50 protein-coding genes, 1 other RNA gene and 1 riboswitch (2 of these 52 cut by a window edge) are annotated in these 56,466 nt (G+C 69.3%); of the genes, 22 read left to right on the top strand and 29 right to left on the bottom strand.

Annotated features, from left to right (window positions below):
• A protein-coding gene (locus CSC65_RS06870) for an efflux RND transporter permease subunit (protein ID WP_162409779.1) crosses the window boundary here: on the top strand, positions 1-3,154 show its 3' portion. Its footprint begins 11 nt before the window's first position; the window shows 3,154 of its 3,165 coding nt (coding positions 12-3,165); the start codon falls outside the window, past its left edge; the stop codon is at positions 3,152-3,154.
• Between the two features lie 336 nt (positions 3,155-3,490).
• On the opposite strand, the gene CSC65_RS06865 is transcribed toward CSC65_RS06870, so the two are convergent.
• Positions 3,491-4,366: a LysR family transcriptional regulator gene (locus tag CSC65_RS06865; RefSeq protein WP_162409777.1), complete on the bottom strand. Its 876-nt coding sequence runs from the start codon at positions 4,364-4,366 to the stop codon at positions 3,491-3,493.
• 146 nt (positions 4,367-4,512) lie between these two features.
• On the opposite strand from CSC65_RS06865, the gene leuC reads away from it, so the two are divergent.
• Positions 4,513-5,940, top strand: a complete 1,428-nt coding sequence (gene leuC, locus CSC65_RS06860; protein WP_162409776.1) for a 3-isopropylmalate dehydratase large subunit — start codon at positions 4,513-4,515, stop codon at positions 5,938-5,940.
• A gap of 13 nt (positions 5,941-5,953) precedes the next feature.
• Complete coding sequence (leuD, locus tag CSC65_RS06855) at positions 5,954-6,601, top strand: 3-isopropylmalate dehydratase small subunit (RefSeq protein WP_162409774.1); 648 nt, start codon at positions 5,954-5,956, stop codon at positions 6,599-6,601.
• A gap of 74 nt (positions 6,602-6,675) precedes the next feature.
• On the opposite strand, the gene gdhA is transcribed toward leuD, so the two are convergent.
• The 8 genes from gdhA to ilvC form a co-directional block, all read right to left on the bottom strand.
• Positions 6,676-8,016, bottom strand: a complete 1,341-nt coding sequence (gdhA, locus tag CSC65_RS06850) for an NADP-specific glutamate dehydrogenase (protein ID WP_162409772.1) — start codon at positions 8,014-8,016, stop codon at positions 6,676-6,678.
• A 53-nt stretch (positions 8,017-8,069) separates the two neighbouring features.
• Positions 8,070-9,128 carry a 3-isopropylmalate dehydrogenase gene (gene leuB / locus CSC65_RS06845; RefSeq protein WP_162409876.1) on the bottom strand — a complete coding sequence of 353 codons (1,059 nt, stop codon included), beginning with the start codon at positions 9,126-9,128 and terminating at the stop codon, positions 8,070-8,072.
• A gap of 47 nt (positions 9,129-9,175) precedes the next feature.
• A complete protein-coding gene (locus CSC65_RS06840; RefSeq protein ID WP_162409770.1) occupies positions 9,176-9,352 on the bottom strand; it encodes a hypothetical protein in 177 nt (58 codons plus the stop codon).
• Positions 9,353-9,472: 120 nt separating this feature from the next.
• Positions 9,473-11,047: a 2-isopropylmalate synthase gene (locus tag CSC65_RS06835; protein WP_162409768.1), complete on the bottom strand. Its 1,575-nt coding sequence runs from the start codon at positions 11,045-11,047 to the stop codon at positions 9,473-9,475.
• Positions 11,044-12,210: a threonine dehydratase gene (locus CSC65_RS06830; protein WP_162409766.1), complete on the bottom strand. Its 1,167-nt coding sequence runs from the start codon at positions 12,208-12,210 to the stop codon at positions 11,044-11,046. The genes CSC65_RS06835 and CSC65_RS06830 overlap by 4 nt, the downstream gene beginning before the upstream one ends.
• A gap of 114 nt (positions 12,211-12,324) precedes the next feature.
• The gene (locus tag CSC65_RS06825; RefSeq protein ID WP_162409765.1) at positions 12,325-12,585 is read right to left on the bottom strand and encodes an ACT domain-containing protein; all 261 of its coding nucleotides are present in this window, start codon (positions 12,583-12,585) and stop codon (positions 12,325-12,327) included.
• Entirely contained in the window at positions 12,569-14,296 is a 1,728-nt protein-coding gene (gene ilvG, locus CSC65_RS06820; RefSeq protein WP_162409763.1) for an acetolactate synthase 2 catalytic subunit, read from the bottom strand. Before ilvG ends, CSC65_RS06825 begins: the two co-directional genes overlap by 17 nt.
• Positions 14,293-15,306, bottom strand: coding sequence for a ketol-acid reductoisomerase (gene ilvC / locus CSC65_RS06815; protein WP_162409761.1), 1,014 nt, complete (start codon positions 15,304-15,306; stop codon positions 14,293-14,295). Before ilvC ends, ilvG begins: the two co-directional genes overlap by 4 nt.
• A 490-nt stretch (positions 15,307-15,796) precedes the next feature.
• Here ilvC and ilvD point away from each other — a divergent pair, with 490 nt between their 5' ends.
• From ilvD to CSC65_RS06775, 9 genes are all read left to right on the top strand, one after another.
• Positions 15,797-17,653 carry a dihydroxy-acid dehydratase gene (ilvD, locus tag CSC65_RS06810; protein ID WP_162409759.1) on the top strand — a complete coding sequence of 619 codons (1,857 nt, stop codon included), beginning with the start codon at positions 15,797-15,799 and terminating at the stop codon, positions 17,651-17,653.
• Positions 17,653-18,501 (top strand): phosphate/phosphite/phosphonate ABC transporter substrate-binding protein, encoded by an 849-nt coding sequence (locus CSC65_RS06805; protein WP_162409757.1) that lies wholly within the window; start codon positions 17,653-17,655, stop codon positions 18,499-18,501. Before ilvD ends, CSC65_RS06805 begins: the two co-directional genes overlap by 1 nt.
• 91 nt (positions 18,502-18,592) lie before the next feature.
• A complete protein-coding gene (locus CSC65_RS06800) occupies positions 18,593-19,630 on the top strand; it encodes a hypothetical protein (protein ID WP_162409755.1) in 1,038 nt (345 codons plus the stop codon).
• Positions 19,631-19,715: 85 nt separating this feature from the next.
• On the top strand, positions 19,716-21,440 hold the full coding sequence (gene ggt / locus CSC65_RS06795; protein ID WP_162409753.1) for a gamma-glutamyltransferase: 1,725 nt from the start codon (positions 19,716-19,718) through the stop codon (positions 21,438-21,440).
• A gap of 128 nt (positions 21,441-21,568) precedes the next feature.
• Positions 21,569-22,987: a glycoside hydrolase 5 family protein gene (locus CSC65_RS06790; RefSeq protein ID WP_238390304.1), complete on the top strand. Its 1,419-nt coding sequence runs from the start codon at positions 21,569-21,571 to the stop codon at positions 22,985-22,987.
• A gap of 55 nt (positions 22,988-23,042) precedes the next feature.
• Positions 23,043-23,150, top strand: a riboswitch (TPP riboswitch).
• A gap of 141 nt (positions 23,151-23,291) precedes the next feature.
• The gene (gene thiC / locus CSC65_RS06785) at positions 23,292-25,169 is read left to right on the top strand and encodes a phosphomethylpyrimidine synthase ThiC (protein ID WP_162409751.1); all 1,878 of its coding nucleotides are present in this window, start codon (positions 23,292-23,294) and stop codon (positions 25,167-25,169) included.
• 86 nt (positions 25,170-25,255) lie between these two features.
• Positions 25,256-25,417 (top strand): hypothetical protein, encoded by a 162-nt coding sequence (locus CSC65_RS16135; RefSeq protein WP_202922839.1) that lies wholly within the window; start codon positions 25,256-25,258, stop codon positions 25,415-25,417.
• A gap of 4 nt (positions 25,418-25,421) precedes the next feature.
• Entirely contained in the window at positions 25,422-26,102 is a 681-nt protein-coding gene (locus CSC65_RS06780; RefSeq protein ID WP_162409749.1) for an ion channel, read from the top strand.
• An 85-nt stretch (positions 26,103-26,187) separates the two neighbouring features.
• Positions 26,188-28,062 (top strand): sulfotransferase, encoded by a 1,875-nt coding sequence (locus tag CSC65_RS06775; protein WP_162409747.1) that lies wholly within the window; start codon positions 26,188-26,190, stop codon positions 28,060-28,062.
• Between the two features lie 40 nt (positions 28,063-28,102).
• Here the strand turns inward: CSC65_RS06775 and CSC65_RS06770 are convergent, their stop codons facing one another.
• The 3 genes from CSC65_RS06770 to CSC65_RS06760 form a co-directional block, all read right to left on the bottom strand.
• The gene (locus CSC65_RS06770) at positions 28,103-29,209 is read right to left on the bottom strand and encodes an HDOD domain-containing protein (protein ID WP_162409745.1); all 1,107 of its coding nucleotides are present in this window, start codon (positions 29,207-29,209) and stop codon (positions 28,103-28,105) included.
• A 261-nt stretch (positions 29,210-29,470) separates the two neighbouring features.
• Positions 29,471-30,004 carry an inorganic diphosphatase gene (ppa, locus tag CSC65_RS06765; protein WP_162409743.1) on the bottom strand — a complete coding sequence of 178 codons (534 nt, stop codon included), beginning with the start codon at positions 30,002-30,004 and terminating at the stop codon, positions 29,471-29,473.
• Between the two features lie 143 nt (positions 30,005-30,147).
• Entirely contained in the window at positions 30,148-32,175 is a 2,028-nt protein-coding gene (locus CSC65_RS06760) for a sodium-translocating pyrophosphatase (protein ID WP_162409741.1), read from the bottom strand.
• Positions 32,176-32,499: 324 nt separating this feature from the next.
• On the opposite strand from CSC65_RS06760, the gene CSC65_RS06755 reads away from it, so the two are divergent.
• Positions 32,500-33,015: a hypothetical protein gene (locus CSC65_RS06755; protein ID WP_162409874.1), complete on the top strand. Its 516-nt coding sequence runs from the start codon at positions 32,500-32,502 to the stop codon at positions 33,013-33,015.
• A 57-nt stretch (positions 33,016-33,072) separates the two neighbouring features.
• Here CSC65_RS06755 and CSC65_RS06750 read toward each other — a convergent pair whose 3' ends face one another.
• The 4 genes from CSC65_RS06750 to CSC65_RS06735 form a co-directional block, all read right to left on the bottom strand.
• Positions 33,073-34,026 (bottom strand): hypothetical protein, encoded by a 954-nt coding sequence (locus CSC65_RS06750; RefSeq protein ID WP_162409739.1) that lies wholly within the window; start codon positions 34,024-34,026, stop codon positions 33,073-33,075.
• Positions 34,027-34,218: 192 nt separating this feature from the next.
• Positions 34,219-34,662 (bottom strand): VOC family protein, encoded by a 444-nt coding sequence (locus CSC65_RS06745; RefSeq protein ID WP_162409737.1) that lies wholly within the window; start codon positions 34,660-34,662, stop codon positions 34,219-34,221.
• Between the two features lie 74 nt (positions 34,663-34,736).
• Positions 34,737-35,528, bottom strand: a complete 792-nt coding sequence (locus tag CSC65_RS06740) for a helix-turn-helix domain-containing protein (protein ID WP_162409735.1) — start codon at positions 35,526-35,528, stop codon at positions 34,737-34,739.
• Between the two features lie 4 nt (positions 35,529-35,532).
• Positions 35,533-36,798, bottom strand: coding sequence for a 6-phosphofructokinase (locus CSC65_RS06735; protein WP_162409733.1), 1,266 nt, complete (start codon positions 36,796-36,798; stop codon positions 35,533-35,535).
• A 146-nt stretch (positions 36,799-36,944) separates the two neighbouring features.
• Between CSC65_RS06735 and CSC65_RS06730 the strand changes: the two genes are divergently transcribed.
• The 3 genes from CSC65_RS06730 to CSC65_RS06720 all read left to right on the top strand — a co-directional run bounded on the left by CSC65_RS06730 (position 36,945) and on the right by CSC65_RS06720 (position 39,716).
• On the top strand, positions 36,945-37,511 hold the full coding sequence (locus CSC65_RS06730) for an adenylate kinase (RefSeq protein ID WP_162409731.1): 567 nt from the start codon (positions 36,945-36,947) through the stop codon (positions 37,509-37,511).
• A 142-nt stretch (positions 37,512-37,653) separates the two neighbouring features.
• Complete coding sequence (mpl, locus tag CSC65_RS06725; RefSeq protein WP_162409729.1) at positions 37,654-39,051, top strand: UDP-N-acetylmuramate:L-alanyl-gamma-D-glutamyl-meso-diaminopimelate ligase; 1,398 nt, start codon at positions 37,654-37,656, stop codon at positions 39,049-39,051.
• A gap of 56 nt (positions 39,052-39,107) precedes the next feature.
• Positions 39,108-39,716: an LON peptidase substrate-binding domain-containing protein gene (locus tag CSC65_RS06720; protein WP_162409727.1), complete on the top strand. Its 609-nt coding sequence runs from the start codon at positions 39,108-39,110 to the stop codon at positions 39,714-39,716.
• Here CSC65_RS06720 and CSC65_RS06715 read toward each other — a convergent pair.
• Positions 39,625-41,727: a bifunctional DedA family/phosphatase PAP2 family protein gene (locus CSC65_RS06715; protein WP_162409725.1), complete on the bottom strand. Its 2,103-nt coding sequence runs from the start codon at positions 41,725-41,727 to the stop codon at positions 39,625-39,627. The genes CSC65_RS06720 and CSC65_RS06715 overlap by 92 nt on opposite strands.
• Positions 41,728-41,961: 234 nt before the next feature.
• On the opposite strand from CSC65_RS06715, the gene CSC65_RS06710 reads away from it, so the two are divergent.
• The 3 genes from CSC65_RS06710 to CSC65_RS06700 all read left to right on the top strand — a co-directional run bounded on the left by CSC65_RS06710 (position 41,962) and on the right by CSC65_RS06700 (position 44,959).
• The gene (locus CSC65_RS06710) at positions 41,962-42,780 is read left to right on the top strand and encodes an SDR family oxidoreductase (protein ID WP_162409723.1); all 819 of its coding nucleotides are present in this window, start codon (positions 41,962-41,964) and stop codon (positions 42,778-42,780) included.
• A gap of 303 nt (positions 42,781-43,083) precedes the next feature.
• Positions 43,084-43,521 carry a VOC family protein gene (locus CSC65_RS06705; RefSeq protein ID WP_162409721.1) on the top strand — a complete coding sequence of 146 codons (438 nt, stop codon included), beginning with the start codon at positions 43,084-43,086 and terminating at the stop codon, positions 43,519-43,521.
• 193 nt (positions 43,522-43,714) lie between these two features.
• A complete protein-coding gene (locus CSC65_RS06700; RefSeq protein ID WP_162409719.1) occupies positions 43,715-44,959 on the top strand; it encodes an acetylornithine transaminase in 1,245 nt (414 codons plus the stop codon).
• A gap of 118 nt (positions 44,960-45,077) precedes the next feature.
• Here the strand turns inward: CSC65_RS06700 and CSC65_RS06695 are convergent, their stop codons facing one another.
• The 3 genes from CSC65_RS06695 to thiE form a co-directional block, all read right to left on the bottom strand.
• Positions 45,078-45,701 carry an HAD-IA family hydrolase gene (locus CSC65_RS06695; RefSeq protein WP_162409717.1) on the bottom strand — a complete coding sequence of 208 codons (624 nt, stop codon included), beginning with the start codon at positions 45,699-45,701 and terminating at the stop codon, positions 45,078-45,080.
• 46 nt (positions 45,702-45,747) lie between these two features.
• Positions 45,748-47,040, bottom strand: a complete 1,293-nt coding sequence (hemL, locus tag CSC65_RS06690; RefSeq protein ID WP_162409715.1) for a glutamate-1-semialdehyde 2,1-aminomutase — start codon at positions 47,038-47,040, stop codon at positions 45,748-45,750.
• An 88-nt stretch (positions 47,041-47,128) separates the two neighbouring features.
• Entirely contained in the window at positions 47,129-47,758 is a 630-nt protein-coding gene (thiE, locus tag CSC65_RS06685; protein WP_425501317.1) for a thiamine phosphate synthase, read from the bottom strand.
• Between the two features lie 159 nt (positions 47,759-47,917).
• Here thiE and CSC65_RS06680 point away from each other — a divergent pair, with 159 nt between their 5' ends.
• A complete protein-coding gene (locus tag CSC65_RS06680; RefSeq protein WP_162409710.1) occupies positions 47,918-48,106 on the top strand; it encodes a rubredoxin in 189 nt (62 codons plus the stop codon).
• 15 nt (positions 48,107-48,121) lie between these two features.
• Here the strand turns inward: CSC65_RS06680 and CSC65_RS06675 are convergent, their stop codons facing one another.
• The 9 genes from CSC65_RS06675 to CSC65_RS06635 all read right to left on the bottom strand — a co-directional run bounded on the left by CSC65_RS06675 (position 48,122) and on the right by CSC65_RS06635 (position 54,529).
• Positions 48,122-48,979: a SirB1 family protein gene (locus CSC65_RS06675; protein WP_162409708.1), complete on the bottom strand. Its 858-nt coding sequence runs from the start codon at positions 48,977-48,979 to the stop codon at positions 48,122-48,124.
• 77 nt (positions 48,980-49,056) lie between these two features.
• Positions 49,057-49,515, bottom strand: coding sequence for a DUF192 domain-containing protein (locus CSC65_RS06670; RefSeq protein ID WP_162409706.1), 459 nt, complete (start codon positions 49,513-49,515; stop codon positions 49,057-49,059).
• Positions 49,516-49,573: 58 nt separating this feature from the next.
• Positions 49,574-50,221: a ribose-5-phosphate isomerase RpiA gene (gene rpiA, locus CSC65_RS06665; protein ID WP_162409704.1), complete on the bottom strand. Its 648-nt coding sequence runs from the start codon at positions 50,219-50,221 to the stop codon at positions 49,574-49,576.
• Positions 50,222-50,263: 42 nt separating this feature from the next.
• Positions 50,264-50,734, bottom strand: coding sequence for an EVE domain-containing protein (locus tag CSC65_RS06660; RefSeq protein WP_162409703.1), 471 nt, complete (start codon positions 50,732-50,734; stop codon positions 50,264-50,266).
• Positions 50,731-51,339: a 5-formyltetrahydrofolate cyclo-ligase gene (locus tag CSC65_RS06655; protein WP_162409701.1), complete on the bottom strand. Its 609-nt coding sequence runs from the start codon at positions 51,337-51,339 to the stop codon at positions 50,731-50,733. Before CSC65_RS06655 ends, CSC65_RS06660 begins: the two co-directional genes overlap by 4 nt.
• 128 nt (positions 51,340-51,467) lie before the next feature.
• Positions 51,468-51,650: non-coding RNA, 6S RNA (gene ssrS / locus CSC65_RS06650), on the bottom strand.
• 115 nt (positions 51,651-51,765) lie between these two features.
• Complete coding sequence (locus tag CSC65_RS06645; protein ID WP_162409699.1) at positions 51,766-52,071, bottom strand: cell division protein ZapA; 306 nt, start codon at positions 52,069-52,071, stop codon at positions 51,766-51,768.
• Positions 52,068-52,292: a TIGR02449 family protein gene (locus CSC65_RS06640; RefSeq protein WP_162409697.1), complete on the bottom strand. Its 225-nt coding sequence runs from the start codon at positions 52,290-52,292 to the stop codon at positions 52,068-52,070. Before CSC65_RS06640 ends, CSC65_RS06645 begins: the two co-directional genes overlap by 4 nt.
• Before the next feature lie 77 nt (positions 52,293-52,369).
• Complete coding sequence (locus tag CSC65_RS06635) at positions 52,370-54,529, bottom strand: putative bifunctional diguanylate cyclase/phosphodiesterase (RefSeq protein WP_162409696.1); 2,160 nt, start codon at positions 54,527-54,529, stop codon at positions 52,370-52,372.
• 184 nt (positions 54,530-54,713) lie between these two features.
• On the opposite strand from CSC65_RS06635, the gene CSC65_RS06630 reads away from it, so the two are divergent.
• Positions 54,714-55,259 (top strand): UPF0149 family protein, encoded by a 546-nt coding sequence (locus CSC65_RS06630; protein WP_162409694.1) that lies wholly within the window; start codon positions 54,714-54,716, stop codon positions 55,257-55,259.
• Between the two features lies 1 nt (position 55,260).
• A protein-coding gene (locus tag CSC65_RS06625) for an aminopeptidase P N-terminal domain-containing protein (RefSeq protein ID WP_162409692.1) crosses the window boundary here: on the top strand, positions 55,261-56,466 show its 5' portion. The gene runs 123 nt beyond the window's last position; only the first 1,206 of its 1,329 coding nucleotides appear in the window; its start codon is at positions 55,261-55,263; its stop codon lies beyond the right edge, outside the window.

Below are 56,466 nucleotides of genomic sequence, written 5' to 3'. Positions count from 1 at the left end.
CAACGTCTCCGAGTGGGCGCTGCACAACCGCGGCCTGGTGCTGTACGCGATGATCGCGCTGGCGATCATCGGCAGCTGGTCCTACCAGCGCCTGGGGCAGAGCGAGGATCCGCCGTTCACCTTCAAGGCGATGGTGGTGCGCACGCTATGGCCGGGCGCGACCGCCGAGGAGGTGGCCAGGCAGGTCACCGAGCGGGTCGAGAAGGCGGTGATGAACACCGGCAAGTACGAGTTCGTGCGCTCGTACTCGCGCCCGGGCGAGTCGCAGGTGATCTTCATGGCGCGCGACTCGATGCCCTCGCGCGACGTGCCCGACCTCTGGTACCAGGTGCGCAAGAAGGTCGGCGACATCCGCCCGACCCTGCCCGAGGGCGTGGTCGGCCCGTTCTTCAACGACGAGTTCGGCGACACGTTCGGAAACATCTATGCGCTGACCGGCCCCGGCTTCGACTACGCGATCCTCAAGGACTACGCAGACCGCATCCAGCTGGACCTGCAGCGGGTGCCCGACGTGGGCAAGGTCGAACTGCTCGGCCTGCAGGACGAGAAGGTCTGGATCGAGATCGACAACACCAAGCTGGCGACGCTGGGCATCCCGCTGCAGGCGGTCCAGCAGGCGCTGGAGAGCCAGAACGCGGTGGTGCCGGCCGGTTTCTTCGAGACAGCGAGCGAGCGCGTGCAGTTGCGCGTGGATGGCCCGTTCCGCAGCCTCGAGGAGATCCGCGCGTTCCCGGTCCGTGCCGATGGCCGCACCATACGCCTGGGCGACGTGGCGCGGGTGCATCGCGGATTTTCCGATCCGGCCGCTCCGCGCATGCGCTTCATGGCCGAGGACGCGATCGGCATCTCGGTGGCGATGAAGGACGGCGGCCACATCCTGCGACTGGGCGATGAGCTGGAAGCGCGCTTCGCGCAGCTGCAGGACACCCTGCCGGTGGGCATGGAGCTGCGCAAGGTCTCCGACCAGCCCGAGGCGGTGCGCGAATCGGTCGGCGAGTTCGTGCGCGTGCTGGCCGAGGCGGTGACGATCGTGCTGCTGGTCAGCTTCTTCTCGCTGGGCTTCCGCACCGGCCTGGTGGTGGCGGTGTCGATCCCGCTGGTGCTGGCGATGACGTTCGCGGTGATGTACTACTTCGGCATCGGCCTGCACAAGATATCGCTGGGTGCGCTGGTGCTGGCGCTGGGCCTGCTGGTGGACGACGCGATCATCGCGGTGGAGATGATGGCGATCAAGATGGAGCAGGGCTTCGACCGGCTGCGCGCGGCCAGTTTCGCCTGGGAGTCCACCGCCTTCCCGATGCTGACCGGCACGCTGATCACGGCGGCCGGCTTCCTGCCGATCGCCACGGCCGCTTCGAGCACCGGCGAATACACGCGCTCGCTGTTCCAGGTGGTGACGATCGCCTTGCTGGTGTCGTGGATCGCCGCGGTGCTGTTCATTCCGTGGCTGGGCGACAAGATGCTGCCGGACCTGGCGCATCCGCAGCCGCCCAAGCCGGGCAGCCTGGCCGCGCGCCGCCGCGCGTTCCGCGAACGGCTGGCCGACCGGTGGCCGCAGTTCGCCTTCGCGCTGGCACCGGCACCGCTGGATGCGCACCACCAGGATCCGTACCAGCGTCCGTTCTACCAGCGCTTCCGCCGCCTGCTCGACGCCTGCCTGCGCCGCCGCTGGCTGGTGATCGGCGCGACGATCGGCCTGTTCGTGATGTCGATCGTGCTGTTCCGTTTCATCCCGCAGCAGTTCTTCCCCGATTCGACCCGGCCCGAGCTCATGGTCGACCTGGAGCTCGCCGAGGGCGTGTCGCTGCGCGCCACCGAGGCGCAGGCCAGGAAGCTGGAAGTCCTGCTGAAGGAGCGCGGCGACATCCGCAACTACGTGGCCTACGTCGGCACCGGTTCGCCACGCTTCTACCTGCCGCTGGACCAGCAGCTGCCGGCGACCAACTTCGCCCAGTTCGTCGTGCTCGCCGAAGACACCCATGCGCGCGAGGAGCTGCGCAACTGGCTGCTCAAGGACGTCGTTCCGCAGTTCCCCGAATTGCAGATGCGCGTGACCCGGCTGGAGAACGGCCCGCCGGTCGGCTATCCGGTCCAGTTCCGCGTGTCCGGCGAGCATGTCGGGCAGGTGCGCGCGATCGCGCGCGAGGTGGCGGAGAAGGTGCGCGCCAACCCGCACACTACCAACGTCAATCTCGATTGGGACGAGCCGAGCAAGGTCGTGCGGATGGAGGTCGACCAGGACCGCGCCCGTGCGCTGGGCATCAGCAGCGCGCAGCTGGCGCAGTTCCTCAGCGCGCAGCTGTCCGGCTACACCGCCAGCACCTACCGCGAGGGCAACGAGCTGGTGGGGATCATGCTGCGCGGTGGCGCTGGCGATCGCGACCAGCTCGAACTGCTCGGCAGCCTGGCGGTGCCGACCGGCGACGGCGGCAGCGTGCCGCTGTCGCAGGTGGCGAGGCTGCGGCAGGTATTCGAGGACGGCATCATCTGGCATCGCGATCGCCTGCCGACGATCACCGTGCGTGCCGACCTCAGCGACGAGCTGCTGCCGGCGGCGGTTACCGCGCAGATCGACCCGACGCTCGACGATGTCCGCGGTCAGCTGCCGCAGGGCTACCTGCTGCAGGTGGGCGGGTCGGTCGAAGACGCCGCGCGCGGCCAGAATTCGATCAAGGCGGGCATGCCGCTGTTCCTGCTCGTGGTGACCACGCTGCTGATGCTGCAGCTGCGCAGTTTCTCGCGCACGGTCATGGTGCTGGTCACCGCGCCGCTGGGCCTGATCGGCGCGACCTGGTTCCTGCTGATCTTCCGCATGCCGTTCGGCTTCGTCGCGATGCTCGGCACGATCGCGCTGGCCGGCATGGTGATGCGCAACTCGGTGATCCTGGTCGACCAGATCGAACAGGACATCGCCGCCGGCCACGACCGCTGGCACGCGATCGTCGACGCCACCGTGCGCCGTTTCCGCCCGATCGTGCTGACTGCGCTCACCGCGGTGCTGGCGATGATCCCGCTGTCGCGCAGCGCGTTCTACGGCTCGATGGCGGTGGCGATCATGGGTGGCCTGATCGTGGCTACCGCGCTGACCCTGCTGTTCCTGCCGGCGCTGTACGCGGCGTGGTTCCGGGTGAAGCCGGAGGAAGCGGCGGGCTGACGTAAGCCGATATGCCGGCGAAAGCGAAACCCGGTGACAGGGCGGCGGCACTCCGATGCGAGGCCTGCCGCCGCTCGTGTCCCCCGGCATCGGCCTGCGGCCGCTGCCTCCTCCTTTACCTCCCGTCGACAGGCCCCGCATCGGAGTGTCTGGAGGTGTTCGGCGGTTCGCTCGCAATGCGCGAAGCCACGCCCGGAAGGTCTGGCGCGAGGCCTCCTGGCCGGAAATAAAGGAGGAGGTACCGGCCATGGGCCGGTACCGGGGGACATCGAGGACAGGAGGCCTCGCGGCAGGCCCCGAGCGACCTCGCCGCAGCTTGTCGTGCAGCAGCACGAGTCAGGACGATGGAGTCTCCGCCTGCAGCAAGCCGATGAATGCCTGCGCCGCGCGCGACAGCGTGCGGCCACCGTGGACGACATAGCCCAGCCGGCGCGACAGCTGCACGCCCGCCACCGGCAACACCTGCACCTGCGCGTCGACCATCGTGCGCGGCAGGGCGCTCCAGGCCAGGCCGACGGAAACCATCATCTTGATCGTCTCCAGGTAGTTGGTGGTCATCCGCAGGCGCAACGACAACCCGCGACGGGCGAACGTCTCCGCCACGATCCGGTGGGTGAAGGTACCCGGATCCGGCAACACCGCCGGATGCGCGGCCAGGTCGGGAAGGGTCACTTTGGACAGCCGCGCGAGCGGGTGGTCGGGTGCCACCGCGAAGCACAGCGGATCGTCCCAGACCGTGGTCGCCTGCAGCGGCGCATCGGTCGGTCCCAGCGTGGTCACCGCCAGTTCGACGTCGCCGTGCAGGACCTGCGCGTAGGCCTGCTCTGAATCCACGAAGCGGATGTCCAGCGCCGCGCGCGGGTGCAGCGCACTGAAGCGGCGCAGCAGTGCCGGCAGGCGATGCAGTCCGACGTGGTGGCTGGTGGCCAGGCTCAGGCGTCCGCCGATGTCCTGGCCAAGGTCCTGCAGCGCACGACGCGCCGCCTCGCCTTCGGCCAGCATCTGTCGTGCGCGCGGCAGCAGCAGGCGCCCGGCCTCGGTCAGCAGCACCTGGCGGCCGAGCCTGTCGAACAGCCGCGCCTGAAGCGACTCCTCCAGCAGGGCGATCCGCTTGCTGATCGCCGGCTGGGTCAGGTGCAACTGCTGGGCGGCCGCCGAGAAGCCGCCGTGGTCGGCGACAGCGACGAATGCAGTGAGGCTGGCCCAGTCCATCGAGGCTCCATTTGATTCCAATCAGGAATCGTATGGATGAAAAATATGCATTTGAGTTATCGATGGCAAGGGGGCACGATGACCCTCCAGCCGGTGGGTCCAGGTCTTTCTGCGACCCGCCACCGCCAGACGATCCGAGGCAGCACATGGCCGGCAAGACCCTGTACGACAAGTTGTGGGAGATGCACGAGGTGACCCGTCGCGACGACGGTTCCTCGCTGGTCTACATCGACCGCCACATCCTCCATGAGGTCACCTCGCCTCAGGCGTTCGAGGGATTGCGCCTGGCCGGCCGCAGGCCGTGGCGGATCGACGCCAACATCGCCACGCCCGACCACAACGTGCCGACCACGCGCACCGAGCGCGCCGGCGGGCTGCAGGCGATCGCCGATCCGGTTTCCCGCCTGCAGGTGCAGACGCTGGACGAGAACTGCGACGACTTCGGCATCCTCGAATTCAAGATGGACGACGTGCGCCAGGGCATCGTCCACGTGGTCGGCCCGGAGCAGGGCGCGACGCTGCCGGGGATGACCGTGGTCTGCGGCGACTCGCACACCTCCACGCATGGCGCGTTCGGCGCGCTGGCGCACGGCATCGGCACCTCCGAGGTCGAGCACGTGCTGGCCACGCAGTGCCTGGTCGCCAAGAAGATGAAGAACATGCAGGTGCGCGTGGAGGGCACGCTGCCGCCGGGCGTCACCGCCAAGGACATCGTGCTGGCGATCATCGGCCGGATCGGCACGGCCGGCGGCAACGGCCATGCGCTGGAGTTCGCCGGCCAGGCGATCCGCGAGCTGTCGGTCGAAGGCCGCATGACGATCTGCAACATGGCCATCGAGGCCGGCGCGCGCGTCGGCATGGTCGCCGTCGACGAAAAAGCCATCGCCTACGTGAAGGACCGTCCGTTCGCGCCGAAGGGCGCCGACTGGGATGCGGCCGTGGCGATGTGGAAGACGCTGGTCTCCGATCCGGATGCGCACTTCGACACCGTGGTCGAGTTGCGCGCCGAGGACATCCGTCCGCAGGTGAGCTGGGGCACGTCGCCGGAAATGGTGCTGGCGGTGGACCAGAACGTGCCCGATCCGGACCAGGAGTCCGATCCGGTCAGGAAGGATTCGATCGTGCGCGCGCTCAAGTACATGGGCCTGCAGGCCAACCAGCCGATCACCACGATCAGGCTGGATCGAGTGTTCATCGGTTCCTGCACCAATTCGCGAATCGAGGACCTGCGTGCGGCGGCAGAGGTGGCGAAGGGTCGCAAGGTCGCGTCCAGCATCAAGCAGGCACTGGTGGTCCCTGGCTCGGGCCTGGTCAAGGCGCAGGCCGAGGCCGAAGGCCTGGACAAGGTGTTCCTGGAGGCCGGCTTCGAGTGGCGCGAGCCGGGCTGCTCGATGTGCCTGGCGATGAACCCGGACAAGCTGGGCAATGGCGAGCATTGCGCCTCGACCTCCAACCGCAACTTTGAAGGCCGCCAGGGCGCCGGTGGGCGCACCCACCTGGTCAGTCCGGCGATGGCTGCCGCCGCTGCGGTGGCTGGCCATTTCGTCGACGTGCGCGACCTGCTGAGTGCCTGAGGAGACTGGAACGATGCGAGCCTTCACTACCCACACCGGCCTGGCCGCTCCACTGGACCGCGCCAATGTCGACACCGACCAGATCATCCCCAAGCAGTTCCTGAAATCGATCAAGCGCTCGGGTTTCGGCCCGAACCTGTTCGACGAATGGCGCTACCTCGACATCGGCGAGCCCGGGCAGGACAGCACCCATCGCCCGCTCAATCGCGATTTCGTCCTGAACTTCCCGCGCTATGCCGGCGCCAGCGTTCTGCTGGCACGGGAGAACTTCGGCTGCGGTTCCTCGCGCGAGCACGCGCCGTGGGCGCTGGACGAATACGGGTTCCGCGCGATCATCGCGCCCAGCTTCGCCGACATCTTCTTCAACAACAGCTTCAAGAACGGCCTGCTGCCGATCGTGCTGGAGGACGAGCAGGTCGACGCGCTGTTCGCGCAGTGCGAGGCGACCGAGGGCTATGCGCTGACCGTGGACCTGGACGCGCAGACGGTGACCCGGCCTGATGGCGTGCGGTATTCGTTCGAGATCGACGCCTTCCGCAAGCATTGCCTGTTGCATGGCCTGGACGACATCGGGCTGACCCTGCAGGAGCGTGCTTCGATCGTGGCGTTCGAGGCGCGGCACAAGGCCGCGCAACCGTGGCTGTTCAACGCCCAAGGCTGACGCGCTCCCGGTAGCGACGCAGCTTTGCCAAACCCCGCGGAATGCTGCGGGGCGACCCCGCCTGCCGGCACCGGTCAGTACACGCCCTGCGCCAGCATCGCGTCGGCGACCTTGACGAAGCCGGCGATATTGGCCCCGTCGACGTAGTTGACGCTGCCGTCGCGGCGCTTGCCGTGGCGCACGCAGTGGCCATGGATGTCTTTCATGATCGCGTGCAGGCGCTCGTCCACCTCGGCGTGGTGCCAGGACAGGCGCAGCGCGTTCTGCGACATCTCCAGGCCCGAGGTGGCCACGCCCCCGGCATTGGAGGCCTTGCCAGGCGCGTACAGCGTGCCGGCTTCCAGGAACACGTCCACCGCTTCCAGCGTGGACGGCATGTTGGCGCCCTCGGCCACGCAGATCACGCCGTTGTCCACCAGCGTGCGCGCGTCCCCGCCGTCCAGCTCGTTCTGTGTGGCGCAGGGCAGGGCGATCTCGGCGGGTATGTGCCACGGTCGCCGACCCGGCATGTAGTCGAAGCGCGGATCCTCGCCCAGTTCCGCCAGGCGACCGCGGCGCACGTTCTTGAGTTGCGCCACCTGCCCGATCGCTTCGAGGTCGAACCCGTCGCGCGCGAACAGGGTGCCGTCCGAATCGCTGAAGGTCAGCACCTTGCCGCCCAGGTCGCAGGCCTTGGCCGCGGCGAACTGGGCCACGTTGCCCGAGCCGGAGACCAGCACGCGCGCGCCCTTGGTCGGGCGGCCGGCGTGGTGCAGCATCTGCTCGACGAAGTACACCGTGCCGTAGCCGGTCGCCTCCGGCCGCATCAGGCTGCCGCCGTAGGCCACGCCCTTGCCGGTAAAAACGCAGCCGGCCTGGTTGGACAGCTTCTTCATCATCCCGGCCATGTAGCCGACCTCGCGCGCGCCCACGCCGATGTCGCCGGCCGGCACGTCGGTGTCCGGTCCCAGGTGCCGGTGCAGCTCCAGCATCAGCGCCTGGCAGAAGCGCATCACCTCGCCGTCGCTCTTGCCCTTCGGATCGAAGTCCGAGCCGCCCTTGCCGCCACCCATCGGCAGCGTGGTCAGCGCGTTCTTGAAGGTCTGCTCGAAGGCCAGGAACTTCAGGATCGACAGGTCTACCGACGGGTGGAAGCGCATGCCGCCCTTGTACGGCCCGATCGCCGAACTGTGCTGGACGCGGAAGGCGCGGTTGACCTGCACCTGTCCGCAGTCGTCGACCCAGCTCACCCGGAACTGGATCACCCGTTCCGGTTCGGCCAGGCGCTCGAGCAGGCCGTCGCGGGCGTACTCCGGATGCCGTTCCAGGAACGGCCAGAGGCTCGCGGTAACTTCCTTGACCGCCTGCAGGAACTCGGGCTGGCCCGGGTCGCGGCGTTGCAACCGGTCGAGAAACGCTTCCCTGGAACCTCGCACGTGCTTTTCCCCTTCGTTCGGATCTGTGGCGGGTGGTGGTGCGCCGACGGGCTTCAGGCGAGCCGTTCGATCACCGCCTGCGCGGCCTGCGTGGTGCTCACGGCCTGGCCGGGTGCGGCCAGGTCGGCGGTGAACACCTTCGCGTCCAGCGCGTCCGACACCGCGGCTTCGATCGAAGCCGCCTCGGCTTCCAGACCCAGTGAATGGCGCAGCAGCATCGCAGCGCTGAGGATGGTGGCGTAGGGATTGGCGATGCCCTTGCCGGCGATGTCCGGCGCCGAGCCGTGGATCGGCTCATAGATGCCGACCTTGCCATCACCCAGCGAAGCGGAGGCGAGCAGGCCCAGGGAGCCGGCCAGCATCGAGGCCTCGTCGGTGAGGATGTCGCCGAACATGTTCTCGGTGACGATCACGTCGTAGGCGCGTGGCTTGGACAGCAGGTGCATCGCCATCGAATCGACCAGCTGGTGTTCCAGGGTCACGTCCGGGAACTCCTCGCGCATCACCCGGTTGGTGACGTCGCGCCACAGGCGCGAGGTTTCCAGCACGTTGGCCTTGTCCACCGAGGTGAGGTGGCCACGGCGCGTGCGCGCCAGCGCGGCGGCGCTGCGCACCACGCGTTCGATCTCGACCACGGTGTAGCGGCACAGGTCGCTGGCGTCGCTGTCGCTGCGCGTCTTGTCGCCGAAGTAGATGCCGCCGGTCAGCTCGCGCACGACCACGATGTCCACGCCTTCCAGCAGCTCGGACTTGATCGGCGAGGCGCCCAGCGCGGCACGGTGCGGTCGCACCGGGCGCACGTTGGCGAACAGGCCCAGTCCCTTGCGGATCGCCAGCAGGCCCTGTTCCGGGCGCACCTTCGCGTTCGGGTCCGACCACTTCGGTCCGCCTACCGCGCCCAGCAGGACCGCGTCGGCCTTCTGCGCCGCTTCCAGTGTCGCGGCCGGCAAGGGCACGCCGTGCCGGTCGATGGCGATGCCACCGATGTCGTGCTCGTGGAAACCGAAGCGGTGGCCATGGCGGTGGGCGATGGCTTCGAGCACCGGCAGGGTCGCGGCGACGATCTCGGTCCCGATGCCGTCGCCGGGCAGGACGACGATGTCAGCGTGGATGGGCATGGGTTTCCTGGAGACGGAAGGAGAAGAGTGGCCGCGCGCGCTCAGCGCGAGGTTTCGGACGCCAGCTCGTTGCCGGCGGGCTCGGCCGCTTCCGTGCGCTCGACCGCGTCGGCGCCGTTATGCGGGTAGGGAGTGTCGGACAGGCGGCGCGCAAGCGCGCGGTGCACGGCCGCGTCGAAGGTCAACGTGGCGGCGGGATTGCTTTCGGCGAGCGGCATTGCTTGATTCCTGGCGGCAGGGGTGCAGGCGCATGGCCTGCGGAGTGTGGAGGGGAGGGCGGGAGCCGGGCATTGGACCACCGGCCATGGGTGGCCGGTGCGATGCAGGTCACGGAATGCTCAGGCGGTGGCCAGCTGTTCGGTTCCCGCCGCGACCCGTCGCTGGCGCAGCAGCCGGTTGGCCACGTCCAGCCAGGCCAGCGCGCTGGCTTCGATGATGTCGCGGCTGGTGCCGGTGCCCTCGAACTCGGTCTCGCCGTGGCGCACGCTCAGGCTCGCTTCGCCGCGCGCGTCGGCACCCAGGCCGACGCTGTGCACGCGGTAGCTTTCAAGGGCCAGGCGCACGCCGGTGGCCGCCGACAGCGCGGCGAACAGCGCGTCGACCGGGCCGTCGCCCTCGGCGCTTTCCAGTACGCGACTGCCATCCGGATCGGACAGCTCGACCGTGGCGATCGCGCGCTGGCCGCGGTCGCTGACCGTCATCGAGGCCAGGCGATAGCCTTCGCCGTCGCCGGTGTCCTGCATGAGCGCCTGCAGGTCCGCGTCGGTGACCACGCGCTGCTGTTCGCACAGCGCCTTGAAGTCGGTGAACACCAGGTCCAGCTCGCCTTCCTCCAGGTAGTAGCCCAGTGCACGCAGGCGCTGCTCGACCGCGGCCCGGCCGCTGTGCCGGCCCAGCACCATCTGCGTATCGGGCCAGCCCACGTCCTGCGGACGCATGATCTCGTAGGTGCCGCGGTGGCGCAGCATGCCGTGCTGGTGGATGCCCGACTCGTGGGCGAACGCATTGCTGCCGACGACCGCCTTGTTGCGCTGCACGTGCATGCCGATCAGGCGCTGCAGCAGCTGCGAGGTCGGGACCAGGCGGCGCGAATCGATGCCGGTATCGACGTTGAAGAACGCGCCGCGCACCTTGAGCGCCATGACGATCTCTTCCAGCGCGCAGTTGCCGGCGCGCTCGCCGATGCCGTTGATCGTGCACTCGACCTGGCGCGCGCCGCCTTCGATCGCGGCCAGCGTATTGGCCACCGCCAGGCCCAGGTCGTTGTGGCAGTGCGCGCTGAAGATCACGTTGCCTGCGCCGGGCACGGTGCCGATCAGGCGCTGGAACAGGCCACGGATCTCCTCGGGCGTGGTGAAGCCGACCGTGTCGGGCACATTGATGGTCGTGGCACCGGCCGAGATCGCCGCGGCGACGACCTCGTGCAGGAAGTCCTCTTCGGTGCGGGTGCCGTCCTCGGTGGAGAACTCGATGTCGTCGATGAACTGGCGGGCGTAGGGGATGCTCTCCACCGCCATGTCCAGCACCTGCTGCCGGCTCATGCGCAGCTTGTGCTCGCGATGCAGCGGGCTGGTGGACAGGAACACGTGCAGGCGCGGCCGCTGTGCGGCTTCCAGTGCGTGCAGCGAGGTGTCGATGTCGGCGCGCAGGCAGCGCGAGAGCACCGCCAGCACCGGTTCGCGCAGCTCGCGGCCGATCAGGGCCATGGCCTCGCGGTCGGACTGCGAGCTGGCCGGGAAGCCGGTCTCGATGATGTCGGTGCCCAGTTCGCCCAGGGCGCGGGCCATCACCAGCTTCTGCGGCGGGGTCATGCTGCAGCCGGGCGACTGCTCGCCATCGCGCAGGGTGGTATCGAACACCCGGATGCGGGCCGGGGAGACCTGGGTGGGGGCTTGGGATTGGGGCGCGTTCACCAGGTGAACTCCTCTTCGCTGACGGGCTGCGGCGCTCTCGGCGCCGATGGGGCGGAAATGGTGGGTGAGGGCGACAGGTTAGCGGCTGGTCGGCGTTTTGCCACCGCGACCTTCTTCGCAAGGGCAGGGTCGGCGGGGTCGACGGCCGGCAGCTCGCCGGTGCGCCGGCGCGGCTTGCGCGGCGGGCGTGGCCGGACCTCGGAAAGCAGCGTGGCCAGGGTGGCGGCGTCGATGTTCCCGCCGGAGACAACCGCGCACTTGCGCTTGCCGGCTACGCGGCGGCCGGCGGCCAGGGCCAGGGCGCCGGCGCCCTCGGCGATGAGGTTTTCCTCGAGCGCCAGGCGGACCAGGGTCTCGCGCAGTTCCGCCTCGCGGACGATGACCACGTCGTCGAGCAGGCGCGTGCACAGGCGGCGGGTCAGGAAGCCGGGCACCTTGACCCGCACGCCATCGGCGAGCGAGCGGACCGGGTCGATGAGCCGCGTATCGCCCTTGATCGCGCGGGCCATCGAATCCACGCCCTCGACCTGGGCGCCGACCACGCGCACACCCTGGGCTTTCAGGGCCAGGGCTACGCCGGAGGCCAGGCCGCCGCCGCCGATGGGCACGATGACCACGTCCGGCGTGTGCGCGGCGATCTCGATCCCGACCGTGCCCTGGCCGGCGATGACATCGGGATCGTCGAAGGCGGACAGGAAGCGGTAGCCGTTCTGTTCGGCCAGTTCGCGTGCGAACGCGTACGCCTCGTCGTAGCTGTCGCCGTGCTGGCGCACGGTCGCGCCCCAGTGGGCGACACCGGCGATCTTGTTCTCCGGCGCCCCGTGCGGCATCACCGTGATCGCCTGCACGCCCAGCCGGTAGGCGGCCCACGCCAGTCCCTGCGCATGGTTGCCGGCGGAAGCGCAGATCACCGGGCGGCGGTCGCCACGCTCGCGCGCTGCAAGCAGCGCGTTGAGCGCGCCGCGCACCTTGTACGAACCGGTGCGCTGCAGGTTCTCCAGCTTGAGCATCACCCCGAAGCGCTCGGCGTGGTGCATAGGCGTGACCGGCAGGTAGCGGCGCAGCCGCGACTGCGCAGCCAGTACGTCGGCGACGTTGACGTCCACGCCGGCGACATCGCCGACGTCGGGTTCTCCTTCGCTGGCGCGGCCGGTGTCAGGCATCGCTGCCGGTCCGCGCCGGTTCCGTCCCTGGCTGGCGATCGCGAAGAAGAGACCTCCGTACGAGGTCCGCCGCTGGAGCGGCGGCACCGCTGCGCGCGCTGGCCATGCGCGCGCTCATCGCACCGTTTCCAGCGGAGCAGCCTCGAGCGGGCTGATCTCGACCGACTCGCAGTCGTAGACCTTCTGCAGCTGGCGCTTCAGCGTCTCGGCCGGGCGGCCGCCATCGACTTCCAGCTGCAGGCGCCAGCGCCCGTCCGCGCCTTCGTGGCCGCCGACGATGGAGCGCGGCGCGAAGCCGCGGCGTTCGGTCATCCCGATCACGCGGACCAGCGCACCCTCCACGGGCTTCAGCACCAGGTCAAGCCGGTAACGCATGCGCGGACTCCGCCTTCTGCTCGTTGGGATTGGATTCCAGCATCGTGCTGTTGGCCGTGTTCGGTGGCACCAGCGGCCATACGTTGGCGCGGGCATCGATCGCCACGTGCAGCAGGCCCGGGCCCGGTGAAGCCAGCAGGGCGGCCAGTGCGTCCTCGACGTCGGCGCGCTTCTCGATGCGCGTGGCGGGAATCCCGCACACCCGCGCCAGCGCGGCGAAGTCCGGGTTGTCGGACAGGTCGATCTCGCTGTAGCGCTTGTCGAAGAACAGCTCCTGCCACTGGCGGACCATGCCCAGCGAACTGTTGTCGAGCAAAATCATCTTCACCGGCAGCTTGCAGCGGGCCACGGTGACCAGCTCCTGCACGTTCATCATGAAGCTGCCGTCGCCGGAGACCAGCACCACCGGCCGGTCCGGGCAGGCGAACTGCGCGCCCATCGCCGCCGGCAGGCCGAAGCCCATCGTGCCCAGCGCGCCGGAGGTCAGGTGGTTGCGTGGATGGCTGAAGCGGCAGTGCTGCGCGACCCACATCTGGTGCTGGCCGACATCGCAGGCGATGACCGCGTCGGGCACCAGCTCGCTCAGGCGCTTGAGCAGCGCCGGGGCGTAGATGTCCTGGCCGGGGGCGTCGTAGCGCGCGGCGTGCTTCTCGCGGTTCTTGGCGCAGCGCTGGCGCCAGCCGTCGCAACTGCTGCGTGCGCTGGCCAGGGTGCGCAGGCCGCTCGCCACGTCGCCGGGCAGGGCGATGTCGGCGGTGCGCAGCTTGGAGATCTCGTAGGCGTCGGCGTCCAGGTGGATGACCCGGGCGAACGGCGCGAACTCGGCCAGCTTGCCGGTGGCGCGGTCGTCGAAACGGGCGCCGACCACGACCAGCAGGTCCGACTCCTGCACGGCGATATTCGCCGCGCGGGTGCCGTGCATGCCCAGCATTCCCAGGAACTGCGGATGGTTGCCGGGCAGCGCGCCCAGGCCGCGCAGGGTCAGCACGGTGGGGATGCGGGTCGCCTCGACGAATTCACGGAACACGTCCACCGCATCGGCGATGCCGATGCCGCCACCGCCATAGATCACCGGCTTCTCGGCAGCGGCGATCGCGGCGATCGCCTCGGCCAGCGCGGCGGCATCCGGTGCCGGTTCGGCATCCACCGAGGCCGGCACGTGCGCGGGCAGGTGGATGGCGCTGCCGATCTGCACATCCTTGGGCAGGTCGATCAGCACCGGCCCGGGCCGGCCCTCGCGGGCCAGGCGGAAGGCTTCCGCCAGCACGTGCGGCAGGTCGTCGACCTTCCGTACCAGGAAGCTGTGCTTGACGATCGGCAGGGTCATGCCGAACACGTCCAGCTCCTGGAACGCATCGGTCCCCAGCAGCGGCGTGGCGACCTGGCCGGTGATGCAGACCATCGGCACCGAATCCAGCAGGCCATCGGCGATGCCGGTCACCAGGTTCGACGCGCCCGGGCCGGAGGTGGCCACGCACACGCCGACCTTGCCGCTGGCGCGCGCATAGCCGTTGGCGGCCAGCGCCGCGCCCTGCTCATGGCGGACCAGGACGTGGCGCAGTCCCGAGTCCACCAGTGCATCGTAGAACGGCATGATCGCGCCGCCCGGATAGCCGAAGATCGTATCCACCCCCTCGGCTTCCAGCGCGTGCGCGACCCAGGCCGCGCCATTGCGCAGCCCGGCCGCCGCTGTGGGGGAGGTCGCGTTCATGCGGCGGCGGTCCTCTTCGCGTTCGCGTCGTCGGTGTCCGGCTGCGCGGCATTGGCCTGCAGCCAGACCATCTTCGCGCGCAGTTCCTTGCCGACCTTCTCGATCGGGTGGTCCTTGTCGGCCTGCTGGAACTTCCTGTAGTTCGGCAGCCCGGCGTCGTACTCGGCCTGCCAGTTGCGGGTGAAGGTGCCGTTCTGGATGTCGGTCAGCACGTCCTTCATGCGCGCCTTGACCGAAGCATCGATGACGCGCGGGCCGCTTACGAAATCACCGTACTGCGCGGTCTCGGAGATGAACTCGAGCATGCGGGTGATGCCGCCTTCGTAGAACAGGTCCACGATCAGCTTCAGTTCGTGCAGGACTTCGTAGTAGGCGATCTCCGGCTGGTAGCCGGCCTCGACCAGGGTCTCGAAGCCGGCCTGCACCAGCGAGGAGGCGCCGCCGCACAGCACGGCCTGCTCGCCGAACAGGTCGGTTTCGGTTTCTTCCTTGAACGTGGTGCTGATGATGTTGGCGCGCGCGCCGCCCAGGCCGCCGGCGTACGCCAGGGCGAACTCCTCGGCCTTGCCCGACTTGTCCTGGTGGACCGCATAGATGCACGGCACGCCGCGGCCGATCTCGTATTCGCGACGGACCAGCGCGCCGGGGCCCTTCGGTGCGACCAGGACCACGTCCAGGTCCTCGCGCGGACTGATCATGCCGAAATGCACGTTGAGGCCATGCGCGAACAGGAGCACGGAGCCGGGCTTCATGTTCGCGGCCAGGACGTCGTCGTACAGCTTCTTCTGGACCATGTCCGGGGTCAGCACCGCAACCAGGTCGGCATCCTTCACCGCATCGGCAGGTGCCTTGACCACGAAGCCGTCGGCCTGCGCCTTGGCTTCGGTCGGACCACCCGGACGCAGGCCGACGGTCACGTCGAAGCCGGAATCGCGCAGGTTCAGCGCGTGCGCGCGGCCCTGGCTGCCGTAGCCGACGATCGCGATCTTGGGGGAAATGCTGCTGGTCATGGCGTGGTCCTGTGCGGGTCGTGTTGGTGTGGGTTGGAGCGAAGGGGGTGGAATGTGCCGTAAACGATTTGTTTCTGCTGATAATTTCTGGCCAGGGCGACGGCCAACAAAAAACCCCGCGCCTTTCGGTGCGGGGTTTTGCGAATCTGGCGTGGTGTTTCTGGTTACGCGCCGGTTCGTCCCGCACCTGGTGGCGAGGTAATAAGGACGAGTACGACAAGCGACGCGGCGCCGATGGGCGCGCTGCGGTGGGTCGTCATGGGCGTGTGGCAATGCAACATGGGGACGAGGAAAGCACGCGCCTTTTGGCTTGTCAAGCATCACGGTCGCGTGCACTAATGTTGCAACTGCAACCGTGGACACGGCGCACGCACGCCGCAAAATCACAGCACAATCCGTGCCGACACCGCGCCCGCAGGATGCCTGCAGGAACCGGGTGTGAGGCTCCATTCCCACCACACGCGCCAGCGTCCGCCAGCGTTCCCGACCAATGCCCGATTACCGCTCCAGGACTTCAACCCACGGCCGCAACATGGCCGGCGCCCGCGCGCTGTGGCGCGCTACGGGCATGCAGGATGACGACTTCCAGAAGCCGATCATCGCCATCGCCAACTCCTTCACCCAGTTCGTGCCGGGGCATGTCCACCTGAAGGACCTGGGCCAGCTGGTGGCGCGCGAGATCGAGCGCGTCGGCGGCGTGGCCAAGGAGTTCGACACGATCGCGGTCGACGACGGCATCGCGATGGGCCACGACGGCATGCTCTATTCGCTGCCCAGCCGCGAACTCATCGCCGATGCGGTCGAGTACATGGTCAATGCCCATTGCGCCGATGCGCTGGTATGCATCTCCAACTGCGACAAGATCACCCCGGGCATGCTGATGGCCGCGTTGCGGCTCAACATTCCGACCGTGTTCGTGTCCGGTGGGCCGATGGAGGCGGGCAAGACGCGACTGGCGGATGGAACGACGTCAGGTGACAAGCTCGACCTGATCGACGCGATGGTGATGGCGGCCGATCCGAACGCCTCGGACGAACAGGTCGCGGTGGTCGAACGCAGCGCGTGCCCGACCTGCGGTTCGTGCTCGGGCATGTTCACCGCCAACTCGATGAACTGCCTGACCGAGGCCCTGGGGTTGTCGCTGCCGGGCAACGGCACCGTGCTGGCCACGCATGCCGATCGCGAGGCGCTGTTCAAGAAGGCCGGTGTCACCGCGGTGGAGCTGTGCCATCGCTGGTATGGCGCGGAGGATGCGAGCGCGCTGCCGCGCGGGATCGCGACGTTCGAGGCATTCGAAAATGCGATGACCCTGGACATCGCGATGGGCGGTTCCACCAACACGATCCTGCACCTGCTGGCGGCCGCGCAGGAGGGCGAGGTGCCATTCGGCATGCGCGACATCGATCGCCTGTCCAAGCGCGTGCCGCAGTTGTGCAAGGTGGCCCCGAACACCCAGAAGTACCACATCGAGGACGTGCATCGCGCCGGCGGAATCATGGCGATCCTCGGCGAACTGGCGCGTGGCGGCCTGCTGCACACCCGCGTGCCCACCGTGCACGCCCCGACCCTGGGTGAGGCGATCGCGAAGTGGGACGTGGCCACCACGCAGGACGCGGGGGTGCATACGTTCTACAAGGCCGGTCCGGCCGGCATCCCGACCCAGGTCGCCTTCAGCCAGGCCACGCGCTGGCCGTCGCTGGACATCGATCGCGCCGAAGGCTGCATCCGCGACATGGAGCACGCGTTCTCGCGCGAAGGCGGGCTTGCGGTCCTGCACGGCAACATCGCCGTGGATGGCTGCGTGGTGAAGACCGCCGGCGTGGACGAATCGATCCACGTGTTCGAGGGCAATGCGCGCGTCTACGAAAGCCAGGACGCGGCCGTCGCCGGCATCCTCGGCGACGAGGTGCGGGCGGGCGACGTGGTGGTGATCCGCTACGAAGGTCCCAAGGGCGGCCCGGGCATGCAGGAAATGCTGTACCCGACCAGCTACCTGAAGTCGAAAGGCCTGGGCAAGCAGTGCGCGCTGCTCACCGATGGCCGCTTTTCCGGCGGCACTTCGGGCCTTTCGATCGGGCATGCCTCGCCCGAGGCGGCGGCCGGTGGGGCGATCGGCCTGGTCCGCGATGGCGACCGCATCCGCATCGATATTCCGGGCAGGACCATCGACCTGCTGCTGTCCAGCGACGAGCTCGACGCGCGGCGCGCCGAACAGGACGCGCGGGGCTGGAAGCCTGCGTTGCCGCGTCCGCGCAAGGTCAGTACCGCGCTGAAGGCCTATGCCCTGCTGGCGACCAGTGCCGACAAGGGCGCGGTCCGCGACAAGACGCTGCTCGAAGGCATCTGATGACAATGGACTTCCGACGCGGCCTCTTGCTCATCGCGACGCTGCTGCTCGCGCCGTTACCGTCATCGGCCAATGGGCCCGCGCCCTGGGTGGTCGCCACGTACGCCTATCCACAACGCGACCGTGCCGCGGCGATCCAGCCATTGGCCGACTATCTCGGCAGCCGGGGCGGGCATCCGGTGCGCGTGGTCGTACTGCCCTCACCGACGGCGCTGGTCGAGGCCTTGCACGAGGGAAGGGTCGACGTAGCCGTGCCGAACCTGCACGCCTACCTGCAGGCGCGCCCCGGTGCGGGCGATGTCATCGCACTGCCGGTGCCGGACGTTCCCGCCGCGCAGGCCGACCGCTACCGCGCGGTGCTCGTCGCACGTGCCGGTATCGATTCGGTCGCGGCGCTGCAGCGGCAGGCCGGCGAACTGCGCCTGGTGCTGGTCGGGCGGGATTCCGCCTCCGGCGGGTTCGTGCCGACCACCGGGCTGCGCGAGATGGGCCTGGATCCACGGGCCGGGTTCGCATCGCTGGCGTATGCGGGCTCGCACGCGGCGGCCTTGCAGTCGCTGGTCGAAGGCCGGGCCGATGTCGTCGCCCTGGCCGCGGACGTGTACGACGCCGCGCAGCCCGATGGGGTGCATGAGTTGTGGCGTTCCGCACCGATTCCGCCCGGGCCGCTCCTGTGCCGTACCGCCGACACGGTGCCCTGCGATGCCATCGCCGGCTGGTTGCTGGAGGCGCACGCACGGGACCCGTTGGTCATGGCGGCCCTGCGCGCGGGGTGGCCCGAGTTCGGCGATGCGCAGTCGTTCACTGCGCCGCCATCGATTTCCCTGGCATTGCCCGACCGCGAATGACCCATGGGTCCATCGGCGCGCGCCCGATCCAGCGGCCGCACGGGGGAAAGTTGGCGTAATCTGGCGCCGACTCGGGGACGGGGAACGGCCGATGGCGCACCGCGAAGCGAGGACCTGGCTGGCAGCGGGGATGGCCGGCGGGCTGGTCGCCCTGCTGGCCGGATGCGCGAGCCTCGGCGCGGCGCGGGTCGGGATCGACCGCACCGACTACACCGAGCGCCTGCGCCAGAGCGAGAAGGAGCAGCTGCTGACCAACATCGTCGCGCTGCGCCATGGCGATGCGCCGATGTTCCTGGGCGTCACATCGGTCATCAGCCAGTACACGCGCGAAAGCACCGGTGAACTGCACGCGGCGATCACGCCGGCGATCGACAGCGACGCTGGCGCGATCGGCGGCGCGGTGATGCTGCGCGAAACCCCGACGGTGACCTACACGCCGGTGACCGGTGACCGTTTCTCCCGCCACCTGCTGGCGCCCCTGCCGCCGGCGGCGGTGCTGGCGATGATGGAGGCCGGCTGGGCCTCGGACCGGCTGTTTCCACTGGCGGTACGCTCGATCAACGGCGTCGGCAACACCAGTCGCGCACCGTTGTTCGAGCAAAGGGCCGACGAGGATTTCATGGAGGTGGTCGCCGCCTTGAGGCGCCTTCAGCGCAGCCAGGGCCTGGCGGTACGCGTGCGGCAGAAGGAAGAGACGTTCTCGGCGCTGGCGCGGGTGCGTCCGGCGCTGAGCGCGCAGGAGGAGGCCGACCTGCAGTACCTGTCGGAGCGGCTGGGCATCCAGCGCGGGGTGGGCGAACTGCGCGTGGTGTTCGCCACCTATCCGCACGACCAGGGCGAACTGGCGATCGCGACGCGCTCGATGTTCGAGATCCTGATGGAGCTGTCGCAGGGCGTGGAGATGGAAGGCACGCCGCCTTCGGCCGAGCCATACCTGGTGCGCATCCACAGCGGGACCGCGGCGCCGGTTGACGCCCACGTGGCGACGCAGTTCCGTGGCCGCTGGTACTGGATCGACGGACGCGACGAGGGTTCCAAGCAGATGTTCCTGATCACCCAGATCATGCTGTCGATCGCCGATACCGGTGGCGGCAGTGGCTCGCCGCTGGTGACCATCCCGGCCGGTTGAGGGGACTGTCGACCCGGTCCGGCGCGGGCAGGCGGCGATCGGCTATCTTTCCGGGATTCCGTTCGCTACGTCCCGGTGCAACGCCATGTCCCTGTTCCATCGCTCCCTGTTCTGCGCCGTGCTGCTGGTGCCAGCGATCGCCTGTGCCGCCGACCGCGTCACCGGCCAACTGTTCGCCACCCGTTCCGAAGTGATCGCACCGCACGCGATGGCGGCCACCTCCCATCCGCTGGCGACCCAGGTCGCCCTGGACACGATGAAGCAGGGCGGGTCGGCGATGGACGCGGCGATCGCCGCCAACGCGGCGCTCGGGTTGATGGAGCCGACCGGCAATGGGATCGGTGGCGACCTGTTCGCCATCGTGTGGGATCCGAAGACGAAGAAACTGTATGGCTACAACGGCTCGGGGCGCTCGCCGAAGTCGCTGACCCTGGCCGAGTTCCAGCGCCGCGGCCTCAAGGACATCCCGCCGACCGGGCCGCTGCCGGTGTCGGTGCCCGGAACGGTCGACGGCTGGTTCGCGCTGCACGACCGCTTCGGCCGCCTGCCGATGGCCGACAACCTGGCGCCGGCGATCCGCTACGCGCGCGAAGGCCATCCGGTGCACGAGGTGATCGCGTACTACTGGGACCGTTCGGTGCCGCGGCTGTCGCAGTACCCGGGTTTCAAGGAGCAGTTCACGATCGACGGGCGCGCGCCCCGCAAGGGCGAGATGTGGAAGAACCCGAACCTGGCCGACACCCTGCAGAAGATCGCCGACGGCGGCCGCGACGCGTTCTACAAGGGCGACATCGCACGCACCATCGATGCCTACTTCCGGGCCAATGACGGCTTCCTGTCCTACGAGGACCTGGCCACGCACCAGGGCGAATGGGTCCAACCGGTTTCGACCAACTACCGCGGCGTCGACGTCTGGGAGCTGCCGCCCAACAGCCAGGGCATCGCCGCGCTGCAGATGCTCAACATCCTCGAAGGCTACGACTTCTCGAAAATCGCCTTCGGCTCGCCCGAGCACGTGCACCTGTTCGTCGAAGCCAAGAAGCTGGCCTTCGCCGACCGCGCGCGCTTCTACGCCGATCCGGCCTTCAGCCCGGCACCGGTCGACCGCCTGGTATCCAAGGACTACGCCGCGCAGCGGCGCAAGCTGGTTTCCCCCGACAAGGCGCTGCGCGAAGTGCAGCCGGGCACGCCCAAGCAGCTGGAAGAGGGCGACACCATCTACCTCACCACCGCCGATGCCGACGGCATGATGGTTTCGCTGATCCAGTCCAATTACCGCGGCATGGGCAGCGGCATGGCGCCGCCGGGACTGGGTTTCATCCTGCAGGACCGCGGCGAGATGTTCGTCCTGCCGGCATCCGATGAACAGCGGGCCCACCCGAACGCGTATGCACCGGGCAAGCGCCCGTTCCAGACCATCATCCCGGCCTTCATCACCAAGGATGGCAAGCCCTGGGTCAGTTTCGGGGTGATGGGCGGCGCGATGCAGCCGCAGGGCCACGTGCAGATCGTGATGAACCTGGTCGACTTCGGCATGAACCTGCAGGAAGCGGGCGATGCGCCGCGCATCCAGCACGAGGGTTCGACCGAGCCGACCGGACAGTCCACCGCGATGAGCGACGGTGGCGAAGTGAACCTGGAAACCGGCTTCCCGTACGAGACCATCCGCGCGCTGATGCGCAAGGGCCATCGCGTCATCTTCGCCGACGGTCCCTACGGCGGTTACCAGGCGATCCAGCGCGATCCGGGCAACGGCGTGTACTTCGGCGCCTCCGAGAGCCGCAAGGATGGGCACGCCGCCGGCTATTGAGTAGTGGCACGGCGCATGCCAGGAATAGCTGATATGCGCCATTCGCATGTGTTTTGCGGGTGCATTGGCACCGTGTAAGGTGCGCCGCATCCGTGTGCGATCACGGGCTGACGGCTAGGGGTTCTTCCATGCACGTGTCCATGTGGGCGAACGGCTTCGGCCGCATCGCGATGTTGGGTGTCCTGTCGCTGTCCGGCCTGCTGGCAGCCTGCTCCGGGAAATCCGGCCCCGAAGGTGCCGGTAGCGCGCAGGCCGGTGTCGCCCCTGCCGCCGCCAGCCCGACGGCGCCGACGCAGCAGTCCGGTTTCGTCAGTGTCCAGGGCACGCACTTCGTGCTCGACGGAAAACCCTATCGCTTCGCCGGCGCGAACTTCTGGTACGGCGCCTACCTGGGCGCGCCCGATGGCGTCGGCGACCGCGAGCGCCTGCGTGCGGAACTGGACCAGCTCAAGGCCGCCGGCATCGACAACCTGCGCGTGCTGGCGATGTCGGAAGCCAGTGGTTTCAAGCGCGGCGTGCGGCCGGCGATCATGGGCGAGCCGGGCGTGTACGACGAGCAGCTGCTGCTGGGCCTGGACTACCTGCTGGCGGAGATGGCCAAGCGCGACATGAAGGCCGTGCTCTACCTCAACAATTTCTGGCAGTGGTCCGGCGGCATGTCCCAGTACGTGGCCTGGGCCACCGGCGGATCGGTGTCGGAGCATGACCCGGACCTGACCGGCGACTGGAACGGGTTCATGCAGAACTCGGCGCGCTTCTATGCGATCCCGGAGGCGCAGGCCTGGTATCGCGATGCGATCCGTACGGTTATCGGTCGCACCAACAGCATCAACGGCATGGCCTACGTCGACGATCCGACGGTGATGTCCTGGCAGTTGGCCAACGAGCCGCGCCCGGGCAGCGACGCCGACGGGAAAGCCAATGCCGACGTCTACGTGCGCTGGATCGACGAGACCGCCGGCTTCATCCGCGGCCTGGCGCCCAGGCAACTGGTCAGCACCGGCAGCGAAGGCGAGAAGGGTTCGGCGGGCGACATGGACCTGTTCGTGCGCGCACACACCACGGCCAATGTCGATTACCTGACCTTCCACCTGTGGCCGTCGAACTGGAGCTGGATCGACCACAAGGATCCGGCTGCGCGGCTGGAGTCCGGGCTGGCGACGTCGCTGGACTACATCGACCGCCACATCGAGGTGGCGGGCAAGCTGGGCAAGCCGATCGTCCTTTCCGAGTTCGGCCTAAACCGCGACCAGGGCGCCTACGACCCGGCGTCGGGCACGCAGGCACGCGACCGCTTCTACCAGGCGATCTACGACCGCGTGCTGCAACGGATGCAGGCGGGCGATGCCATCGCCGGATCCAACTTCTGGGCCTGGGGTGGCCGTGGCCGCACCAGCAACGCCGACTGGATGTGGGCGCCCGGCGATCCGTTCACCGGCGATCCGCCGCAGGAGGCGCAGGGCCTGTTCTCGCTGTTCGACAGCGATGCTTCGACGCTGGGAATCGTGTCCGGCCATGCCCGGGCGGTGCACGCGCTGCCGCGCTGAACCCCCCCGGCCTTGAGAGCCGGGCTCCCGGTCCCGGCTGCCTGTGGTCTAATGCGCGCGGAAGCGGGGGTACCGCCGACGCCGGCACGGGTCGATGGTTGAGACAGTCCCTTGGAACCTGATCCGGCTGATACCGGCGTAGGGAAGCTTTCGCAGTACGTACGGATCATCGGGCACCCGGCATCCGTCGTCCTGTGTCCGCCCGCTCCGGGCAACTGGCCGCGCCGTGCCCGCACGTGCGCCCCGGTTGCTGTGGACCGCACCCCGGTGCGGTGGCCCCGAGCACTCTCAGCGGACACCCAGCATGAATGCCATTCCCGCCTCTCTGCTCCAGCAGACCGAGCAGCTTTCCGAATCCGTGACCCGGCCGATCCCCGGTTCGCGCAAGATCCATGTCGAAGGTTCGCGTGCGGACGTCCGCGTGCCGATGCGCGAGATCGCGCTGACCCGCACGCCGACCGTGTTCGGCGGCGAGGAGAATCCGCCGGTCACCGTCTATGACACCTCCGGCCCGTATACCGATCCGGACGCGCGCATCGACCTGGCCGCCGGCCTGCCGGCCCTGCGCGCGCAGTGGATCGCCGAGCGTGGCGACACCGAGGCGCTGCCCGCGCTGAGTTCCGAATTCGGCCGTGGTCGCGAGCACGATCCGAAACTGGCCGCAGTGCGCTTCCCCGGCCGGGTATTACCGCGCCGCGCGGTGGCCGGTGCCAACGTGACCCAGATGCATTACGCGCGCCGCGGCATCGTCACTCCGGAAATGGAGTACGTGGCGATCCGCGAGAACCAGCGGCTGGACGCGGTGCGCGATGCCGGCCTGCTGGCCCAGCACCCGGGCGAGAGCTTCGGCGCGAACATCCAGAAGATCATCACCCCGGAGTTCGTGCGCGACGAGATCGCGCGCGGCCGCGCGATCCTGCCCAACAACATCAACCACCCGGAAAGCGAGCCGATGATCATCGGCCGCAACTTCCTGACCAAGATCAACGCCAACATCGGCAACTCCGCGGTGTCCTCGGGCATCGCCGAGGAAGTGGAGAAGCTGGTCTGGGCGATTCGCTGGGGCGGCGACACGGTCATGGACCTGTCCACCGGCAAGCACATCCACGAGACGCGCGAGTGGATCATCCGCAACTCGCCGGTGCCGATCGGCACCGTGCCGATCTACCAGGCGCTCGAGAAGGTCGACGGCCGCGCCGAGGAACTGACCTGGGAGATCTTCCGCGACACGCTCGTCGAGCAGGCCGAGCAGGGCGTGGACTATTTCACCATCCACGCCGGCGTGCTGCTGCGCTACGTGCCGCTCACCGCGAAGCGGGTTACCGGCATTGTTTCCCGCGGCGGCTCGATCCTGGCCAAGTGGTGCCTGGCCCACCACCGCGAGAATTTCCTCTACACGCACTTCGAGGAGATCTGCGAAATCATGAAGGCCTACGACGTGGCCTTCTCGCTGGGCGACGGCCTGCGCCCGGGCTGTATCGCAGACGCCAACGACGCGGCCCAGTTCGGCGAACTGGAAACGCTGGGCGAGCTCACGAAGATCGCCTGGAAGCACGACGTCCAGACCATGATCGAAGGCCCCGGCCACGTGCCGATGCAACTGATCAAGGAAAACATGGACAAGCAGCTGCGCGAGTGCGGCGAGGCGCCGTTCTACACGCTCGGTCCGCTGACCACCGACATCGCGCCCGGTTACGACCACATCACCAGCGCGATCGGTGCGGCGATGATCGGCTGGTTCGGCACCGCGATGCTCTGCTACGTGACGCCGAAGGAGCACCTGGGCCTGCCCAACCGGCAGGACGTGCGCGACGGGATCATGGCCTACCGGATCGCCGCCCACGCTGCCGACCTGGCCAAGGGCCATCCGGGCGCGCAGGTGCGCGACAACGCGCTGAGCAAGGCACGCTTCGAGTTCCGCTGGGAGGACCAGTTCCACCTGGGCCTGGATCCGGAGAAGGCCAAGGAATTCCATGACGAGACCCTGCCCAAGGACGCGCACAAGCTCGCCCACTTCTGCTCGATGTGCGGCCCGCACTTCTGCTCGATGAAGATCACCCAGGACGTCCGCGACTACGCGGCAGAACACGGTGTCGACGAGCAGGCCGCGTTGCAGGCCGGCATGGAGGAGAAATCGGCGCAGTTCCTCGAACAGGGCGCACAGGTCTACCGGCCGGGCTGATCGCCGACCCGGCGCCGTCGCGGCCCTGCCGGCCGCGGCGGTGATGCGCTATCGTCGCGCCTGTCCCGTACAGGCGAGGAGCGGCAATGAGTGCAGGCAGCAGCGTGGTCAGGGCGGGCATCGGCTTCGGAACGGCCCTGGCGATCACCATTTCGTGGACGGCCAACAAGTCGCTGCTGTGGGTGCTGATCCACGGCATCCTCGGCTGGATCTACGTCGTCTACTACGCGCTTTTCAAACACTTCTGACGCGATGGCCCTGTTCTCGCACCTTCGCTGGCTGGTAAGGGCGCGGCGCCATCCGTCGGCGCTGCTGCTGGCCGTGCAGCTGGCCGGGGTGCTGCTGTATCCGGTCATGGAACAGGCTGCCGCCGGTCGTGCGCTGTTCGGCGCGTTCGGCATCGTGGTCCTGTTGCTGGCGGTATGGGTGGTCAAGCGCAGCCCGGCCCTGGGCTGGGTGGCCTGGTGCCTGGCGATGCCGGCGGTGCTGCTGTCCATCGCCGCGGCGGTGCTGAACATGCAGGCCCTCACCGCGATGTCGCAGGCGCTGGAAAGCCTGCTGTACTTCTACACGGCGGCCAGCCTGACCGCCTACATGCTGGCCGACCATGAGGTCACGCGCGACGAGCTGTACGCCTGCGGCGCCACCTTCACCCTGCTCGCATGGGCCTTCGCCTTCGCCTTCTCGGTGTGCCAGATCGTCAACCCCGGCAGCTTCGTGGCGGCGTCTGATGCCCCGCAGCGCACCTGGATGGAGCTGCTGTACCTGAGCTTCAGCCTGCTTTCGGGAGTGGGCCTGAGCGACGTGGTGCCGGTCCTGCCGCAAGCGCGCGCACTGGCCATGCTGGCCCAGTTCGCCGGGGTCATGTACATCGCGCTGGTGGTCTCGCGCCTGATCGGCCTGACCATCCTGCACCGGCAAGGAAAGGGCTGAACCGCGACCGGACCGTGTCCACAGGCACGTGCCGGCGACGGCGGCATTTGCGAAACTGCGCGTTCCGCAAGCATCCCAGTCCGCCATGAAACTGCAGGTTCCCTTCCTCCAGCTGCCCGTCCTGTTCGATGCCGACGCCCTGGCTCGCGAGGTGGCCGCGGTGGATCCTCGCTGGTGGCGTGGACGAACCCAGCAGGACGATGGCAACAGCGCGCTGACCCTGATCACCACGCATGGCGACCCGGACAGCGACGAGCTCAGTGGCCCCATGCGGCCGACCCCGGCGCTGGCGGAATGTCCCTACCTGCTGCAGGTGCTCGAACACCTCGGAGCGACGTGGGGCCGTGCGCGCCTCATGCGGCTTTCCGGCCAGGCCGAAGTGCGCGCACACGTGGACATCAACTACTACTGGCGCGAACGCATGCGCGTGCACGTGCCGATCGTGACCACGCCATCGGTGCGATTCCAGTGCGGCGAAGGCGAAGTGAACATGGCCGCCGGCGAGTGCTGGATATTCGATACCTGGCGACGCCATCGGGTGCTCAACGGCGGCAACGAGACGCGCATCCACCTGGTCGCCGACACCGTCGGTGGGGAAGGCTTCTGGGACCTGCTCGCGCAGGCCCGGCCGCCGGGGACCCATCGCGCGGACTGGGAGCCTGTCCGATTCGCTCCGCAGGCGGGACGCGCGGCGCCGTCGCTGGACCTGGAGAACTTCAACGCCCCGGCGGTGATGTCGCCGTGGGAGCTGCGCGAGCACATCGTGTTCCTGCTCGGCGAAGCGGTATCCGATCCGCGGCTTGGCCCGGTGCAGCAGGCGCTGCTGCGTTTCGCCCGCCGCTGGCAGGCGCTGTGGGCCGTGCACGGCGACCGCGGCGAAGGCCTGCCGCGCTACCAGCGCCTGCTCGACGACATCCGCCTCGAACTGGACGCGCTGGGTGCCGGCCAGGTCGGCCTCAAGAACGAGCTGGGCTTCCTGCAGGCGCTGGGATCGCATGTGCTGGACATGGCGTTGGCCACGGCCGCCGACGAGTCCAGGCTGGACCGGCATGGCGAGCCGGCCATCGGCGTACATGCCGGCGCGGCGGTGGTGCCCGATCGCGCTGCGTCCACGCGGGCGAATGCGGGCGACTCCCTTTTTGACCGGCCACTGTTCATCGTCAGTCCGCCGCGCTCAGGCTCCACGCTGCTGTTCGAAACCCTGGCTGCTGCACCGGCGCTGTATTCGCCAGGCGACGAGAGCCATTCCCTGATCGAGGGCGTTCCGGGGCTGGGGCCGGGGGCACACGGTTGGGATTCCAATCGCCTTCAGGCCGCCGATGCCACCGCCGAGGCCGCCGCGACGCTGCGCGAACGCTTCTTCCGCCAGTTGCGCGACCGCGACGGACGGTCCCCAGCGGTCGCCCCGTTGCGCATGCTGGAGAAGACGCCGAAGAACGCGCTGCGGATCCCGTTCCTGCGCACGGTGTTCCCGGAGGCGCGCTTCGTGTTCCTGTACCGCGATCCGCGGCAGGTGCTCGGCAGCATGATCGACGGCTGGCGCTCGGGGGATTTCGGCATGTACCCGAACCTGCCGGGCTGGGATGGGCCGACCTGGTCTTTCCTGTTGACGCCGGGATGGCGCGAAAGCAACGGACAGCCGCTCGAGGAAGTCGTGGCCCGCCAGTGGGCCGCCGCCACGCGGATCCTGCTCGACGACCTGCAGGCGCTGCCCGCTGGCAGCTGGACCGGCATCCGCCATGACGCATTCCTCGCCGCACCCCAGCAGGAGGCATCGCGCCTGTGCGCGTGGGCCGGACTGGAATGGGATCGGGAACTGGGTGCCGAGCTGCCGCTTTCGCGCTACACGCTTACCGCGCCCAGTCCGGACAAGTGGCGGCGACACGAAACCGCCATCGAAGCGCAGCGTTCGATCTGGGAGCCGGTTGCCGCGCGCGCGGAAGCGCTTCTGCGCGGGTGACCGTCGGACCGCAAGCCGGGGTGGGTAGCCTCGGGCCCGATCAGGCCGCCATTGCCGTTGCGTTGAGCGACTCGGCGTAGTCGCGCCACTCGCCCAGGCGCGAAAGCGCGCCGGCACGCGACAGGTAGGCCTCGTCGGGTTCCTCGCCGGCGGCCAGGGCCATGGCCACATGCACCGCACCGGTGACCCAGAAGCTGCGGGTGCTCGAGCGCGCGGGGGTGCGATGGAACGCCACCGCCTCGATGATCGGCATCGGCAGGCCCCACAGGCCCAGCAGGTAGGCACCCGCTTCGGCGTGTCCCGGACGCGTGTCGCCTTCCACGAAGGGCTCGCGTTCGTCGCGCACACCTGGCAGCAGCAGGCCGATGTCGGCCAGCAGCGCGGCGGTGGCGCCGAGTTCGGCGCTGGATTCGGGCAGCATGCGCTTGGCCAGGCGGGTGGCCATCAGCGCGCGCGCCTGGAGCGCGGCGCGATCCACGCCGGCCACGCCGGGCAGCGAGAAGACCTCGCTGGCCAGGACCAGGTCGCGCAGGGTGGCGATGCCCAGCCGGGTGACGGCGGCGCGCAGGTCGGTGATCGTGCGGCCATTGGAGAAGTAGGCCGAGTTGCACAACTGCAGCACCTTGGCCGCGATCGCCGGATCGCCGGACACCAGCTGTGCGATCTGGGCGGCACTGGTGTGCTCGTCGGTCTCCAGGGCATTCATCAGCCGCAGGTAGAGCTGCGGCGGCGAAGGCAGCTGTTCGACCCGGCCGATGCGCTCGCGCAGTTCCGGGTTGTCGAGCAGCTCGCGCAGTTCTTCCAGGCTTCCGATCGATTCCAGCAGCAGTTCGGGTGCCAGCGGGGCGGGCAGGAAGCGGTGGGCCAGGCCGATGATCCGCGCCGGCGGGTTCTGGCCGCCGTCGATGACGGCCACGCGCGAGGCTTCGGCGCGCAGCGTGCGGACCTGGCCGAGCAGGGTGGCCGCGGGCATGTCCGGAAGCGTCGGTGCCACCAGGATCACGTCGACCGGCGCGGCCGAGACGCGCGCCATGGCGGTGCCGGCCTCCGTGCAGCGTTCGACTTCCCAGTCCGCGCCCAGCTCGGAGACCAGCTCGACCAGCGTGGCGGGGAATACGGTGTCATCGCCGACGAACAGAATGCGCACGGAAACCTCCCTGGGGGGCAAGACGGGATTGGCGCGCCCCTACGGATGCCGGACGCTCGTAGGCCGGTATCGGTCGCGGGAACCGGAAGTTGAGCCGGTCGCGGCGGTTCGCTCGCCCCGGCGTGCGGATCTGTGCGCCAGTTCCGCTTTGAGCCGCGAAGCGCAGTGCCGGGTCCGGCGCCGCGTTCGGGATTTGCCGCCAGGCGTCGATCGACAACCTGACGGACCGGCACCGGCGGGCACCGGTGCCGCCAGCCTGGATCAGGCCTTGTCGGCCGCGCGCTGCATCGATTCGCGCAGGATCTGCTTGGCCTCGACGGCGTTGCCCCAGCCATCGAGCTTGACCCACTTGCCCTTCTCCAGGTCCTTGTAGTGCTCGAAGAAGTGGCCGATGCGCTCGAGCCAGTGCGGCGAGACCTGGTCGATATCCTCGACGTGGGCGTAGCCGGAGAACACCTTGGACACGGGCACGGCGAGGATCTTCTCGTCGCCGCCGGCCTCGTCGGTCATCTTCAGCACGCCGACCGGACGGCAGCGGACCACCGAGCCGGGGATCAGCGGCAGCGGCAGCACCACCAGCACGTCGGCCGGATCGCCGTCGCCGCACAGGGTGTTGGGCACGTAGCCGTAGTTGCACGGATAGCGCATCGGCGTGGAGAGGATGCGGTCGACGAAGATCGCGCCGCTTTCCTTGTCCACTTCGTACTTGACCGGCTCGGAGTCCTTCGGGATCTCGATGATGACGTTGATTTCGTCCGGCGGGTTGCGCCCGGAATTGACCTGGTCGAGGCCCATCTGCTGCTCCGTGGAAACTGCGGTTGAAGAGGGCCGGCATTTTACGCCTTTGCCTGTTGCGCCGCACAAAGCCGGGAGCCGGGCGCTCCGGAAACGCGAAGCCCCGGCCAGGCCGGGGCTTCGTTTCCATCAGAATCAATAACTTACAGAAGAGGAACCAGCATCAGCGCGACGATATTGATGATCTTGATCAGCGGGTTGATCGCCGGGCCGGCGGTGTCCTTGTACGGGTCGCCGACCGTGTCGCCGGTGACCGCGGCCTTGTGCGCCTCGCTGCCCTTGCCGCCGAAGTGGCCGTCCTCGATGTACTTCTTGGCGTTGTCCCAGGCGCCACCGCCGGTGGTCATCGAGATCGCCACGAACAGGCCGGTGACAATCGTGCCGATCAGCAGGCCGCCCAGCGCCTTGGGCCCGAGCAGCAGGCCGACCACGATCGGCACCGCTACCGGCAGCAGCGAAGGCACGATCATTTCCTTGATCGCCGAGCGGGTCAGCATGTCCACCGCGCGGCTGTAGTCCGGCTTGGCCGTGCCCTGCATGATCCCGGGGATCTCGCGGAACTGGCGGCGCACTTCCTCCACCACCGAACCGGCGGCGCGGCCCACCGCTTCCATCGCCATCGCGCCGAACAGGTAGGGGATCAGTCCGCCGATCAGCAGGCCGATGATCACCGTGTGGTCGGACAGGTCGAAGGTGAACACCTCGCCCGGATTGCTGGCCTGCAGGTTGTGGGTGTAATCGGCGAACAGCACCAGCGCGGCCAGTGCGGCCGAACCGATCGCGTAGCCCTTGGTCACCGCCTTGGTGGTGTTGCCGACCGCGTCCAGCGGGTCGGTGACATTGCGCACTTCCGGCGGCAACTCGGCCATCTCGGCGATGCCACCGGCGTTGTCGGTAATCGGCCCGTAGGCGTCCAGCGCCACGATCATGCCGGCCATCGACAGCATGGCGGTGGCGGCGATCGCGATGCCGTACAGGCCTCCGTGCAGGTGGGCGAACCAGATCGCGGCGCACACCGCCACCACCGGCAGTGCGGTCGACTTCATCGACACGCCCAGGCCGGCGATGATGTTGGTGCCATGGCCGGTGGTCGAGGCCTGTGCCACGTGCTTGACCGGCGCGTACTGGGTGCCGGTGTAGTACTCGGTGATCCAGACGATCAGGCCGGTCAGGACCAGGCCGATCAGCGCGCAGACGTACAGGTTGAACGCGCCGTGCGCGTTGTCGGCCATCAGCGAGGTGGTGATCGGCCAGAACGCGATAGCCGCCAGCACGCCGGACACGATCACGCCCTTGTACAGCGCGCCCATGATCGAGCCGCCGGCCTTCACCTTGACGAAGAACGCGCCGATGATCGACGCCACGATCGACACGCCACCCAGCACCAGCGGGTACAGCACCGCGTTGCGGCCGACCTCGTCGATCATCAGCCCGCCCAGCAGCATCGTCGCGATCACCGTGACCGCATAGGTCTCGAACAGGTCGGCGGCCATGCCGGCACAGTCGCCGACGTTGTCGCCGACGTTGTCGGCGATCACCGCCGGGTTGCGCGGGTCGTCCTCGGGGATGCCGGCTTCGACCTTGCCGACCAGGTCGGCGCCCACGTCGGCGCCCTTGGTGAAGATACCGCCGCCCAGGCGGGCGAAGATCGAGATCAGCGACGAGCCGAAGGCCAGGCCGACCAGCGCATGCAGGTTGTCGGCCAACGACAGGCCCAGCCGCTGCAGCACCCAGTAGTAGCCGGCCACGCCGAGCAGGCCCAGTCCGACCACCAGCATCCCGGTGATCGCGCCGCCGCGGAACGCCACGTCCATCGCCGGACCCAGGCCGCGCCGCGCCGCCTCGGCGGTGCGCACGTTGGCCCGCACCGAGACGTTCATGCCGATGTAGCCGGCGGCGCCGGACAGCACCGCGCCGATGGCGAAGCCGATCGCGGTGTACCAGCTGAGGAACACGCCGACCAGCACGAACAGCACGACGCCGGCCACGGCAATGGTCAGGTATTGACGGTTGAGGTAGGCGCGCGCGCCTTCCTGGATGGCAGCGGCGATCTGCTGCATGCGCTCGTTGCCCGCCGGTTGCGCCAGGATCCAGCGTGCGGACACGATGCCGTAAAGGATTGCAAGGACAGCGCAGAACAGAGCCAGCGCCAAACCGTATTGTTCCAGCATGAACCCCTCCCAAGGTTGATAAGTGCCACCCAGTGGACGGGTGAACAGGAGGGAACGCCGGGTGAGTCGTGAAGCACTGGAGCGGACCCGTAACCGAGGCGCATCACATCGTGTTCAACATCCCTGGAGCAACCCGAGTATGCCCGCTGCAGCGGCCTGAAGGCCACATGGCGTTCATGCAGGCGGTGACAGGATCTGCATTCCCACGCATGGAATCCGATGTCCGTGACCGCGATCCCCGTTCCGCCAGAGCGCTCCGGCGCGAGTTCCACCGGCCGTACCGTCAGCGTTGCCGCCGCCGATCGGGCCCAGCGCCATGGCGACGTGTTCCGCCAGGCGGTGCTGCTGGCCGTGCTGGTGGCGGTGGCCGCGGTCGCTTCGCCATTGCAGGCCCAGGCCATGAAGGCCGAACGCGAGCAGGCCGGCGCTGCGCAGGCGGTGGGCGCGTTGCATTCGGTGCGGACGATCCCGGAAGCCTGCACCCGGCTCGAGGGCGTCTTCACCGGCGATGCCGCGCAGCCCTACCGGATGCAGGCGGTGCAGACCGCACCCACCTGCCAGCCGCGTGCCCGTTACGTGGAAGCGGCGCAAGCCAGGCCTTCGCAGGCCAGCGGGTGGATCCTCAACACCCTCACCCGGATCCCCGACGCCAGCTGCCCCTCGCGGCAGGCCGTGGTCCGCGTGTGGCGCAAGCCGGTGGCGCAGGACCTCGCCCGCGACGGCCAGGGCCAGGTGCGCATCTACCTGCAGGATGCCCAGAAGCAGGCCGCGGCCGGGCAGATGCGCGAGCTGCCGCAGTACAGCGCGCAGATGGAAGTCGTCGGCGCGTCCTGCCGCTGACCATCGCCACCGCCACCCGGACCTACTCCGCGTGGCGGCGGAAGATGGCGTTACCCACTAGAGCGCGTCCGTGGCCTCGCCGGCTTCCAGGTCGGTAACTTCCGGTGGGGCAGCCCCATTGGGGGGTGTTCCCGCCGCATCCACTGGTGCTGCGGGGGTTTCCGCAGTGCCGTGTCCATGGTCCTCGCTTGTGGCTGCTTCCGTGGCCGACATGCCGGTGGGACCGGTTGCGATGGCGACCTCTGCCGGCGCTCCGGCCACCGGTTCGACGGCGCGATCCGCCACATCACCAGGCGGTGCTGGCGACAACGGGTCCACGTACTGCGCGGGAATTGCCGCGACTTGCTCCGGCAACAGGCCATACTGCTCCTTGGCGAGAACATGGACGCAGGTCCATCCCAGATGCTGCGTCACGTCCTTTAGCAGTCGCGCCTCCTGCTCCAGCAACTGGTCGCGGCTGGGCGGATTGGCGTGCTCCTTGGTGTGCGCGCCGCAAGCCATGCTGGCGAGAGGGCGGCCGGTCCTTGTATCGATCAGCTGCGTCTGGACGTTGTAGCCCATCCAGTAATTGTCCCAGTTGCTCGGGAAATAGATGAACTGCCAACCCGCCGAGCGGACATCGAAAACGAAGTCCGCTTCGGGGTGCAGGGCTGCGAGGTCCTTCGGCTTCTTGGCCTTGCTGGCCACCGCATCTGGCTCCAACACGATGGCGCCATAACGGTCGGCCAGCGCCTGGGCCAGCTGCCTGCGGACCAGGATGGCGGGGTCTTCCACGCCGTTCTCGTCGACGATGTTGTTGCCGGCAGAGACCATCGCTGCCGTCCCAAGCAGGCCGAGTGTCGCCTTGCCGGCCGTAAAAGCGATAAAGGAGGGGCGCTCATGCACGGTCAGCGCGATGGTCTTGCCCTGGAGGGTGGCGGCGTCCAATTCGGACAGCGCGATGGGTTTCTCTTTCGCGGAAGCCGTTGCAGCACACAGCAACAAGCCGGCTCCCCATGCAGCCTTGATCATCTTCGGTTTTCCCCCTGAAACGTGCTGTCTTCGGGACAGCGTCCGTCGTTGCTGCACCCACGCATCCGACTTTCGCGGATATGCATGTGCTCCCCAGGCCAACGCTAGTGCATTGTTGCCGTCGTTGGAAAGGGGGGTGACCTCAAGAAGGGGTGGCAACCAGGCGCGGAGAGGAAGAGGAGGGCGGTGGCCTCAGCCCTGCGCCATCAGCGCCGCATAGCGCCGCTGCATTTCCTCCGGGGTCACGTCCTCGATGCTGTGGCCGATGCTCCAGCGGTGGCCACAGGGGTCGATGACCACGCCGGAGCGTTCGCCGTAGAACGCGTCGCTCGCGGCGCGTTCCAGGGTGGCGCCGGCGGCGATCGCGCGGCGGATGGTCGTGTCGGCATCGTCGACATGCAGGTGCAGGGTGGCGCTGTGACCATGGGACGGGTCGGGGCGGCGGATGCCCAGTTCCGGGAATTCTTCGCAGAGCATCAGCGTGGTGCCACCGAAATCGACTTCGGCGTGGCCGATGCGGCCACCCGGCTCGACCAGGCGAAACATCTCGGTCGCATCGAAGGCTTCCCGGTAGAACGCGATGGCGCGCGCTGCGTCGGCGACGCACAGGTAGGCGAACAGTTCACGGCTGGCCATGGCGATCAACTCCGGTGGTGGTGCGCGCAGGATGCGGCCGTGCAGGCCGGCGGTCTTGGAAAAAACTGACCGGCTCAGCCGGTAAGCACGTGGCGCGGGTGCAGGCGTGCGCGCTCGTAGGCACGCGCGGGCAGCCCTGCGAATTCGCGGAAGTCGCGCGCCAGGTGCGCCTGGTCGCAATAGCCGTGATCCAGTGCCAGCGTGCCCCAGTCCGTGCCTTCGAGGTCCAGCTGCGCCAGCACGCGCTGGAAGCGGCGCAGCCGCGCGTAGCGCTTGGGCGCCAGGCCGGTCGCATCGCGGAAGCGGGCGATGAAGTGGCGGTGGCTGCACCCGGCGCCGGCCAGCAGCACGTGCAGGTCCTCGCCTTCGTCGAGCCCGGCAATGGCACGGGTGACATGCGACGGCAGCGGCTCGACCGGCCGCAGCTGGGCGAGCAGGGTGCTTTCGAGCGCGTGCAGGCGCGCTTCCGGCGTGGTCGTGGCCGCAAGCTCGCGCTGCAACGCATCGACCGCATCGCCCCAGAATTCGCGCAGGGGCGCGTGCCGTTCGGCGATCGCCGTGGCCGGCACGCCGAACAGCGCCTGCGACGCGCCCGGCAGCAACTGCGCGCCGACCGTGCAGCACGGCTCGGCGCGCTTGGCGTAGTAACGGCTGCGTGCGCCGCAGACCACCGCCGCGGCGACCGCTTCGCCTTCCTCGTCGTCGCGGCTGGCGTACAGCCGCAAGGCTGGTCCGTCGATGCGCACCGCCAGGTGCATCTCGCCGGAAGGAATGACGTGTTCGCGCCGCGCGCGGGTCGACTGGCCGACCCACAGGTTGCCGACGTACGGCCGCAAAGCGGCCGGCAGCGGCGCGCGCGCGGTCATGCCATCAGCCTTCCCAGGCCGGCAGCTTCTTCTTCACCGCCACGTTCTTCAGGGTCACGTACTTGGGCAGGCCGTCGCGACCCCAGGGCAGCGGCGCCTCGCCCTGGATCAGCGGCTGCAGGTACTCACGTGCCTTCGCCGTGATGCCGAAGCCGTCCTTGCGGATGAAGCTCGCCGGCATGGTCTTCTCGTGGTTGGCGACCTTGTGCAGCGGCGCCGGCTCGATCTTCCAGCGGTACGGCGCGCTGGAACTGCGCACGATCACCGGCATCACCGAGTTCATGCCCTTGAGCGCGTACTGGACCGCGGCCTTGCCGACCGCCTGCGCCTGCCCCCAGTCGGTCTTGGAGGCGACATGGCGCGCCGAGCGCTGCAGGTAGTCGGGCAGGGTCCAGTGGACCTTGTAACCGAGCTGGTCTTTTACCTTGCCGGCCAGGTACGAGGAAACGCCGCCGAGCTGGGCATGGCCGAACGCATCCTTGCCGCCGCCGGCGTCGGCGACGAACTTGCCGTCGGCGGTGCGGATACCCTCGCTGGCCACGACCACGCACCAGCCGACCTTCTTCACCACCTTGTCGACCTGGGCCAGGAAGGCGGCTTCGTCGTAGGCGCGCTCGGGGAACAGGATGATCTGTGGCGCCTCGTCCGGCGACTGCCCGGCCAGGCCGGCGGCGGCGGCCAGCCAGCCGGCATGGCGGCCCATCGCCTCGTAGACGAAGACCTTGGTCGAGGTCTCGGCCATGGCGGCCACGTCCAGCGCGGCCTCGCGCACCGACACGGCGGTGTACTTGGCGGCCGAGCCGAAACCCGGGCAGGTGTCGGTCACGGCCAGGTCGTTGTCGATGGTCTTGGGCACGCCAATGCAGGTCAGCGGATAGCCGAATTCGGCCGCCAGCTGCGAGACCTTCCATGCGGTGTCGGCCGAATCGTTGCCGCCGTTGTAGAGGAACCAGCGCACGTCGTGGGCGCGCAGCACGTCCAGCAGCCGCTCGTACCTGGCCCGGTCGGCCTCGACCGACTTGAGCTTGTAGCGGCAAGACCCGAACGCCCCGCCCGGGGTGTGGGCCAGCGCGGCGATCGCGGCGGCCGACTCCTTCGAGGTGTCCACCAGCTCCTCGCGCAGCGCGCCGAGGATCCCGTTGCGCGCGGCGAGCACCTTGACCCCGCGGGCCCGCGCCTCGCTGATGACCCCGCTGGCCGTGGCGTTGATGACGGCGGTGACGCCGCCGGACTGGGCGTAGAGCAGGGTGCCTTGCGTGGCCTTGGGCATGGATCGGGTTCCTCGGAGGCGGGACATTTTTGGGGACAGCGCCGCGGATGCGGTAAGCTGCACTGGAATGGTGCGGTGCAATGCGGGCGCAGGACGAAAGTCTAGCGCCACCGGCCGCCACGGGACATTTCTTCTGGGAGCAATCGATGCGACTGGTACTACTGGGCCCGCCCGGTTCGGGCAAGGGAACGCAGGCGGCGCGCCTCAAGGAGACGCTCGGCGTCCCCCACATCTCCACCGGCGACCTGCTGCGCGCCGAAGTGGCCGCCGGCACCCCGCTGGGGCTGCAGGCCAAGGAAGTGATGGCACGCGGCGACCTCGTCTCCGACGAAATCCTGCTGGGCATGCTCGAATCGCGGCTGGGCCGCGACGACGTGGAGCGCGGCTTCATCCTCGACGGCTATCCGCGCAACCTGACCCAGGCCGGCGCGCTGGACGGGCTGCTGGCCAAGATCGGCCAGCCGCTGGACGCAGTGGTGCAGCTGGACGTGGCCACCGACCTGCTGGTCGAGCGCATCGCCGGCCGAGCGCAGGCCGAAGGTCGCGCCGACGACAATCCCGAATCGGTGCGCAAGCGCCTGCAGGTCTACAACGACTCGACCGCTCCGGTGATCGGCTTCTACGCGGACCGGGGCACGCTGACCGCGATCGACGGGGTCGGCAACATGGACGAGATCACCGCGCGCGTACTGGCGGCGTTGAAGAAGGCCTGACCGGCCGCGGTCGTACCCGGAAACGCGCGTCGCCTCGAGGTGGCGCGCGTTTTTCTTTGGCGGGGCGACGCGCGCGCCCGCCAATGGTGCGGATCGCGACGGCGGACACCCAAAATCGCGGCGCTTGGGCGACAATCGGCGCATGAGCAAGATCCATATCCTCGGCATCGCCGGAACCTTCATGGGCGGCGTGGCCGCGCTGGCACGCGAACAGGGCTTCACCGTCGAGGGTAGCGACCAGGCGGTATATCCGCCCATGTCGACCCAGCTGGAGAAGCTGGGCATCGGACTGCGGCAGGGCTACCTGGCCGGCAACATCTCCGCCGATGCGGACGAGGTCGTCATCGGCAATGCGCTGTCGCGTGGCAACCCGGCGGTGGAGCAGGTGCTGGACGACGGCCGGCGCTACACCTCCGGCGCTCAGTGGCTGGCCGAACGCGTGCTGCCCGGGCGCACCACGCTGGCGGTCGCCGGTACCCATGGAAAGACCACCACCACGACCATCCTGGCCTTCCTGCTGCAGGCGGCCGGTCGCGACCCGGGCTTCCTGATCGGCGGCGTGGCCGAGGATTTCGGCACGTCGGCGCGGCTGGGCAGCGGGCGCGAATTCGTGGTCGAGGCCGACGAGTACGACACCGCGTTCTTCGACAAGCGCAGCAAGTTCGTCCACTACCGGCCGACGGTGGCCATCCTCAACAACCTCGAATACGACCACGCCGACATCTTCCCGGACCTGGCCGCGATCCAGCGCCAGTTCCACCACCTCGTGCGCATCGTGCCGCGCGCCGGCCGGCTGGTCGTCAATGGCGAGGATGCGCACCTTGCGCAGGTGCTGGCGATGGGCTGCTGGACGCCGGTGGAAACCTTCGGCGTCGAAGGCGCGGCGGTGGCGGTTACGCGCGCCGAGGGTGGCGCCGGCTTCGACTGGAGCGCGCGACTGCTGCAGGCCGATGGCAGCGCTTTCGTGGTCGTGCATCGCGGGCAGGAGGTCGGCACGCTGCGCTGGCCGCTGGTCGGCCGGCACAACGTGATGAACGCGCTCGCCGCGCTGGCCGCGGCGCATGCGGTCGGCGTGGACGCCGCGCAGGTGATTCCCGCGCTGGCCGGTTTCCAGAGCGTGAAGCGGCGCCTGGAGGTGCTCGGCACGCAGGGCGGGGTCACCGTATACGACGATTTCGCCCATCACCCCACCGCGATCCGCACCACGCTCGAAGGCCTGCGGGCGCGGGTGGGCACGGCGCGGATCGTGGTGGCGATGGAGCCGCGCAGCAATTCGATGCGGCTGGGCGCACATGCCGAGGCGCTGGCGCCGTCGCTGGACCTCGCCGACGCGGTGGTGTTCCTGCACCGGCCCGAACTGGCCTGGGATGCCGGCCGCGTGGTCGCCGCGGTCAGGGGTGACGCGCGCACCGCGGCCGATACGGACGCGCTGCTCGAGGCGCTGCGCGGCACGGTGCAGCCGGGCGACCATGTGGTGTTCATGTCCAATGGCGGCTTCGATGGCGCGCCGCGACGCTTCGTGGCCCAGCTTGCGGAATGAACGGCGGGTGATGCGGCCATGACGCATCGCCACGCACCACGCGCTACCCTGATGCCATGCCCGTGACCGACAACGAAACGCTGCCGCTGTTCCCGCTGCATACGGTGCTGCTGCCGGGTGCGCCGCTGGGCCTGCGCGTGTTCGAGCGGCGCTACCTGGACCTGGTGGCCGAATGCGGCCGCAGCGGGCAGGGTTTCGGCATCTGCCTGATCCTCGAAGGCGAAGAGACCGGCGAGCCGGCCATTCCGGCGGCGTACGGCGTGGAAGCGCAGATCGAGGACTTCGGCAGCGACCGCAACGGCCTGCTGACCCTGCAGGTGCGCGGGTTGCGCCGCTTCCGCGTGGCCCGCACCCGCGTGCGCGACAACGGCCTGCTGGTCGGCGACGTCCAGTGGTGCGATGAGGCCGGCGTTGTGCCGTTGCAACCCCAGCACGCCGCGCTGGCGACCCTGCTGGCCGAGCTGCTGGACAAGGTCGGCGGCGAGTATCCCGACCTGGGGCATGCCACCGCCAACCTGCGCCAGCTCGAGGATGCGTCCTGGGTCGGCTGGCGGCTGGCCGAACTGCTTCCGGTTACCGACGAGCAGCGCCTGGCGCTGCTGCAGGAAGATGATCCGCACCGGCGCCTGGACCGGTTGCTGGAGTGGATGGACGAGGAGGCGTAGCGGGCGCCTGCGCGTCGAGGCCTTCGGTCATCACGCGCAGCACCGGCAGCTTGGAACCCGGGTGCGGCGCCACCGCGTGCGGCAGGTCGGCCAGCGAGGCGATGGCCTTGTCCAGCGCCGGATCGGCGCCGCGCTGCGGCCGCCAGGTCACGACCAGGCCGAGTTCGTGGTGGAAATGCAGGGTCTGCGCGGTGCCCACCCACAGCGGCACGTCGCCTGGCTGCAGCTGCACCGGCGTCGGCCACAGCCGCAGCACGTGGCGCACCTGCTGGCCGGGCACGTCGCGGATCATCAGCAAAGCTTCGGTGCGCGCATCCAGCGTCGCGGGAAGGACCGGGACTTCGTCCGGATCGCCGTCGGTGTCCAGCAGCGTCACCGCCTGCACCCAGCGCGCCTGGGGCTGCATCCGCCAGCCGTCGGCTTCAAGCCGCGCCTGCACCGGCGCCAGCGGGCCGGCGACCTGCACGTCCAGCGGCCAGCGCAGCTCGTCGTCGAATTCGTTGCGGCGTGCCGGCTGCAGCATCCATTCGTGGCTCCACCAGTCCTCCAGGTCCGCCAGGACCGGCAGCGCCGGCGGTGGCTCGAACTTGGCCAGCTTGGCTTCCACATTGCGCGGCGCGTACCACAGCGCGGCGGCGGCGAAGGAGCCGTAGAACACCCACGCCACCGGCTTGACCCAGAACGAGCGGTTGAAACGCCGGCGATAGGCGATGCCCAGCACCAGCAGCCAGACGATGCCCAGCAGCATCCCGCCGATCACGTCGCTGAGCCAGTGCGCGCCCAGGTACAGGCGCGCGAACCCGATGATCGCCACGGTCACGCCCGAGACCAGGTAGGGCCAGACCCGGTCGCGGCCCGGCAGCTCGCGCGCGATCAGCACCGCGAAGAAGCCGAACGCGATGGTCGCCATGGTCACCGCGATCGAAGGAAAGCCGAAGCCGCTGCTCGCGCCGGGCGGGCGCACCACGTCCACGGTGGTGCCCAGCAGCCAGGTCAGGGCCAGGCCGAACGCCAGCGCCGCCAGCCAGTGCGCCGCCGCCATCCAGCGCTGGCGCCAGATGAAGTACAGCAGCACCAGGGTGCAGGCCGGCGCCAGCACCGGCCAGTCGCCGAGCGAGGCCAGCGCGGCCATCGGATAGTCGGCCAGCGGATTGCGCAGGGCCAGCATCGCCTGGTGCACGGCCAGGTCCAGCGCCAGCGGTTCGCCATGGCCGACCACCACCAGCACCAGAGCGAACCACGCCCAGCCGATGGCCAGCAGCAGCACCGCCAGCAACGCCAGCGAGGTCGATTCGCGGTGTGCCGGATCGAAAACGGCAGCCGAATGCCGGCCCATCACCGGATGCCGGTGCGACCAGTCCAGTGCGCGGGCCAGCAGCGAATCGGCATGGTCGGCGAACCAGCGATAGGTGTAGAGCACCCAGGCCCAGGCCACGGCCAGGACCACCAGCAGCAGCCCGAGCACGATCACCAGGTGGCCGGCGACCGCGGCGATCGCGTCGTAGGCGCGGCCGAGTACCCAGCCCGGTGCCAGGAACAGCAGGCCCCAGGACAGGCAGGCCACGCCGCTGGCGAGGAAATAGCGGCGCAACGGCATGCGTGACATGCCGGCGATCGCCGGCACGAAGGGACGCACCGCCCCGACGTAGCGCGCGGCCAGGATGCTGGTGAAGGCGTTGCGCCGGAACAGGATCTCGCCGCGACCGAGCAGCTGCGGATAGCGGCGGAACGGCCACACGCCGTGCAGTTGCCCGCCCCAGCGCCGGCCGACCCAGTAGCTCAGGCCATCGCCGAGGAAGGCGCCCACGGTCGCGCAGGCCACCGCGTAGGGGCCATTGATTTCGCCCATGCCGATCAGCACGCCGACCGCGAACAGCAGCGGCAGCGCCGGCACGATCGCGCCCACCACGATGAGGGCGTCACAGAAGGCGATGGCGAAGATCACCGCACCGGCGAGGATGGGGTGGTTCCCGATCCACGCCAGAACAGCGTCCATCCACGAGGATTCCATGGCGCCGATTATAAGAGGCGGCAACCCGCGCCCGCCTTAAGCGCGGATGGCTGGACCGATCGCCAGCGGGCCGCGTTTGCGGTAGGCGCAGGGTGGGCCCCGGCGGGTCGCCCAGCCAGGGCGCGCGGACCGGCGCCTTGCCGATGGCATGCCCTGCGGCCGACGCCGGCCCCTGCCGGAACACCGTTCCGGGCGACAATGAAGGCAACCGCACTTCGTCCCGCAGGCACTCCGATGACCACCCTGGCCGGCAAGACCCTCTTCATCACCGGCGCCTCGCGCGGCATCGGCCTGGCGATCGCCCTGCGCGCGGCGCGCGACGGCGCCAACGTGGCCATCGCCTCCAAGTCCTCGGTGCCCAACCCGAAGCTGCCCGGCACCATCCACCAGGCGGCCGAAGCGGTGATCGCCGCCGGCGGCCAGGGCCTGGCGCTGAAATGCGACATCCGCGAGGAAGACCAGGTCAACGCGGCCGTCGCCGCCACGGTCGATGCGTTCGGCGGCATCGACATCCTGGTCAACAACGCCAGCGCGATCTGGCTGCGCGGCACGCTGGACACGCCGATGAAGCGCTTCGACCTGATGCAGCAGGTCAACGCGCGCGGCAGCTACCTGTGCGCGCGGGCCTGTCTTCCCTACCTGCTGCAGGCGCCCAATCCGCACATCCTTACCCTGGCGCCGCCGCCTTCGCTGGATCCGAAATGGTGGGGCCCGCACACCGGCTACACGCTGGCCAAGATGGGGATGAGCTTCGTCACCCTGGGCCTGGCCGCCGAATTCGGTCCGCAGGGCGTGGCGGTGAACGCGCTGTGGCCGCGCACGCTGATCGGTACCGATGCGCTGAACATGATCCCCGGGGTGAGCATCGCCAACGGACGCCGGCCGGAAATCATGGCCGACGCCGCGCGCGAAGTGCTGGTGCGCCCGGCGCGCGGTTTCACCGGACGATTCCTGATCGACGACGAAGTGCTGGCAGAAGCCGGCGTCACCGACCTGTCCGGGTATGCGGTGGACCCGTCGCAACCGCTGCTGCCGGATCTGTTCCTGGATTGAGCCTTTCCCGGCGCGAAGTGACGCTTCGACAGTTGTGGGTAGGAGCGGGCATGACCGCGACACCGACGCGCTCGCAACCACGACGGCGTGGCTTGAGAGAGCTTCGGATAAACGGGGCTTCAGCATCGCCGACTGCCTCGGTGTCGCGGTCATGCCCGCTCCTACAGAAGTGGGCGATGCGGACGGCGGACTCCAGGCCGCGACAGCCACGACTCGGCACTGGCGACACCGCGTGATCGCCGCATCGCCATGTCGGCGGGTGCGTCCTGCAAAATGGCGGCCTGACCCCACCGGAGCGCCACCATGAAGTACCTGCACGCGATGATCCGCGTCCATGACCTGGAAGCGACCGGCCGCTTCTTCACCGAAGGGCTGGGACTGCGGCAGACCCGGCGCATGGACAACGAGGCCGGTCGCTTCACCCTGGTCTATTTCGGTGCCCCGGAAAACCCCGAGGCCGAGGTGGAGCTGACGTACAACTGGCCGTCGGCCGATGGTTCCCCGGTCGAGGATTACGGCAGCGCCCGCAACTTCGGCCACCTGGCCTTCGAGGTCGACGACATCTACGCGCTCTGCGCGCACCTGCAGTCGCTGGGCGTGACCATCAACCGCCCACCGCGCGATGGCCGCATGGCCTTCGTGCGCACGCCCGACCTCATTTCGATCGAGCTGCTGCAGAAGGGCGCCGCGCTGCCGCCGGCTGAGCCGTGGACGTCGATGCCGAACACAGGCAGCTGGTGAGGCGCGCCTCCGGGGTTGCGTGGAGCGGGGCTCGCCCCGCTGCTCCCGGTCGGAAGCAGCCCGGACCCGTGAGGCAGCCGGGCAAGCCCGGCGCCATGGAGTGGCCGGTTGCCTTGCACTGCATGGCGCGCTGGGGAGCGATAATGGCCGCGCCGGCAGCCGTCGGCGCCCTCCACGGATCACCGCCATCACCATGAACGATACGACGCTGCCCGCCGGCGACACCGCCGCGCTGCTCGATCTCGGCCGCCACTACTACCTGCCCGTCTACCGCCCGCGCGAGCTGGTGCTGGAGCGAGGCCAGGGCGCGCGCCTGTGGGATAGCGAAGGTCGCGAGTACGTCGATTTCGCAGCCGGGATCGCCGTGTGCGGGCTGGGCCACAACGACCCGGACCTGCATGCGGCCCTGGTCGAGCAGGCCGGCAAGCTGTGGCACACCAGCAACATCTTCTACAGCGAGCCGCCGCTGCGCCTGGCCGAGGAGCTGGTCACCGCCAGCCGCTTCGCCGAGCGCGTGTTCCTGTGCAATTCCGGCGCCGAGGCCAACGAGGCGGCGATCAAGCTGGTGCGCAAGTGGGCCGCGTCGCAGGGCCGGCCGCCGCAGCAGCGGGTGATCGTCACCTTCCGCGGCAGTTTCCACGGGCGCACCCTGGCGGCGGTCACCGCCACCGCGCAGCCCAAGTACCAGGACGGCTACGAACCGCTGCCAGGCGGCTTCCGCTACGTCGATTTCAACGACATCACCCAGCTGGAAACGGCGATGGCCGCCGGCGACGTGGCCGCGGTGATGCTCGAGCCGGTGCAGGGCGAGGGCGGGGTGATGCCGGCCGCGTCCGGTTTCCTGCAGCAGGTGCGCGCGCTGTGCGACCACCACGGCGCGCTGCTGGTGCTGGACGAGATCCAGGCCGGGATGGGCCGTACCGGGACCCTGTTCGCGCACTGGCAGGATGGCGTGGTGCCGGACATCGTCACCCTGGCCAAGGCGCTGGGCGGCGGCTTCCCGATCGGCGCGATGCTGGCCGGGCCGAAGGTCGCCCAGGCCATGCAGTTCGGCGCGCACGGCACCACGTTCGGCGGCAACCCGCTGGCCGCGGCGGTGGCCCGGGTCGCGCTGCGCAAGATCGCCTCGGCGCAGGTCGCATCGAACGTGTCGCGGCAGTCGCAGGCGTTGCGCGAGGGTTTGCTGGCGATCGGTGCGGAGTTCGATCTCTTCGGGCAGGTGCGCGGTCGCGGCCTGATGCTCGGCGCGGTGCTCAAGCCCGCGTTCGCCGGGCGCGCCGGCGAAATCCTCGACCATGCCGCCGCTCATGGCCTGCTGTTGCTGCAGGCCGGCCCGGACGTGCTGCGCCTGGTGCCGGCGCTGAACATCACCGATGCGGACGTCGCCGAGGGCCTCACGCGGCTTCGGGCGGCCGTCGCCGCACTCGCCGGCCGCTGAGCGGCGGGCGACCAGGCGTCCGCGCGATCCTGGTCGACGAAAAGCCCGGGCCAGGATCGCCTGCGAGAGTGGCCGCGCCATCGCCTGCGTGGACCCGCGGCGGGCTGGGCCGGGAACGCTAGCCGGTCGGTAGGCCGAAGCGCGCCAGTACCCGGCGCATCGAGCGGGCATCGCGGACCGTGTCCGCATGCAGGCCGGCGCGGCGCGCGCCCTGCACGTTGACGAACAGGTCGTCGACGAACAGCGTCGATGCCGCGCGAGCGCCAAGCCGCTCGAGTGCCTGCGTGTAAACCGTAGCCTGCGGCTTGCGCCCGCCCAGCGTGCCACTGCACAGCACGCGGCCGTCGAGCGCGGGAAACAGTTCCGGGACGATGCGCGGGATCGCCTGCGCCATCAGCGGGCCGTTGTTGGTCAGGATCGCCACCGGGTACCGCCGGGCTACCGCCGCGACCATCGCCAGGATCCGCGGATCCGGCGCGCAGGCGGCGACGCGTGCGTCGATCCAGGCTGTTTCGTCGATGCGCGTGCCAACGCCTTCGCCGAGTTGGCGCAGGTAGGTTGCCGTGTCCAGCGCGCCGCTGTCGTAGGCGAGCTCGAGCCCCGAGGAGAACAGCACCTGCATGACCTGGGTTGCCGGACAGCCGGCGACCTGCGCAAGGTGCGCGCAGCGCAAGGCCCGTTCGTAGCGCGCGAGCACGCCGTCGAAATCGAGCAGCAGAAGTTCCAGGCGCGGCGCGATCATCGTGGAGGCGGATCGACGCGGTGCGAAACCCGCCGCGTCGTGGCGCTCAGGCCTTCCCGGCGACCTTGAAGGCCTCGCGCGCCGCTTCGACCGTGGCGGCGATCACCGCCTCGTCGTGCGCGCTCGACATGAAACCGGCCTCGTAGGCCGACGGTGCCAGGAACACGCCGCGCTCGAGCATGGCGTGGAAGAAGCGGTTGAACGCACCGATGTCGCACGCGGTGGCCTGCGCATAGGTCTCCACCTGCTGGTCGGTGAAGAACAGCCCGAACATCGCGCCGACGCGGGTGGTGGTCACCGCCACGCCGGCGTCGCGCGCGGCCGCTTCCAGGCCTTCGCACAGCGACGCGGTGGCCGCGGCCAGGCGCTCGTGGAAGCCCGGCGCCTGGATGAGTTCCAGCATCGCCAGGCCGGCGGCCATCGCCACCGGATTGCCGGACAGGGTGCCGGCCTGGTAGATCGGCCCGGCTGGTGCGATCTGCTGCATGAGGTCGCGGCGGCCGCCGTAGGCGCCCACCGGCATGCCGCCGCCGATGATCTTGCCGAAGGTGCTCAGGTCCGGGGTGATGCCGTAGTGCGCCTGGGCGCCGCCCAAGGCCACGCGGAAGCCGGTCATCACCTCGTCGAAGATCAGCAGCGTGCCGTGCTTCGTGCACAGCTCGCGCAGGTGTTTCAGGTAGCCTTCGCGCGGCGGGATGCAGTTGGCATTGCCGACCACCGGTTCGATGATCAGCGCGGCGATCTCGTGGCCGATCTCGTCGAACAGTTTCGTCGCGCCTTCGAAGTCGTTGTAACTCAGGGTGCTGGTCAGCTCGCTCAGCCCGGCTGGCACGCCGGGCGACGTCGGTACGCCGAGCGTGAGCATGCCGCTGCCCGCCTTGACCAGGAACGAGTCGCCGTGGCCGTGGTAGCAGCCCTCGAACTTGACGATGCGCTGGCGGCCGGTGGCGCCGCGCGCCAGGCGGATCGCCGAGAGCGTCGCTTCGGTGCCGGAGTTGACCATGCGCACCATTTCGCACGACGGCACCAGCCGGGTGATCGTCTCGGCCATCGTCACCTCGGCCGCGCATGGCGCGCCGAACGAAAGCCCGTCGCCGATCGCTTTCTGCACCGCGTCGCGCACCGCCGGGTGGTTGTGGCCGACGATCATCGGGCCCCACGAGCCGACGTAGTCGATGTAGCGGTTGCCGTCGACGTCGTACAGGTAGGCGCCATCGGCACGCTGCACGAAGAACGGTTCGCCGCCGACCGACTTGAACGCGCGCACCGGCGAGTTGACCCCGCCCGGCAGCAGCTGCTGTGCGCGTGCGAAGAGGGCGTGGGAGCGGTCATGGTTCATCGGGGGACTTCCTGCGTGCGAAAGGCGCCATTGTAGGAGCGGGCATGCCCGCGACACGACGATGTCGGCACGGCTGATGCCGCCGGGTTCAGGCGCCCGATGGATGCGGTGCGCGTTCGTGCGACGGAAAACAGCGGATATAGGCGCGGACGGCGGCCACTGGATCGGGGGCGTCGAATACCCCGCCGATCACCGCCAGCAGGTCCGCGCCGGCCGCCACCAGCGGCCCGGCGTTCTCCGGGCTGATGCCGCCGATGGCGACGCGCGCCACGCCCAGGCCGGCCGCATCGCGCAACAGCGCCGGCGAAGCCCGGCGCGTGGTCGCCTTGGTGGTGGTCGGGAAGAAGGCGCCGAAGGCGACGTAGCTGGCACCGGCTGCGACCGCGCGCCGGGCCAGTTCCAGCTCGTCGTAGCAGGAGGCGCCGAGGATCGCTTCGGGTCCGAGCACCGCGCGCGCGGTGGCGATATCCCCGTCGTCCTCGCCCAGGTGGACGCCCGCCGCGCCGATCGCCCTCGCGAGGGCGACGTCATCATTGACCAGCAGGGGCACGCCGGCCGGGGCGCACAAGGCCTGCAGCGCGGCGGCCTGTTCGCGCCTGAGTCCGGCACCGGCGGCCTTGTTGCGGTACTGCAGCCAGGCCACGCCTTCGCCCAGCAGTGGCGCCACCCGCGCCAGCAGCCGCGCGGTATCCGGTTCGTCCGGGGTGACCAGGTACAGGCCACATGGCCTGCGGATGCCTTCCGACGGTGCCGAGGGCGAGCCTTGCGGCGGATCGGCGGGGGGCGGCGGTGGGGGGGTTCGGGCCATGCGGGATTTCCGGGGCGGCGGCGGAGGTGGGACAATGCGCGCCCGCCTCGCCCGATCCCGCATTATCCGATGAACGCTGCCGACTCCGCCCCCTTTCGCAACTGGATGTGCGTCGTCTGCGGCTTCACCTACGACGAGGCCGAGGGCCTGCCCGAGGAAGGAATCGCGCCCGGGACGCGCTGGGAAGACATCCCGGAGACCTGGACCTGCCCCGACTGCGGCGTGACCAAGTCAGATTTCGAGATGGTGGAAGCCTAGTAGCGACCGCTGCACTCAGTGCAGCGGCGCGCGCGTGCCGGCCGCTTCGATCAGCCGCTCGCGGATCTGATCCACGTCGCTCGCTTCAGGGGCCAGCTCCAGGTAGCGGGCGAGGTCCTGGCGCGCACCCGGCAGGTAATCCAGTTCCAGGTAGGCCAGGCCACGGTCGCGCAGCGCCTCGGACTGTTCGGGGACCAGTTTCAGCACGCGGTCGGCGCAGCGCGCGGCGCGATCCCACTGTTGCGTCCCGGCGTACAGGCCGTGCAGGTTGCGCAGCACCCGGACCAGGATGGCCCGGTGCGGCGCGGGACTGAGGATCTGCAGCAGCACGCCATCGTCGGGCGTTTCGCCCAGGTGCGGCTTGGCCCGCTCGCGCAGTTCCTCCACCGCCAGTGGACGGCCGCCATTGAACGGATCCATTACCAGCAGGCCGCCGTCGACCGGCAGGCGGACCAGGAAATGGCCGGGGAACGACACGCCATCGAGCGGGATGCCGAGCCGGCGCGCGACTTCCATCTGCACCATCGCCAGCGAGATCGGGTTGCCCAGCCTGCGGTCCAGCACCTGGTTGAGGTAGCTGTTGCGCGGGTCGTAGTACTCGTCGTGGTTGCCGCTGTAGCCCAGTTCGTCGAACAGGTGGCGGTTGATCGCGGCCATCTTGAGCGGCTGCTGCTCGATCGCGGCCACTTCGGTGCGCAGGTGGTCGGCGTGGGCCTGGACCAGGGCTTCGTACGGTTGCGGGTCCAGTCCGGGATACTCGTCGCGGGCGATCAGCAGGGCCGTCGGCAGCAGCGGCAACGCGTCGTCATCGAGCGTGGCGAGCCTACTCCAGTCAAGGGCGTTCCAGTCAGGCAGGTGCGATTCGATCCCCATGCCGCAAGATTGGGGCCGGAAATGGCCACAATCAAGCCCTGCGCATCCTCGCTGTGGTCGCGCGGAGCCGCGCGGATTCAGCCGCCGGGCGCGGCGGGAACCCCTGGCCCCAGGCGCAGTTCGGCACCGTCTTCCAGCTTCAGCCGCGCGGCCTGGCCGGCGTTGAGCTCCAGCACGTAGCGCGCAGGGCCCCGGCTCGGATAGGGCGGGCAGCGGTCGCCGGCCGAACACGGCGGCACGTCGCGCTGCTGCGACACCAGCCGGCGTTCGCTGTCGAAGTAGAGGATGTCGAGCGGGAGCCGGGTGTTCTTCATCCAGTACGCCAGCGGTTCCTGGCGGTCGTGGATGAAGAGCATGCCGTGGTCGGCGGCCATCTCGTCGCGGAACATCAGGCCGCGCGCGCGCTCGGCGTCGTCGTCGGCGATCTCGACCTGGAAGCGTTCGCCACCCAGCTCCACCCAGGGCGTACCTGCCGAGGCGCAGGCGCTCAGGAGCAGCAGCAGGGGCGTGAGGGTCAGGCGCGCGAGACGGTGCATGGGTGGATTCCGGAAGCAGGGTTGGAGCGACAGAGCGGGCACGGGCCTGCGCAAGCGCCTACAGCACGCGGGGCGGCTCGCCGCCGACGATGACGACATCGGCCGGGCGGCGCGCGAAAAGGCCGACGCTGACCACGCCGGGAATCTGGTTGAGCTCGGTTTCCATGGCGACCGGGTCGGTGATCGACAGGTTGTGCACGTCGAGGATCCAGTTGCCGTTGTCGGTGACCACGCCATCGCGCCAGACCGGCTGGCCGCCGGTGAGGGCGAGGATGCGGCGCGCGACCAGGCTGCGCGCCATCGGCACCACTTCCACCGGCAGCGGGAAACGGCCCAGCACCGGCACCTGCTTGGCCGGGTCGACGATGCACACGAAGGTCTCGCTGGCCTCGGCGATGATCTTCTCGCGGGTCAGCGCGGCGCCGCCGCCCTTGATCAGGCGCTTGTGCGGGTCGCATTCGTCGGCGCCGTCCACATAGAGCTTGAGCGGGCCGGCGGCGTTGGCATCGAGCACCTCGATGCCCAGCGCTCTCAGCCGCGCGGTGCTCTGCTCGGAGCTGGAGACCGCGCCGGCGATGCGGTCGCGGATCCGGCCCAGCGCGTCGATGAAGTAGGCAACGGTGGAGCCGGTGCCGACGCCGACGATCATGCCGTCCTCGACGTAGTCGATGGCTTTCTCGCCAGCCAGGCGCTTTGCTTCGCTCATGGGTTCAGACCTTGCAGGAGTATGCGGATTCAGCGATCGCGGTCATTCCAGCGCCAGCAGCAGCTTCCACTGCGCGGCGGTGACCGGGAACACGGACAGGCGGCTGCCGCGCGAGGTCAGCGGGAAACCTTCGCCCAACCGGTCTGCGTGCTGCTTGATCTCTTCCAGCGGAATGGTCCGCTTGAGCTTGCGCTCGAATGCCACGTCGACCAGGAACCAGCGCGGCTGCTCGGGCGTCGCCTTGGGGTCGTGGTAGTGGGATTTGGGGTCGAACTGGGTCGCGTCCGGATAGGCGGCGCTTGCCACGCGCGCGACGCCGGCGATGCCGGGCACCTTGGCGTTGGAGTGGTAGAACAGGACGCCGTCGTCGACCTTCATCCCGTCGCGCATGAAGTTGCGCGCCTGGTAGTTGCGCACGCCGTTCCAGGGTTCGGTGCCCACGCGCTGCAGGTCGTCGATGGAAAAGGCGTCCGGTTCGGACTTCATCAGCCAGTAGCGCTTGCGTGCGGTCATGCGGGATCGGTCTCGGCGCGGGCGGTTCGGTCGTGCGGCAACACGGTGGCGGATTCGGTGCAGATCGCATCGGGAACCACGTCCCAGGGCGCGGCTTCCAGCTCCGGCACCTGCTGGACGGCGAACCCGGCGCCGACCAGCCAGGGCGGCGCGGCGCTGCCGTGGCGGAACGCGAAGCCGCGATCGTACCAGCCGCCTCCCATGCCCAGCCGCTGGCCACCGGCGTCGAAACCCACCAGCGGCATGACCGCAAGCGCCAGCGCCTGTGGCTCCAGCGCCGAAGACGGCGCCACATCCGGCTCTGGGATGCCGAACCGGTTGGTGACCAGCGGATCGCCGGCGCGCCACGGCGCGAAGCGCAGCCTGTCGCCATCCAGTACCGGCAGGCACCAGACCAGTCCCGGCGGCAGGCGCAGCTGCAGTACGTGCAGGCCGATTTCACCATCCATCGCCCAGTACCCGGCGACATATCCGCTCTGCGGGAAAAAGGGCAGGGCGAGGATGCGCCGCGCCAGCGATTCGGCGGCGGCGATGCGCGCGGCGGCGGGCAGTTCGCGGCGCAGCTGGCGCAGCTGGCGACGCAGCGTGTCGCGGTCCTGGGTCATCGGGACGTGTGTGGTCGTGTGGCGGAGAGGTGCATGATCGCGGACGCGCCGGTCCGCGCCAAGCCCGCGCGCGACGCGGCCGGGCCCGGAAAAAACAACGCCTCCCGGAGGAGGCGTTGTCGAATAAGGCATTCTCCACCATGCCGATGCGGCGAAACGACCTTGAACCCTGGGTTCAAGTGGGGAAGCTGGGAAACCATCGGGCTTTCCGCTGCAAGGCGGACATGCACACCCGGCGTCGTCGCATCCCCGGTGTCGTTTTTAAGGGACAAGGTGAATGTTTTGCCAGCTGTCGAACACGGCAGAGAACGCAGGTGAAGTATAGCGTTCCTTGGGCGACTGCCTAGCCCGTCCGTCGGTGCGTGCGAAGGAATCGGCAATCCACGGTTCAGCGTCGCAAGACGACGTCTATCGCATGCGGCGCATTCAGCCTGCGCTGGTGCCGAGCAGTCCATCCAGGCGACGGTTGAGCGTATCGAGCGTGCCCGCGAGTTCGCGTTGCTGCGCATCGCGTTCCTCGCGCAGCTGCTGTACTTCGTGCGCCAGGTTCAGTGCCGCGAGCACGGCGACGCGGTCCAGCGCGACCATGCGGTTGCTGCCGCGGACCTCGCGCATCCGCGCATCGAGCAGGCGGGCGGCGGCGACCAGTCCGTCGCGCTCGTCGCCACTGACGCCCACGGTGTATTCGCGGTCGAGGATGCGGACGCTGACCGGTTCGGCTTGGCTGCTCACGTGTGCTGCTCCAGCGATTTCAGCCGCGCGATCATTGCTTCCACGCGCGAGCGCGCCTGCTCGTTCTTGTTGAGCAGCTGGGCGCGCTCGGTGAACAGCTGCTCCTGCTGCTGGCGCAGGCTGCGGTTCTCGTCGGCCAGGCGCTGGCAACGCTCGGCCAGCGCCTCGACCCGCGTGGCGAGGGCGCGGAGCTGGGCGGTGGCGTCGGCGGAGGAATCCATGGCGGTCACGATAGGCAGCGCCCGCCGGAGCGGTCAAGCGGCGCGGGAAGTCGCCCGCGGATGCGTCCCGGGCCTGTTCAGGCCGGCTCGGCCATCGGCCGCGCCATGAACGCCATGCATTCATCGCGCTCCATGGCCGCGGCGATGTAGTGACCCTGGACCTCGTCGCAACCATGGTCGCGCAGGAACTGCAGCTGGCCGGCGGTCTCCACGCCCTCGGCGACCACGGTCAGCGACAGCGAGTGGCCCATCGCGATGACCGTGCTGGTGATGGCCTCGTCGTCCGGGTCGCGGGTCAGGTCGCCGACGAACTCCTGGTCGATCTTCAGCGTGGTCAGCGGCAGCCGCTTGAGATAGGCCAGCGAGGAGTAGCCGGTGCCGAAGTCGTCCACCGCCACGCCCACGCCCAGGATGCGGCAGGCGTGCAGCACGCTGGCGCTGCGGCCGACGTTGGCCATGATCGCGCTCTCGGTCAGCTCCAGCTCCAGCTGGCCCGAGGCCACGCCGGTCTCGGCCAGGATCCGCGCCAGGGTCGCGGCCAGGTCGCCGCGCAGCAGCTGGATCGGCGAGACGTTCACCGACATCCGCATCCCCTCCAGGCCGGCCTCGTGCCACTGGCGCAGGGTCGTGCACGCTTCCTTGAGCACCCATTCGCCGATCTCCAGGATCAGCCCGGTGTCTTCGGCCAGCGGGATGAACTGGTCCGGCGGGATCGAGCCGAACTCCGGGTTGCGCCAGCGCAGCAGCGCCTCGGCGCCGACCACCCGGCCTTCGTGCAGCGAATAGCGCGGCTGGTAGACCAGGGCCAGCTCTTCGCGCTCGACCACGCGGCGCAGCAGGCCAGTGAGGGTGGCGCGGCGGCGGGTCGCCTCGTCCATGCTGGCCGAGTAGACCTGCCAGGTGCGGCGACCGGCAGCCTTGGCCTGGTACATCGCGGTATCGGCGTGCTTGAGCAGCTCGGTCGGGACCTGGGCGTGGTCCGGGAACAGGCTGATCCCGATCGATGGCGACACGGTGATCTCATGGTGTTCGTCCAGCACCAGCGGCATGGCGAACGATTCGATCACCCTTTGCGCGACGTCCTCGGCCTCGCGCGGGGCGGCCAGCCCCTCCAGGACCACGGTGAATTCGTCGCCGCCCAGCCGGGCGACGGTGTGCTGCGGCCCCACCGCCTGCTGCACGCGTTCGGCCGCCGCGCGCAGGACGCGGTCGCCGGTGGCGTGGCCGAGCGAGTCGTTGACGTCCTTGAACCGGTCCAGGTCCAGGAACAGTACGGCGACATGCCCGCCTTCGCGGCGCGCCCGCACGATCGCCCGGGCCAGGCGCTCGGACAGCAGCGAGCGGTTGGGCAGGCTGGTCAGCGCGTCGTAGTTGGCCAGGTAGCGCAGCTCCTGCTCGGCACGCTTCTGTTCGGTGATGTCGCTGAGCACGACCACGTGGAAATTGACGTCGCCGGCGGCATCGGGAATGCCGTTGTGCTTGACGTGGCAGAGGATCTCCTCGCCGTCGCGGCGCGTCATCCAGACGTTGCCCTGCCAGTGCTGCCGGTTGAGGTCCTGGCGCAGGGTGCCGCCGCCCTCGCTGTGGTCGCTGTCGAGCATGGTGAACGGCCGGCCCAGCGCCTCCACGTCGCTGTACCCGGTGATCTGGGTGAAAGCCGGATTGACCGCGACGAAGTGCAGCTCGCGGTCCAGCACCGCCACCGCCTCGCTCATGCTGCGCAGCACCTCGCTGGCGATGCGGCGTTCGGCTTCGGCATGGCGATTGGCCGTGGTGTCGCGCGCGGTGCCGGCGAGGCGGCGGGTGCGCCCGCGCGCATCGCGCAGGACGGTGCGGCCGTGGATCCGGACCCACACCCAGTTGCCGTCGCCGTCCGGGTCGACCCGGTGCTCGGAGGTGAACAGCGGCTCGCGGCCCCGCAGGTGCGCACGCAGGCGCCGGCGCAGGGTGGCCCGGTCGTGTGGATGCACCAGTGGCAGCGAGACCCGGCGGCTGCTCACCGCCAGGCCCTTGCCCAGGTCCGGTTCGGATTCGTCGGCATGCAGCAGGTGCAACTCGCGCCGGTCCAGGTCGAAGTCCCAGAACTGCTCGCCCGAACCCCACAAGGCCACGGTCAGGTGCTCCTCGCGGGCCTGCAGTGCCTCGTGCTGCTTCATGTGGCTGTTGCGCCAGCGCCAGAGCAGGACCAGCACCGCGAGCATCAGCCCGGCGGCCAGGGCCATCAGAGCGGCAGTCATGGACGACCCATCCGGATGGGTCCTGTCTGGCGGTATCGCGCAGCGACGTCGGACGGCATGGGATGGCGGGCGGTGGGATGGGTGATCTTCACGAGTGTAGGCATGGCCGGGGAACGGCGACAAGCGGCACGGCCGGAGCGGTTGCTACACTTCGCCCGATCATCCATCGCGATCACGGTTCCGCATGCCCGATTTCCCCGCCCCCGACGAGGTCGCCGAAGCCAGCCGCACGCTGGGCCTGGGCGCCACTGTTCCGGAGCTGCACGGCTCGCTGTGCGGTTGGCTGGCGGGAGGTGGCGAGGACACCGCGGCGTGGCCGGCGCGCGTGCTGGCCGATGCCGGCGTGGCCACGCCGGCACCCGGCAGTGCCCTGGACCGCCTGCGCAAGGCGACGGCCGCCCAGCTTGGCGATGGCGAGTTCACCTTCCAGCTCCTGCTCGGCGCGGACGACATGCCGCTGCGGGAGCGCGCGCAGGGCCTGTTCGACTGGTGTCGCAGCTTCCTTGGCGGCTTCGGCCTGGCCGCCGGCGCGCAGCCGCCGCTGTCGGAGGAAGGCGCGGAGGCATTGCAGGACCTGGCGCGCCTGGCAGGCGCCAGCGTGGAAGACATCGATGAGGACGACGAGGACGAGGACGCGCTCTCCGAACTGGAAGAGTTCGTCCGCGTCGCCGTCCTGCTGCTGCATGGGGACTGCGTGCTTGGACCGCGCCATCGCCGCAGCCTGAACTGACATGCAGCGTTCGCTGACCGACATTTCCGCGACCGAGTTCGCGCGCCGGCGCCGCCAGCTCATGCGCATGGCCGGCGACGACGCGATCCTGGTGTTGCCGGCCGCGCCGGTGCGGGTGCGCAGCCACGACACCCATTATCCGTACCGGCAGGATTCGGACTTCTGGTACCTGTGCGGCTTCCCCGAGCCGGACGCGGTGCTGGTGCTGGTCCCCGGGCGCAAGCACGGCGAGGCCCTGCTGTTCTGTCGCGAGCGCGACCCCGAGCGCGAGGGCTGGGATGGCGCCCGCGCCGGCCAGGAAGGCGCGGTCGAGGCGTTCGGCATGGACGATGCCTACCCGATCGACGACCTCGACGAGATCCTGCCCGGGCTGCTGGAAGGGCGCTCGCGGGTTTACTACCACTTCGGTCGCGACGCCGATTTCGACCTCAAGCTGATCGGCTGGCTCAACCGGGTCCGTGCCCAGGTGCGGCACGGCGCGCAGCCGCCGCACGAATTCCTCGAGCTTGGGCACCTGCTGCACGAGCAGCGCCTGTTCAAGTCCAGGGACGAGATCCGGCTGATGGACAAGGCCGCGGCGATCAGCATGCGTGCGCACGAAGCGGCGATGCGCGCGGCGCGGCCGGGCATCCACGAGTACGAACTGCAGGCCGAGGTCGAGCGCGTGTTCCGCGCCGCCGACGCCTGCCCGGCCTACAACAGCATCGTCGGCGCTGGCGCCAATGGCTGCGTGCTGCATTACGTGGCCAACAATGCCCGCGCCGCGGACGGCGAGCTGGTGCTGATCGACGCCGGTGCCGAATACCGCAACTACGCCGCCGACATCACCCGCACCTTCCCGGTCAACGGCCGCTTCTCGAAGGAGCAGCGCGCGCTGCACGACCTGGTCGGCGCGGCGCAGGCCGCGGCGCTGGCCTGCGCGCGGCCCGGCGTCGCCTGGTCGGCGATCCACGACGCGGCGGTGGAGGTCCTGACCGAAGGCCTGCTGCGGCTGGGGCTGCTCAAGGGTGGCCTCCAGAAGAACATCGCCGAAGGGCACTACAAGCGCTTCTACCGGCACAAGAGCGGGCACTGGCTGGGGCTGGACGTGCATGACGTGGGCGATTACCGGATTGACGGCGAGTCGCGCCAGCTCGAGCCCGGCATGGTCTTCACCATCGAGCCGGGCCTGTATGTGGCCGCGGACGACACGTCGGTGCATGCGAAG

Source organism: Pseudoxanthomonas daejeonensis (assembly GCF_010093205.1).
GTDB lineage: Bacteria > Pseudomonadota > Gammaproteobacteria > Xanthomonadales > Xanthomonadaceae > Pseudoxanthomonas > Pseudoxanthomonas daejeonensis.
Note: the sequence above shows the minus strand (reverse complement) of the source record. Positions and strands in the feature narration are given on the sequence as shown.

Bases quoted from the DNA above. Each gene is read 5' to 3' on its own strand.
- CSC65_RS06865 (WP_162409777.1), bottom strand. From the start codon at position 4,366: ATGGACTGGGCCAGCCTCACTGCATTCGTCGCTGTCGCCGACCACGGC.
- leuC (WP_162409776.1), top strand. From the start codon at position 4,513: ATGGCCGGCAAGACCCTGTACGACAAGTTGTGGGAGATGCACGAGGTG.
- leuD (WP_162409774.1), top strand. From the start codon at position 5,954: ATGCGAGCCTTCACTACCCACACCGGCCTGGCCGCTCCACTGGACCGC.
- CSC65_RS06840 (WP_162409770.1), bottom strand. From the start codon at position 9,352: ATGCCGCTCGCCGAAAGCAATCCCGCCGCCACGTTGACCTTCGACGCG.
- CSC65_RS06830 (WP_162409766.1), bottom strand. From the start codon at position 12,210: ATGCCTGACACCGGCCGCGCCAGCGAAGGAGAACCCGACGTCGGCGAT.
- CSC65_RS06825 (WP_162409765.1), bottom strand. From the start codon at position 12,585: ATGCGTTACCGGCTTGACCTGGTGCTGAAGCCCGTGGAGGGTGCGCTG.
- ilvG (WP_162409763.1), bottom strand. From the start codon at position 14,296: ATGAACGCGACCTCCCCCACAGCGGCGGCCGGGCTGCGCAATGGCGCG.
- ilvC (WP_162409761.1), bottom strand. From the start codon at position 15,306: ATGACCAGCAGCATTTCCCCCAAGATCGCGATCGTCGGCTACGGCAGC.
- ilvD (WP_162409759.1), top strand. From the start codon at position 15,797: ATGCCCGATTACCGCTCCAGGACTTCAACCCACGGCCGCAACATGGCC.
- CSC65_RS06805 (WP_162409757.1), top strand. From the start codon at position 17,653: ATGACAATGGACTTCCGACGCGGCCTCTTGCTCATCGCGACGCTGCTG.
- CSC65_RS06800 (WP_162409755.1), top strand. From the start codon at position 18,593: ATGGCGCACCGCGAAGCGAGGACCTGGCTGGCAGCGGGGATGGCCGGC.
- ggt (WP_162409753.1), top strand. From the start codon at position 19,716: ATGTCCCTGTTCCATCGCTCCCTGTTCTGCGCCGTGCTGCTGGTGCCA.
- CSC65_RS06790 (WP_238390304.1), top strand. From the start codon at position 21,569: ATGCACGTGTCCATGTGGGCGAACGGCTTCGGCCGCATCGCGATGTTG.
- thiC (WP_162409751.1), top strand. From the start codon at position 23,292: ATGAATGCCATTCCCGCCTCTCTGCTCCAGCAGACCGAGCAGCTTTCC.
- CSC65_RS16135 (WP_202922839.1), top strand. From the start codon at position 25,256: ATGAGTGCAGGCAGCAGCGTGGTCAGGGCGGGCATCGGCTTCGGAACG.
- CSC65_RS06780 (WP_162409749.1), top strand. From the start codon at position 25,422: ATGGCCCTGTTCTCGCACCTTCGCTGGCTGGTAAGGGCGCGGCGCCAT.
- CSC65_RS06775 (WP_162409747.1), top strand. From the start codon at position 26,188: ATGAAACTGCAGGTTCCCTTCCTCCAGCTGCCCGTCCTGTTCGATGCC.
- ppa (WP_162409743.1), bottom strand. From the start codon at position 30,004: ATGGGCCTCGACCAGGTCAATTCCGGGCGCAACCCGCCGGACGAAATC.
- CSC65_RS06760 (WP_162409741.1), bottom strand. From the start codon at position 32,175: ATGCTGGAACAATACGGTTTGGCGCTGGCTCTGTTCTGCGCTGTCCTT.
- CSC65_RS06750 (WP_162409739.1), bottom strand. From the start codon at position 34,026: ATGATCAAGGCTGCATGGGGAGCCGGCTTGTTGCTGTGTGCTGCAACG.
- CSC65_RS06745 (WP_162409737.1), bottom strand. From the start codon at position 34,662: ATGGCCAGCCGTGAACTGTTCGCCTACCTGTGCGTCGCCGACGCAGCG.
- CSC65_RS06740 (WP_162409735.1), bottom strand. From the start codon at position 35,528: ATGACCGCGCGCGCGCCGCTGCCGGCCGCTTTGCGGCCGTACGTCGGC.
- CSC65_RS06735 (WP_162409733.1), bottom strand. From the start codon at position 36,798: ATGCCCAAGGCCACGCAAGGCACCCTGCTCTACGCCCAGTCCGGCGGC.
- CSC65_RS06730 (WP_162409731.1), top strand. From the start codon at position 36,945: ATGCGACTGGTACTACTGGGCCCGCCCGGTTCGGGCAAGGGAACGCAG.
- mpl (WP_162409729.1), top strand. From the start codon at position 37,654: ATGAGCAAGATCCATATCCTCGGCATCGCCGGAACCTTCATGGGCGGC.
- CSC65_RS06720 (WP_162409727.1), top strand. From the start codon at position 39,108: ATGCCCGTGACCGACAACGAAACGCTGCCGCTGTTCCCGCTGCATACG.
- CSC65_RS06715 (WP_162409725.1), bottom strand. From the start codon at position 41,727: ATGGAATCCTCGTGGATGGACGCTGTTCTGGCGTGGATCGGGAACCAC.
- CSC65_RS06710 (WP_162409723.1), top strand. From the start codon at position 41,962: ATGACCACCCTGGCCGGCAAGACCCTCTTCATCACCGGCGCCTCGCGC.
- CSC65_RS06705 (WP_162409721.1), top strand. From the start codon at position 43,084: ATGAAGTACCTGCACGCGATGATCCGCGTCCATGACCTGGAAGCGACC.
- CSC65_RS06700 (WP_162409719.1), top strand. From the start codon at position 43,715: ATGAACGATACGACGCTGCCCGCCGGCGACACCGCCGCGCTGCTCGAT.
- CSC65_RS06695 (WP_162409717.1), bottom strand. From the start codon at position 45,701: ATGATCGCGCCGCGCCTGGAACTTCTGCTGCTCGATTTCGACGGCGTG.
- hemL (WP_162409715.1), bottom strand. From the start codon at position 47,040: ATGAACCATGACCGCTCCCACGCCCTCTTCGCACGCGCACAGCAGCTG.
- CSC65_RS06680 (WP_162409710.1), top strand. From the start codon at position 47,918: ATGAACGCTGCCGACTCCGCCCCCTTTCGCAACTGGATGTGCGTCGTC.
- CSC65_RS06675 (WP_162409708.1), bottom strand. From the start codon at position 48,979: ATGGGGATCGAATCGCACCTGCCTGACTGGAACGCCCTTGACTGGAGT.
- CSC65_RS06670 (WP_162409706.1), bottom strand. From the start codon at position 49,515: ATGCACCGTCTCGCGCGCCTGACCCTCACGCCCCTGCTGCTGCTCCTG.
- rpiA (WP_162409704.1), bottom strand. From the start codon at position 50,221: ATGAGCGAAGCAAAGCGCCTGGCTGGCGAGAAAGCCATCGACTACGTC.
- CSC65_RS06660 (WP_162409703.1), bottom strand. From the start codon at position 50,734: ATGACCGCACGCAAGCGCTACTGGCTGATGAAGTCCGAACCGGACGCC.
- CSC65_RS06655 (WP_162409701.1), bottom strand. From the start codon at position 51,339: ATGACCCAGGACCGCGACACGCTGCGTCGCCAGCTGCGCCAGCTGCGC.
- CSC65_RS06640 (WP_162409697.1), bottom strand. From the start codon at position 52,292: ATGGATTCCTCCGCCGACGCCACCGCCCAGCTCCGCGCCCTCGCCACG.
- CSC65_RS06635 (WP_162409696.1), bottom strand. From the start codon at position 54,529: ATGACTGCCGCTCTGATGGCCCTGGCCGCCGGGCTGATGCTCGCGGTG.
- CSC65_RS06630 (WP_162409694.1), top strand. From the start codon at position 54,714: ATGCCCGATTTCCCCGCCCCCGACGAGGTCGCCGAAGCCAGCCGCACG.